This window comes from Acinetobacter sp. YH12097, assembly GCF_013419225.1.
Lineage (GTDB): Bacteria > Pseudomonadota > Gammaproteobacteria > Pseudomonadales > Moraxellaceae > Acinetobacter > Acinetobacter amyesii.
This window is the reverse complement of the sequence record NZ_VPAN01000008.1, coordinates 1-57,671: the sequence shown is the minus strand read 5'-3', so window position 1 is coordinate 57,671 and position 57,671 is coordinate 1. Positions and strand designations below refer to the sequence as shown.

The following is a 57,671-nucleotide window of genomic DNA, read 5'->3' as shown; positions in this document are numbered from 1 at the left end:
ACCCGGTTGGCGACAAGACCTGATTGAAGCCTTGCTTAAAGCCCTGCCTAAGGATAAACGCCGTCACTTGGTGCCAATACCTGATACGGCTCGTAAATTGATGGATCGTGTCGATGCCGTGCATTTGCGCGAGCATATTTTTAGTTTCTTGGCGTTCCAACTGCGTGGTGAGCAAATCACAGACAAAGACTTTTCTTGGGAACGTGTTGAGCAATATCTGCTGCCATTAATCAAAGTCATTGATGAAAAAGGCCGTGTGATTGAGCAAGGTCGTGACCTAGATGAACTCAAAGCACGCTGTCGTACTGAAACTCATAGCCCAGTCAAACAATTAAAAGGTGAGTTTAAAACCTTCCCTGATAATTTTGTGTTCGAAGCATCACAAAAAGTCACGGGTGTGGTGGTGAAACAATATCAAGCGCTTGTTCCAGTCAAAGGCTTTGCAGAGTTGGATGCCAAAGACGAATCTGGCGTGGTGATTCAGACCTTCAATGACCAATTTGAAGCAGTCAAACAACACCGCGAAGGGATCATTCGTTTGGTTCATATGCAGCTGGGGGACTTAGTTCGTCAGTTGAAAAAACAGATTTCTAAACCCTTGGCATTGGCTTATTCACCGCTAGGTGACAAAGCAAAACTGGAGCAAATGTTAGTTTATGCCACACTTCAGCTGGCAATAAATGAGCTACCTGTCAATGTGCAGGAGTACCAAAACCTGATTTTAAATGTAAAAAAATCTTTCTTAACCCATGGGCAACAAGCGTTAGCCGTTTTAACTGAAACCTATATTCAATGGCAGGATATACGTCGGAAATTGTTGGTTTTAGATGATTCTGTGTTTGGAAAGAATATTGATGACATTGAAGATCAGCTCGATTTGATGCAACTTTCAGATTTTGTTTATGGCAAAACTTCCGATGTGTGGCTCGAATTTCCAAGATATTTGAAGGCATTAGTCTTGCGTTTAGACCGCTTGCCAAATAACCTACAAAGGGACAATTCTGCCATTGATCAAGTTGACCCATGGATGGAAAAATTATTTAAGTTTAAAAATGACACTCGCCTTAAAGAATTGTATTTCATGGTTGAGGAGTTACGCATCTCTATTTTCTCTCAACCAATGAAGACCAAGATGCCAATTTCTCCATCCCGCTTGCAAAAAGTATGGGATAAGCTCGGAATCAGTTAAGATATAGGTAATTTCTAAAAGGAGTTTTACATGGGCATCCGCATTACGGGTACAGGTCTTTATCATCCAGAAGACGTAATTACTAACGAAGAGTTAGTTGAAGCTTTAAATGCTTATGTGGAACAGTACAACAGCGACAATGCTGAAAAAATTGAAGCCGGTGAGCTAGAAGCGCGCCGTGGTTCAAGTGCAGAATTTATCGAAAAAGCGTCTGGCGTGAAAGCACGTTATGTTGCTGAAAAAAGCGGTATTTTAGATCCAAAACGTTTACGCCCAGTGCTGCATGAACGTCCAAATGATGAAATTTCGCTACAAGCGGAATGGGGTGTTGCTGCGGCTAAACAAGCGATGGAAAATGCAGGCGTGACTGCAGAAGACATCGATGTAGTGATTTTGTCTTGTTCAAATATTCAACGTGCTTATCCTGCTGTAGCGATTGAAATCCAAACTGCATTGGGTATTCAGGGCTATGCATATGACATGAACGTTGCATGTTCAGCTGCAACTTTTGGTATTAAGCAAGCCTATGACGCGATCAAATCAGGTGCTCGTCGCGTGTTATTGGTGAACGTTGAGATCACGTCTGGTCATACAGATTTCCGTATGCGTGACTGCCACTTCATCTTTGGTGACGTTGCAACGGCTTCGATCATTGAAGAAACTGAAATCAAAGCTGGTTTTGAAGTGTTGGATATTGACCTGTTTACACAGTTCTCAAACAACATTCGTAACAACTTCGGTTACTTAAATATGAGTGAAGTCGATGCTGACATCGACAACAACCGTTTCCGTCAAGACGGTCGTAAAGTATTTAAAGAAGTGTGTCCATTAGTGGCGAAAATGATCACCAAGCAATTGGATGACAACAAAATTGCGGCAACAGATGTAAAACGCTTCTGGTTACACCAAGCAAATGCCAGCATGAATGAATTGATTCTGAAACTGGTTGTGGGCAAAGAACATGCTCAGCCAGACCTTGTGCCAATCATTCTTGATGAATTTGCCAATACTTCATCAGCAGGTGTCATTATTGCATTGCACCGTACAGCAAATGAAGTAAACCATGGCGAATATGGCGTACTTTGCTCATTTGGTGCAGGCTACTCAGTAGGTTCTGTACTTGTTCAAAAACATGATGCTGCCTAAGGTCAGCACATTTGCAGGTTGAACATGATGCAAAATGGATAAAGCGTTTAAGCGCTTTGTCCCGCATGTATTTCACGCCGACCTTTTTTGGCGCTGAATATATTGATGCATCAAAACCTGCAATGTATGTAGGGAATCATACAATTTATGGTGTATTCGATTCACCCGTAATTATTGATTATCTCTACAATGAACATAAAGTGGCTGTGGTCAGTATCGCTGATCATAGCCATTTTTATTTGCCCGGTTGGCGTGGCATGGTCAAAAAGTTCGGTGCAGTCCAAGGCATTCAGGACTATGTCAGAACAGTGATGCAACAAGGTTATTCCATTTTAGTTTTTCCCGGTGGTGGTCGAGAGGTTTTGAAGCGAAAAGGGGAAGCCTATCAACTGATCTGGAAGCAACGTTATGGCTTTTTAAAACTGGCGCAAGAATTTAATTATGACATTATGCCTTTTGCCGCTTTAGGTGGAGATGAAGTCTTTGAACTGGGCTTTGATGCCAGTGTGATCGTTGAACATCGTTGGTTTAAACAACTATTAAAAATACAAAAACTCGATAAATTATTACGCCATGGTGATGTGATTCCGTCTTTACCCAAACGGATTATCCCCAAGCGTATTCCGTTCTATTTTCAATTTTTACCCCGTCAAAGTTTAAGTCATATTCAGAGTGTGGAGGATTTAAAGCGTTATCGAGAGGCACTACAACAAGATATTTACACTGCGATAGAACAGCTTAAGAAAATCCGTTCAGAACAACATTCTACAGATCAATAATAGTGACTACTCTTCAACTTCATCCATTTTTATTCGTCACAGCTCAAAATCATGGTGAATTTTGTCATAACTATAGCTTTTAGATTTTTTATTGAACGCCTTTGTATTGACCTTTTGTACAGCTATTTGGCTGATTAATGGCAGTAGTCGGAGCATTAAACTTTGACTATAGTGAAGGTTGAAAAATAATCAACGATCGTTAGGGCGGAAGATGGAAAAGAAAAGCTTGACCCCGCAGCTAGAGCATATCGCTCGGCAACTTATTCGAATATCTCCAAGTTTAAAGCAGTTCTATCAAGAGCAAATGGAACTTGCTACAGCACTCAATTCACAAAATATCTTTAAAATTGAACAAGAGCAGCACCGCATTCAACTGTGTAATGGACTATGGACCTTACAGCTACAAAGTCGTGAATCGATTGGCTATCAGTTTCCTAGAAGTCCATTTAGACCCATCAAAATTGTTGAATTGCATTCGACCGTGCCATGTATTGAAGTAGTAGAAGATTTCTTATTTCATGAATTGTATTTTTTTACTGGCGACCTAAAGCCGCAACATTCACTCTTGCTCAGAGAAAAAGCACAGCAATTTAGACAATTGATCTTACAGTCGATTTTTCAACATCTAAATGGGCCAGCGCGTGTTCAGCAGTTTTTAGCACAGATGACAGCAGTTGAAGCGCAAATTTTTGATCAGCTGATGCAAGAGCAGCAGATTTATCAGACACCGCTATTACAAACGTATATCGAATGCCAAATCTGTCTACCACATTGGTTGATGCAAAAGATTGAGCAGATGTTCGCACTCAACTCACTTACAGAAGCTGAAATATTGCCGATACAGGTCTTGATGGATAGTTTGGACGAGATTTGTTTTGCTACAGCACAATTTTTAGATCCAACGATTTACCGGATCATGAGTTTGAGTTATGAAGATCGGTTCAATTTACAAGAATTAAATGAACATATAGAAGATATTATTTTGTTGCTCGACCATGCATATGAACGTCCCAATTTGTTGGGTTTTATTCGTTTGATGCATCGGGATGTTTGGGCAGAGCAGGACATATTAAGCCATAGTAATTTTGTGCAAGCCACAGCAATTTGGCAAAAAAAATGTGGAAAACTCCCTTTACTCGATAACAATCGTGCAGTGCGATGGATGTTCAAGGAGTCAGCCGAAGTATTGGATTGGTTGAGTCGTAATTTTCAACACAGTAATGTACGAGTGGCTGTAACGGCATTAAGTTTCGTCGATACGCAGCATATTCATCCCATATTGATTCTTGCAACCTTACAACATTTTCAATTTGTTGCAGCGCGCATATATATTCAAAATTGCCATGCGATTGCGCATGAACATGATTGGTTTAATCATGAAAAAAATCTGCAGTTTGTTTTACAACGAAAATATCAGCAGCATGATGACCATCGTGTAGTGATCAGCCCATCGATTTTGTATTTAGATGAATGGTTGATTTTAATGCGACAGGTGTTAGGCGTGGAGGATCAGGCCATAAAAAAAGTCTATCTACCCTTGAGCCGTATTATGCAGGCGTATCTGCAGCATTTATTACGTTGTACGCAGCATTTACCACAGGCTTTGATGGATTTTATTCGTCCAGAAACCCAAGAAAATCGCCAATTTTTAAGTGTTTTACGACAACATAAAATTCAACTGCAGGATTTTCGAAATTTATTTTATTTAAAGCATGGTAATTTAAGAGTATCTGTGTTTGATGCCTATGTGCGTGATTATGTCAGTGCGACTTATTCTACAGGTGATACAGTCCCTAAAAATATTACCTGGAATGGGGTCTTTCATCAGGCGGTGTATTGGCATGCCAAGCAACAAAAGCAAGAAGTGTTATCTCAATTAAAGCGTAAATTTGAGACAACAGTCTGGCAGCCATTTACAACAGAAGACAAAATATATTTTCAAGAGTGGGTCTTTGAAGAATTAAAAACTATCGATCGAATTATTGATGAATCTATTCAATTTAAACATTGTTTGGCATCAAGTTATAGCGCCAGTATCATTGCAAGAGTATATGTAGCTTTTCATATGTACCATCCCATTTTGCATGTATCGATGACTTTGGGCTGTCATGTGCAAAACCACATTTTGGTTTTTGATCAACTTGAGTATTCAAATAATACCCAAGCAGAAATAGAAAAAGTAAATATCGCCAAAGAATTTTTAAATAGGTTCAATAGCTTAAAGTAAGATTGGCAAAATACGGATTTAGTAAACTATGTTGTGCGCTTAACTTTTGAGTCAAAAATCGTTAGGCTATAGCCGTTCTTTTACGGTATAGGTCTTATGAAACAAGAAACTGCACTCAAGCTGCTCAAAGCAGGCGAAAATGTGTTTTTAACAGGTTCGGCTGGTGCAGGTAAAACTTATACTTTAAATCAATACATCAATTATCTGAAAGCGCGCAAAGTGCCGGTGGCAATTACGGCTTCTACAGGGATTGCTGCAACCCATATGAATGGCATGACAATTCATACATGGGCAGGGATTGGGATTAAAGATGCGATTTCCGAAGATGAGTTAAAGCGCTTAAAAGAACGTAAATATTTAAAAGAGCATTTGGAAAATGCCCAAGTTTTAATCATCGATGAAATTTCGATGTTGCATGCCAAGCAATTAAACTTGGTGAATAAAGTTTTAAAATTTTTTAAAGACAGTGAAGATGCTTTTGGGGGGATTCAAGTCATTGTTGCAGGTGACTTCTTCCAGTTACCCCCTGTGGGACGCAAAGGTGAATTAAACCGTGACAAGTTTTGCTTTATGTCTGAGGCATGGGTAGAAGCGAAGTTTCGCGTGTGTTATTTGACCGAACAACATCGTCAGGGTAATGACTATCTCAATGATATTCTAAATGCGATTCGTGCTCAGCAAATTACGGGCGATCATTTGCATGCTTTAAGGCAGACAAGTTCACAAAATATAGGTGAAACCTTTACGCGCTTGTATACCCATAATATGGATGTAGATAGTATTAACTATAAACATCTAAATGAAATTGAGCAAGAATCTCGCCAGTTTGATGCCCAATGTGATGGTAATGATAAACTGATCGAAACCTTAAAATCTTCAGTGCGTGCGCCGGAAACTTTGACCTTAAAGAAAAATGCCAAAGTGATGTTTGTAAAAAACAACTTTGACGTGGGCTATATCAATGGCAGCCTCGGTGAAGTGATAGGTTTTGAAGAAGATGATGAATATGGCATCTTGCCTAAAGTAAAACTTACGGACGGCACGACCTTGGTGGTAGAACCTGAAACATGGTCTGTCGATAATGATGATGGTAAAACCATTGCCAGTTTCCAACAAATTCCACTGCGTTTGGCCTGGGCGATCACCATTCACAAATCTCAAGGGATGACCCTTGCAGCGGCTGAAATTAACTTGACGCATACTTTTGAGAAAGGTCAGGGTTATGTGGCATTGTCGCGTTTAAAAACATTGGATGGTTTGCGTTTACTTGGTTTTAATGAACAAGCCTTAGAACTCGACAGTTTGGCCATTAAAGCCGATCGACGCTTTCAGGAACTCTCTGATGAAGCGGAAACCAATTTTGCAGAGGCTGATTTAACCGTACAACATAAAGCCTTTATTCGTCATTGTGGTGGAACGCTGAATGAAGTGGAAATCGAGCGCAATGAAAAGAAAATTTCCAAAACTGGTGCGAAACAAAGCTTTGCCACAGCGACTTTAGATCAAACTCGTGAATTGTTTGAAGAAGGTTATGAAATTCAAGATATTGCAGTGGAGCGTGGTTTAACACCTGCTACGATTATTAACCATTTGGCTCGTCTGCAAAAAGAGCAAGGTTTAGATATATCGGTGGCACATCCGGGAGAAGACGTGGTTGAACAGGTGCGTAAAATCTATAAACGCTTGGCGAAGCGACAAGACCCAGCACATTATAATGATGACGGCACGGTTAAGCTGCGCCCAATTGTGGAGTTGACCAGTCCACGCATGGGTTATGACCAAGTTCGTTTGGCTTTATTATTTGTGGAATAACACATTCTTTGGATTACATACATTTAAAGCCAGATTGATCAATCTGGCTTTTTTAATAAGGGCATCGTGTTTATTTTCATCCTTTGCATCTGCTTAAAAACGATGAATTGGTGATTAAAGTTCCAAATAAAACTTTAAATGAATAAAACTTAATAAAATAATGATAAGGTGAGTATAATTCATTAATGCTTTGCGAAAAATATTCGATTGCAAAGTTGCTCCCAAGTTTAGTTGAGAACAATCATGTTGGAATTACGCCATCTCAAAACCTTATTGGCACTCAGAGAACACGGTTCTTTGGTCGCTGCATCTAATGATCTGTGTTTAACGCCTTCTGCACTTTCACACCAGTTGAAAGAGCTAGATCATTGGTATGGGGTAGAGGTGGTGAACCGACGCACACGTCCTGTTACTTTTTCGAATGTTGGGCAACGTTTACTACGCCTTGCTGATGATATTTTGCCGCAAGTTCAAATTGCGCAATCGGACATTACACGTATTGTGCATGGTCAAACCGGCCGAATTATTTTTTCTTCTGAATGTCATAGTTGCTTTGACTGGCTGATGCCGTTATTGAATGTCTACCGTCAGCAATACCCTGATGTAGATTTGGACTTTGCTTCTGGCTTTGAAGCCAATCCGCATGAACTATTACAAACAGGCGAGTTTGATCTTCTGATTACGGCAGATCCGATCAATTTAAAAGGTGTGGAATATTTCCCAATCTTTGAATATGAGTCTCGTTTGGTATTGTCCAATACACATCCATTGGTTCGTGCGACAAATGTGACTGTTCAAGAATTAGCAGAAGAAACGCTGATTACCTATCCGGTCGATAAACATCGTTTAGATATCATGGCAAAATTATTTTTACCGGCCAATATTCAGCCTAAACACGTTCGTACTACAGATTTGACCCAGATGCTGATTCAGTTGGTTGCAAGTGGTCGTGGTATTGCGGCATTACCAGATTGGGTGGTAAATGAATATGAACAAAAAGGTTGGGTGACCTCTCGACGTTTAGATTGTGTTTCACCTGAAGGTTTAAGACGGACCTTGTACGCAGGCTATCGTACCGAAGAGGCTGAAAAAAGCTATTTTGAAGGCTTCCTAAAACAGTTAGCCAAATTCTCACAAAAACGCAATCAATATTATTCCAACTAAGGAGGAGCTATGACTCAGAGTCTTTTTGTATACGGGACATGACGTCTAGGTCAGCCCAATGCACACCTGATGGAACGCATAGGTGGCATGTGGAAGAAAGGTGTGGTTTGGGGTGAATTAGAACATAAAGGCTGGGGTGCGGCTATGGGCAGTCCGGGCATTCGTTTATCGAAGGCAGGTCAAGCCATTGAAGGCTATGTTTTTATCTCTGAAAACTTAGCAGCTCATTGGGCGGCTTTAGATGAATTTGAAGGTGCTGAATATCAACGTGTGGCTGTTGATGTGCAATTGGAAGGCGGAGAATGGATGCAGAGTGAAATTTACGCTTTGAAATAATATTGAGGGGGAGAGTCGTAAAATACGTGGGTCATCCATACATTATGACTTTCCCCAACCTGCGAAATATGTATCGATGATTCCACTTGCTCTGTTGTTTTCTTGAGTGCATTTTCTTTTAAAGCGCAGTATCTCAATGAGTTGTATCTAAAGTGCATGAATGCACAGAAATCACTTTAAGATTGCTATACAAGTGGATGAATAATTTTTAGAATTGAGCTGTATCTCACACTGAAACCTGTTTGAGCTCAATCATGCCGAATACTATAGAACCCTCACCAACTCAACTCATGTCTGTGATTCAAACGCAGACAGCTATTGCCAAACTGGGTTTAGATCTAAATGCAGTGATGACCGTGGTCGCAGAACAGGCGCAGCAGATTACACATGCAAAAGGGGCTGTTGTTGAGTTGGCTGAAGATGGTGATATGGTTTATCGTGCAGTGTCTGGCGGGGCGAGCCATTTACTGGGTCTAAGACTTCATATTGAAAATAGTTTATCGGGTCTATGTATAGCGCAAAAACAAACACTGTATTGCCAAGATTCGGAAACAGATGCGCGGGTAGATCGCGTGGCATGTCGACGTGTCGGGTTGCGTTCGATGGCTGTGGTGCCATTGATTCATTGTGATGAAGGTGTCGGTGTTTTAAAGATTTACTCTGACCAAGTCGATGCCTTTCAGGAAGCCGACTTGCATATATTGAGTTTGATGTCTGAGTTGATCGCTGCGGCGATGTACCATGCAACACGTTTCGGTGCGACAGAGTTATATAAATTGGCGACTCAAGATAGCTTAACCGGCTTAGCCAATCGGGCTTTGTTTGTCGACTTTTTACGCCAAGGGATAGAAAAAGCTCGCGCGCAGAAAAAAGTACTGGGTATCTTGATGATTGATATGGATGGTCTGAAGCCGATTAATGATCAGTTTGGACATCGCATTGGGGATGCTGCACTGAAAGAAATCGCGCAGCGTATTTTGCGTGAAACGCGTCAAGATGACTTGGTTGCACGCTTGGGCGGTGATGAATTTGCTGTGATTTTAACCAATATTGCCAACTTAGAGCGTGCGCAAACGGCGATGAATCGAATCGCAGAAAGTTGCGGACTGCCATTTGCATTCGAGCAAATGAGCTTGAAAATTGGTGCCAGTATTGGCATGGCTTTATTTCCAGAGGATGCCGAATCCATCGATCAATTGGTCGAAATGGCTGATTTGAAAATGTACGCCAATAAGCGTGAACGGAAACAAGTAAATATTAAATAACTCACTGCTTAAATAATTCACTAATTGTTATGCAGGTGAATTCCTTCACTACCGCCAAATTATTGAAAGTATCAGAAAAAACATTTTTGATGGGAATACGTGTTGTCTCAAACAATTGCAGATGACATGACTAAGTATCGTTGTTTAATTTAAATCAAAGTGCGCTTAGCATGTGACGGTGCAAGATGATTAAATAATTGAAAAATCATCTAAGGTCATTTGTTTTTTGACTCAAAATAATATTTTGAATTGTTAAGCTGTGCACTATTGCATGGCGAAAAGAGCATGACAATTCAATGAAAGGGATGTCAAAAGATTTATTCATTATTGCGGCAGGTTTTATTGCTGCAATGCATATCGGGAAACTACCGCCCGCAATACCTGTATTACAACAGCAACTCGGCATTAGCTTTATTCAGTCTGGTTTATTGCTCTCACTAGTACAGGGTGCAGGAATGTGCTTTGCATTGTTGATTGGTAGTTATATCCAAAAAATTGGATTTAAACTGTGTATCTTATTGGGCTTAAGTCTATTGACGATAGCAAGTGCATGGGGGAGCTTTGCACAAAGCTTTGATGTCTTGTTGCTACTGCGTGTCATAGAAGGATTTGGCTTCTTATTGGTGACACTCACAGGGCCTGCATTTATCCGTCAGCTTGTACCGCTACAGCACATCAGCGCAAAGATGGGACTGTGGAGTGCTTATATGGGCGGAGGTATGGGCATAGCCTTATTGGTTGCGCCATTTCTAATTGCTCAATATGGTTGGAGTGTGGTTTGGCTCAGTTTCGCTATGATTACTGCAACATTACTACTCTGTATCGCCATGTTTATTCCTCAGCCTAATGTGGCACTGAATACAACACCTATTATTGGTCTCATTAGAGATACTTTGAAACATCCTGCAGCATGGCTTTTGGCGCTCATTTTGGGGACATATGCAGGGCAGTGGTTTGCATTGGTGGGCTTCTTACCGATGATTTATGCGCAAAATCAAATTTCAGCAGAGCTGGCGGGTGCTTTAACAGCCAGTGTTGCCGTTGCGAATGCTGTGGGCACATGGGGTTGCGGACTGTTATTACAGCGTGGTTTTCAAGCTAAAACTTTAGTCCAACTGGGTTTTGCTGTTTTGATCATTTGCTCCTTAGGGTTTTATCTCTCTAAAGATGCGTTACCGTTTTTACTGCAATATTTAACGGTGTTTAGTTTTTCGCTTTTTGGAGGCTTAGTTGCTGCGACGGTTTTTGCGCAAGCACTACATTTTGCACCTTATCCTGCGGCAATTAGTACGACGGTCGGCATGATTTTACAATGCTCTGCCATATCACAATTTGTTCTGCCACCTGTGATTGCCACTGTGGTTTCACAAACTGGAGCGTGGTTTTGGGCGGGGATCTTGATGTCAGCATTATCATTCGTTGGAATCATGCTTAGTCGACGTTTATTTCAAATGCAGCATGGCTCAAATTAAAATTTTGTTAAACCGCTATGTCAGCAACAGCCTTATTGTTTAATCCCAATCAGTAGCGACAAGATGCCTGCTGCAATGAGTGGGCCGACAGGTACACCGCGCAGCATCGCAACACCTGCGACTGTCCCAATCAATAGCCCGGCAACCACATCTGGCTGATTTGACATCAGTTTGACACCACGTCCGCCTAGCCATGCGACAAAGATGCCAATGGCGATTGCGACGAGGGATTTCCAACTTAAAAAGGATTTTAAAATCGAATCACCAGGAATTTTTCCGCTAGCGATCGGCGTGAGTACCCCAATGGTTAAAATAATAATGCCAATGTTTAAGCCATATTGTTGCAGATAGGGGAAAAATTCACTTAAAGGCGTGATGCGGAAAACAATCAAGACACCTGCTGCTATGGTGATTGCTGTATTGTGGCTAAAGATGCCACAAGCCAATAACACCAATAACACGATCAGATTTAAATCCAACTGAGACATAGGATATTCGTGAGAAACTTCAATAAATAATCAATAGTGTAGCGCAGAAACATTAAAAACTGGCGTTCAAGATCATTTCCGCTATTTTTCCTGCAAGTTGGCTCGTTGTTCAGTATAAAATAGCAATATATGGTGTTTATTAGGTTGTTCTATGTTTTTGGAAAAAATGCTGCAATCACAAGGTTTTGGTTCGCGTAAATATTGCCAACAGTTGATTAAAAATGGTGCGGTCGAAATACACGGTGAGATTGTAGATAATCCAAAGCAAAAACTGGACTTGAATGATTTAACTTACAGTGTGCATGGACAGGACTATACCTATCGTGAGCATGTTTACATCGCGTTAAATAAACCCCAAGGTTATGAATGTTCGCATCAGGCAACTCATCATTTCAGTGTTTTTGAATTATTTGATGATGTGCTGTTAAATCGTGGTCTGCAATGCGTCGGGCGACTGGATCAAGACACCACTGGACTGTTGCTGCTCACGGATGATGGTCAATATCTACAAGCGCTGACACACCCTAAAAAGCATGTTGCCAAAGTATATTCAATGCATACCGCAGATCCTGTGACGCCTGAGCAAATGCAACAATTGCAACAAGGCGTGGAGCTGCGAAACGAAAAAGGCATCTTCGCTGCAACCGATGTACAGCTATTGGCTTCACAGCAATTACAAATGACTGTCCATCAAGGGGTATATCATCAAGTGAAGCGGATGTTGGCGGCTGTCGGCAATAAAGTTGAAACTTTACATCGTGCTCAAATTGGACAATTAAAGCTTGATGATCTCGCTGAGGGTGAGTGGATCTATTTAAATACAGTGCAAATTGAACAATCGAAATTTCGTGAAAATATCACTGCATAGTAATGTGTACTGGGCTTTGATACTTCATTATTCAAAGGATGAATGTGCGGTATTAAAGCCCCTAAATATGTCTGCTAATTATTGATTTAAAGATGCGTTTCTAATATGCGTTGATTGTGTATTTAACGTCGAGCAAGGCATTAACGAATAAAGTAATGATAGGTTTGAAATTCATCATCTTTAATGAAGCCCATCGATTCATAGAGCTGATGCGAGTGATAGTTATTTTTTTGAGTTTCGAGGCTGATTCGAAGCGCACCTTCATGTTGTGCAAAGAGAACAGCGGTATCGATCAATTGTTTAGCTGAACCTTGACGACGATATACAGGGCTGACATAGACATCATCTAAAATATAGTAAGTTGAACAAGCCACAGATGAAAAGCCCAAATACAGTAAGATAAACCCAGTAATCACATCATCTTTTAAGCAAATAAAAATTACGCTTTCATTATTTTCAAAACGTTGTCTTAGAAATTTATATGAGATATCAAGATTAGAAGAGGTGCCATAAAATTGGCGATATTCATCAAATAAAACAGCAAGTGGATGAAGGTCTGCTTCTGTTGCGCGTCGAACGATCATTTTTTTCTATACTCCATGCTATTTTTATCAGTCTTGCATGAAGCATATCGAAATTTCGAAATTGGTTGATTTATAAATTGTTTATAAATGCGACAGTGTTAAGTTTTGTCACCTTCACCCAAAATTGCATTGAGTTCTTCAAACAAGTCGAGATGATCATCATCTAATAATGGATCATTATTTAAAATTTCTAATTCCGCAGGGCTAATTTCAGTGGTTGAAATGGCTTGGGCTTCTTGTTGTTTTAATTTACGTAACTTAATCAATTGTTCAATATTGATATTTTGGTTTTCAATAGAGAAGGGGATCGATTTGGTTAAAACAACTTGTTTAAAGAATAGACGTACAGCCTGTGCAGGTGTAATGCCTAATTGTTTAAACACGGCAAAGGCCTGTTTCTTTTCCTGTGAATCGAGGCGGATTTGGTAGACTTCAGTTTTTCTCATATTCTTAGAAAGCTTTAAAATACTTAACTTTTCGCATTTATTCTAATCAAAACTATCATAAATTCAAGAATGTTCGGCAGTATTTTATCAATTTAATGTAATGACAATCGATTTACAGTGTCAATTCATAGGCAGAACTGAATTGAAAAGCCTGCTCTGTCACAGGATCGATAAACTCAAGATGTTTCGCAAGTAGTTGTAAAGGTTGGCTGAAATCATCCTCTGCCTTATGTTGCACTACTGGATAAAAGGGGTCGTTTTGAATTGGAATGCCCAAAGCATTTAAATGCACACGGAGTTGGTGCTGCTTGCCGGTATGTGGCTTTAATTCATACTTAGCGCGGTTTCCATGCTGCTGGATCAGCTGAATGAAGGTTTCGCTGTTAGGTTCACCATCTACTATTTGCATTGTATAAAAAGGTTGACCTTTTTCCATGCGATAGCGAGTTGTGATTGGGAAATTTAATTCATCTCGATAAGCTGCAATGGCATGATAGGTTTTTTGAACGTTTCGAGTGGCAAACATCTGTTGATATAGCCCACGGCTTTCGACACATTTGGAGAAGAGAACTAGGCCGGCAGTTTCACGATCTAAACGATGAATCGGTGTTAGGTGTTCAAGCTGCGTTTGTTTTTTGAGTCGAACCAACAAGGTTTCTTGTACATACTGACCGGTCGGACTCATGGTGAGAAAATGCGGTTTATCGACCACGATGAAATGATCATTTTCAAATAAAATCTGATGCTCGAAGGGAACATGGATTTCATGCGCTAAGAATCGATAATAATAAACATGACGATTTGCTTCAAAAGGACTGTCTATCGTTAAAGCGTCACCATCTGCAGCATAGACTAAACCATCCTTAAATCGTTGTTGCCACTCCACTGCTTGGATATGAGGAAATTGCTCACACAAATATGCATAGACGGTAGAGGCTTGTGTGTGTTGACCGTCAAGGAAGACTTTGCTGGCACTAACACCATTGATCATTGGGGGAGTAAATTCAAAACTGTGCATGAAGAAAGATCTAAAAACTGAGCAAATAAAGCAGAGAACACATCATGAAAAATGCTCAATCTATAGTGTGAACATATCCATTTTAGCCAGTGCGATGCTATCATATTTAATTCTTATGTACATGTTGTGAGTAATATGCAGTATTCATTCAGTCTGGAACTTAATAGTGAAGTCGATACCCAAAACTTAGCTACCGTACTGGCGACGCATTTTACGACGGGTGTAGCGTATTTAATTGGTGACTTGGGTGCAGGAAAGACCACGTTAACACGTTATTTTTTACAACACTTGGGTCATCAAGGTGCGGTAAAAAGTCCAACCTATACATTGGTTGAACCTTACAATATTCAAGGACAAGATATTTTTCATTTTGATTTATACCGTCTGAATGACCCTTATGAGCTTGAGCTTATGGGTATCCGTGATTATTTAGAAACGCAGAACGCCCTATTTTTATTTGAATGGCCGTCTAAAGGGGGCGACGAAATCCCTGCGGCTGATTTAATTATTAATATTGAAAAGTCTGCGGATGAAACCACCCGTAAAGCGACTTTAAGCTCTTCTTCAGAAACTTTGCAAAACGCTTTGGAGCAAAAATTTAACCATGCTGAATGAAATCAGTGCCCGCCGCATTCGAACGCTTGATCCTGCCTTAGCCAACCAAATTGCCGCAGGGGAAGTGATTGAACGTCCCGCTTCTGTGGTCAAAGAATTACTGGAAAATGCCATTGATGCAGGGGCGACTGAGCTGATTGTTCGTATTGAACAAGGCGGCAGTACACTGATTGAAATTATAGACAATGGTCGGGGCATCCATCCTGAAGATTTACCTTTGGCGGTCATGCGCCATGCCACCAGTAAAATCCAAACTGCTGAAGATTTACATGCCATTGTAAGTCTAGGTTTTCGTGGGGAAGCCTTGGCTTCGATCGCTGCGGTGTCTCGTTTGACTTTGACCAGTAGCCAAAATGATGACGGTGTAGGCTATCAGGTCGAAGTAAATGGTACCGCATTTGATTCGCAAGAAATTCAACCTGTGGCAGCGACGCAAGGCACCACCATCCGTGTGCAAGATTTATTTTTTAATGTGCCTGCACGGCGTAAGTTCCTCAAAAAACCGGGGACTGAGTTTGGACATATCGAAGAAATTGTCCGTCGTTTGGCACTGACCCATTTTGATATTCGTTTTGTCCTTGAACATAACAATAGTATTAAGCTGAACTTGCCAATTGCAGACAGTGGCGCGCTCCGTTTTCAGCGGGTGCAACAATTATTAGGCCGTCAATTCACTGAAAATGCGTACTGGATGGATGCTGATAGCGTCAATATGCGTCTTAGCGGTTGGTTGGGTCATCCTTCAGATGCACGTGCACAAGCCGATATGCAATATGTCTATGTGAATGGACGTATCGTAAAAGACAAGACAGTTTCACATGCACTTCGCATGGCCTATGACGGTATTTTGCATGGACATCAACATGCGGCTTATTTGTTATTTATGGAAGTTGATCCTGAAAATATCGATGTGAATGTGCATCCGACCAAGCATGAAATTCGGTTTCTAAATCAACGTGAAGTACATGAGTTTGTTCGTCATTTTGCCAAATCGACATTAGCGCAATTTCAAACCGCGACCGCCGAATTGTCATCTGCAATGAAACTTGATGGGCAGGCACACGAAAATATTATTCCGCAGCCGCGTCATCAGGAACAATTTTCATTACATCAACCTCAGCCAGTTGCAGAGCAAGGCACAAATTTTGTCAGTCCAGAGATCGCAGGCGGGCTTACTGATTTTAGTTCGCCAACTGCTGTGCAATATGCGTCAAATCATGCGTCAACAGGGCAAGAAGGGGATACACAGCAAAATTCAAATGTATCGATCAATAGCGCCGGATATCAGTCAAATATAGCGGGTTCCAGACAGCTCAATAATGCATTGCAAAGTTATTTAGCGCCTTTACGTCAAACTGAGTCTACAAATGATCCTGATACTTCTTTGGCTGAACATATTCAGCAGAAAGTCGATGAGCATCCTTTGGGGATTGCCATTGCGCAATTGCATGGTATTTATATTTTGGCCCAAAACACCGAAGGTTTAATCATTGTTGATATGCATGCTGCGCATGAGCGCATTGTTTTACAACAAATGAAAACGGCTTGGGATAAACCTGAGTTTTGGACATCACAGCAATTGCTGATTCCTAAAGTCGTCAGTATCAGTCGGATGCAAGCGATGCGCGTCGATGAGCTCAAAGAACAATTGGCACGCCTAGGTTTAGAAATAGACCAATATGGCGATGAGCAAGTCATTGTTCGTGGTGTTCCTGCCATTTTGCATAAAGCAGACTTTGATGCGTTGATTCCAGATTTATTAAATGATTTAGACCCAAGTGATCAGGTTGCAGGGTTGCTACAAAAGCGGGATCAAATATTGGCAGGCATGGCCTGTCACGGCGCTGTACGCGCACACCGTATTTTAAGTCTATCTGAAATGAATGCATTACTGCGTCAGATGGAACAAACTGAATTTGCCAGCCAATGTAACCATGGACGTCCGACGTGGCGTGCGTTTCCATTGGCACAGCTAGATAAACTTTTTGCTCGGGGAGAGTAGTTTTACATGTCAAATCAATTGCCGGTCATCAACTTAATGGGACCAACTGCAAGCGGTAAAACCGCCTTGGCATGTGAGTTATACGAGCAAGGTGGATTCGAATTAATTTCTGTCGATTCTGCTTTGGTTTTTCAGGATATGGATATTGGTACGGCCAAGCCGAGTAAAGCTGAGTTGGAGAAATATCCACATCATTTGATTGATATTATCAGTCCGCTAGAAGTGTATTCGGCAGCGAACTTTGTGGAAGATGCCTGTGTGCTGATTGATGATATGCATGCCCGAGGTAAAACACCGATTTTAGTCGGTGGTACGATGTTGTATTACAAAGCTTTATTGGAAGGGTTGTCTTCAAATTTACCAAGTGCAGACTATGCTGTACGTGCTGAAATTGAAGCCAAAGCTGAGTCGCAAGGTTGGGATGCTGTATATGCAGAATTGTGCAATGTCGACCCATTGGCAGGTGAAAAATTTAAACCGAGTGATAAGCAACGGATCATTCGTGCGCTCGAAGTTTTTAAATTAACAGGTAAACCCATTACGCAGTTACAAGCTGAGCAACCTAAAAACGTACCATACCGTTACAATTTTCATAATTACGCATTATTGCCAGACCGATTAGAATTACATGAGCGTATAGCTCAACGTCTAAAAATAATGTGGGAAATTGGATTTTTAAATGAAGTGAAAGCTCTCATTGAAAAATACGATTTAGATGAAAATTTACCCTCTATGCGCTCAGTTGGATATCGTCAAGCTTTAGATTTTTTGAAAAATAGTGATCAAAGTAGCGAAAAACAGCGTGAAATGGAGGATAAGGCACTTTTTGCAACACGACAACTTGCAAAACGTCAATATACTTGGTTAAGATCTTTGCAAGAAACGCATAAATTTACTACATATTTAACTGCGCAGCAGGCTCAAGAAGACTTGCGAAAGTGCTACGGATAAAGCAAAATTTACAGACTACCTTTTTGATAATTTTTAATTGAAAAGTAAAGGTAGCTTTTGCGCTGATTTTTATTATTTTTTGGAGTTATAACATGTCTAAAGGTCAAACTTTACAAGATCCGTTCTTAAATTCTCTCCGTAAAGAACGTATTCCTGTGTCGATCTTCCTTGTCAACGGTATTAAATTACAAGGTCATATTGAATCTTTCGACCAATACGTTGTTTTATTAAAAAATACTGTAAGCCAAATGGTTTACAAACATGCTATTTCAACTGTTGTTCCAGCACGTAACCCACGTCCTGCTGGTGCTCCTGCTGGTGCTCAAGGCGCTGCCGGCTTCGGTGGTCAACAAGGCGGCTTCGGCGGTCAACAAGGTGGCTTCGGTGGCCAAGGTGGCTTCGGTGGTCAAGGTGGTTTCGGTGGTCAAGGTGGCTTCGGTGGTCAAGGTGGCTTCGGTGGTCAAGGTGGTTTTGGCTCTCAAGGTGGCTTTGGTGGTCAAGGTGGCTTCGGTGGTCAAAGTGGTTTCGGCGGTCAAAATGCTGGTTTTGATGGCGAAACTAAATTTGAAGATGCTCAAGACGACGAAAACAACAATCGTTAATTGAATTAAAAAAACCTCCCAAATGGGAGGTTTTTTTTGCCTATAAAAGAGTAGATTGTTTTCACAAAGGGTATGTAATAATTACTAAAGTGCTGAATGATGATAAGAATCGACATAAAAAAACCAGCCGAAGCTGGTTTTTTGTTTATTCACTTATTTCTTTTTACGATCTAGAGTAGGATCTTTAATTTCAACATAGGCATTGTTGCGAATTTCACGTAACCAGCTGTCCAGTTCAGTGTCAAATTGACGCTCACCTAAAATCTGACGGGCCATACGTTCTTGTACTTCATGTGTCATATCTTGTTGACGTGTATCGGTCACTTGAAGGATGTGCCAACCAAACTGTGACTGAAAAGGCTTGCTGATTTCACCTTTCGCTGTTGATTTCATCATTGCTTCAAATTCTGGAACCATCACACCTGGGCTAACCCAACCTAAACTACCACCATTGGCAGCAGAACCAGTGTCATTCGAGAACGTTGAAGCCAAGACCGCAAAATCTTCACCCTTTTGCAGGCGATTATACAAGTTGTCGATCATTTGCTTGGCATTTTCAGGACTCACGACCTCAGATGGTTGAATCAGGATATGGCGAGTTTGGTATTGAGGAACAATGGCTTTTTGTTCTCCACTTTTACGGTCGACCAATTTTAAAACATGAACGCCATCACGTACTGAAATTAGTTCAGTGGTTTGACCAACTTGCAAAGGTGCTACACGTGCAGCAAGTTCATCTGGAATATCAGATAAGTTGCGGAAGCCCATATCGGCACCGTCAACTTTAATGTCTTTGGTGCTGTATTTGCTAGTAATTGCTTTTACATCGTTGCTTGCTGCAAGTTCTTTACGAATGTCTTCCGCGATTTTAACGGCATTATCACTGCTAGCAACGCGTACATGTAAGACATGAACTTGATTACCTAGTGCTGCTTGACCTTGTGGTGAGCTTAAGAAGTTTTTCACATCTTGGTCACTGATTTGAATGCGAGAAGTGACCAACTGTTGGCGTAGACGTTGTAAAGCGATGTCTTCAGCGATGCGTGCACGTAAACCTGCATAGGTATTTGGCGCAACAGCATCTAATTTTTGCTGAAATGCTTCTAAGCTTGGAGAGCCGGCGTCTTTTGCAACTTTAAGTACGGCTTCATTGAGCGATTTTTCATCCGCTTTGACATTATATCGTTTAACCTGTTCAAGCTGTGCTTGGCGCGAAATCAGCTGTTCTAAAGCTTGTTGCTGCAAATATTCAGTCGGTGGGACGGTTTGTTTTTTTGCTTGAAATTGATGAGTGATCTCGGCAATGCTTTGATCAAGATCACTACGTAGAATCACGCTATTGTCAACGACAGCTACAATTTCATCTTTAGGTTGCGCAGCAGCAAATACAGATACAGAAGTCGATATGCAAAGTGCCAAGGCTGACGCTTTAAAAATTTGTTTTAACTGTTTTGTCTTCATTAACGTTCTGTCCAAGATTGATTAATATTGTTAAAACCCAACACTCGGTTTTCAAGCAAAGAGGTTAATTTATTGTTGAAGCCACCTAAACCTTTTAGAGTGAACTCCGCCATAATGGCACGTTTTGGTTTAACATCTGAAGATGTTACATCATCTAAATCGTTATAGTACGAACGACCATAAACTGAAACACCCCAGCAGCATGACTCGTAGTTCACACCAAGTAAATATTCACGCGCAATACTGTTGTCGAGGTCATATTGTGCATGACCAATAATACGCCAGTTATTGTGTATAGGTTGAATAAACGATGCTACTGCTTGGTCATAGCTGTCTTGGCGATTAGGAATGTCTTTACGATAGAAATAACCGACATTGTATAAATTGCCTTTATTTCCTGTGTAATACATTTGAATATCGCGCTGAGCATTATCACCATTCGCCATCCATGCTGAATTGGCATTGACACTGATGCTGTCAGATAATTGGCTAGAAATGCTCACGACAGGGCCGGTATGGCGTTCGGTATCAAATTTATCAGAGACGTTGTTCAGTGTGACACGACGGTCTTCAAAATAGAAACTTTGACCAACGCTGGCTTTTAAACGCTCAAGACCAACATCATCAAATAAACTATAGCTTAAACCTAGAGATGCGAAGTTGTTGTCTTCTAAACGGTCATTACCGTAGAAACGACGCGGGCTAAACAACTGGTCATAGTTAATTGATGCTGTGGTTGAGTCAAAGTTTGGGTTAGTGTCTTGGTTTTTGTATGGAGAATACGCGTAGAAGAAACGTGGCGTTAAAGTTTGTAGATAACGACCTTCGCGCTCCATCACAAGACCCGCATCTAAAGTAAATTGCGGTACAATGACCGATTTACTTTCACTACTAGAGTGATTGTTATTTGTATTGGCACGATCAACAGTATCTTGATCGTAAATCGTGTTTACGTTACGAATCGTTGCTTCTGGAATTACAAAAGACCATGGGTTACGATAGTTATAACGCACACTAAAGTCGTTATAAATACGTGCACCACTTGGCTCATACATTGTCGCATCACCATTGTTTTGCGGAATATTATCGCCACGCAGATTCTTTTTAAAATATGCTGTATCGTTGTTAAATTCGTACTGTAAGCCGAGCGGATTACCAGTCTTGTAGTTCAGTAGGAATTGCGGCAAACGCGCATACGGACGGTCTTCATCACTGACGGTTTTATCTAGAGTTTGGAAGTCTTCAACTTTAAGCTGTGCTTTTAGGCCGGGGATACCATTTTTATAATTGAGTTCCCATGCACGGCGTAAGTTCAGGTCAGTTTTTGAGTTTGGATTATTATTGAGATCTGAGAAATAGTCTTTATCAGATGCATAGTTATATTCTAAATTTGTCGTGAATTGATCGTTAATTTTCCAGTTATGGAGGAAATGTAAGTCTTTACGATCTTGATCGTCATACTTTTGGTCGGATGGTAAATAACCACCCCACACCATCCCTGAACCAAAGTTTTTGGTCAAATAACGGAATTCACCTTCCATCATTGCGCCACGGTCTGCAATATAACGTGGTGTTACCGTAGCATCATAGTTTGGCGCAAGGTTTAAATATACAGGTACTGCAAGCTCAATACCACCGTCATTGGTAAAACCAAAGCTCGGGGTCAAAATACCAGTGGTACGACGGTCATCAATCGGGAAGTTGAAATAGGGCACAGCCATCACAGGTACGTTTTTTACATATAATGTTGTACCTTTGGTTTCACCGCGGCCAGTTTCTTGATTCAGCTTAATTTTGTCTGCTTGAATTTTCCACGTTGGTTTTTCATCGGGTGGACAAGTGGTATAAACCGCATTTTCTAATTCTAGGGTTTCTGTTGAAGTGCGCGAAATTTTTTCAGCACGACCATGCGCATGCTGCTGTTCAGCAATAAAGAAACTGTTATTTAAATCACCTTGTTGGGTTTTTAAATTGTAATCAATTGAATCGCTTTGAGAAATTAGCCCAGACTGCGCCATTTGCACGCGGCCAGAAGCATTGGCGTAGGTTTGGGTTTTATCAATTTTGATTTGATCGGCACGAATTTGACGACCTTCTTGGTCAATCAGAACATTACCTTCAAGAATGGAGTCGCCATTCGGGTCAAAATGACCATAGTCAGCGGTAATGGTAGAGGTTGCATCTTCAGGTGCGACCGCTTTTGTCGTTGGCGCAACAGGGGTAATCCACGTGCCAGTACAAAATGCAGAACTTAATTGATTGGTGTTGCGAATCTGTGCTTCAGGTGCAGACTTATCGACATAATATTGTTCGAAGAACTGCTGCCCAGGATAAGCTTCTGAAATGCTTTGTTTGAGTTGTTCTGTATCGTCATCCGTGGACGGGTTTGAAACAGGTGCTGCATAGCTTGGTAACGAGCTACCACATAGAAGGGTTAAGATCGCAGTCGCTAAAGGATTAAATTTAAACTGATGCTTCATTTGTCTCATTAACCAGGTATGCTTAATCGCAATTAATTATTGTCGCATCATAGAGAAAAAGTTGATAAGTAGCTACACTTAGCACTTTAAAAACTCAGCCTGTATTAGAATTTATCGCAAATGAATACACAACGTGAACAATTGATACAAACATGGATTTCATCTGTACTCGGTTCAGATCAATTTGAAATTAACTTCTTAGCAGGCGATGCAAGCTTCCGTCGTTATGCACGAATCAAATTGAATAATAAAACATTTATGCTCATGGATGCACCACCAGAAAAAGAAGATTGTGGTCCTTTTGTGTCGATTGATGAATTTTTTGATGCACATGGCGTGCGTGTACCACATATCATGGCCAAAGACCTCGATCAAGGCTTCTTATTGTTAGAAGATTTTGGTGATGTTTTATTGTCCACGTTGTTGAATGATCAAACAGTAGACGCACATTATGCTCAAAGTTTTAAACAGTTGATTCAATTACAGTCAATTGATGGTACTGCTCATTTTCCTGCATACGCCTATGAAAAGCTGATTTCTGAAATGGAGCTGTTAACGGATTGGTTGTTGCCATCTTTACAGGTACAACCAACTGTAGAAGAATCGGCACTCATTAAACGTACCTTTGCTATCTTAGCCAATGCTGCATTGGCTCAGCCTCAAGTGATTGTGCATCGTGATTTTCATAGCCGTAATTTGATGGTACTAGATGGTGAGCAAGATCAGGGCGTGATTGATTTCCAAGATGCTGTGATTGGTGCAGATACTTATGATTTGATTTCTATTACACGTGATGCTTATGTGCAGTGGAATGCAGATCGCGTTTATGCATGGTTTAAAACGTTCTATGATTTGCTACCTTCATCGGCAAAAGAAGGTCGTAGCTTTGAGCAATTCAAACAAGACGCAGACCTCATGGCGATTCAACGTCATATCAAAATTTTAGGTATTTTTGTGCGCTTATTTGAGCGTGATGGTAAGTCGGGTTATCTCAAAGATTTGCCGCGCGTGATGTGGTATTTACTCGAAGAAAGTAAACCGTATGCAGAATTACAACCTTTTATGCAATTTATTCAGGCTAAAGTATTGCCGAAATTTGAAGCCAAATACGGCACTTATGAGGTTGTTGCATAATGAAAGCCATGATTTTAGCGGCGGGTCTCGGAAATCGGATGCGCCCTTTAACATTGTATAAGCCAAAGCCGTTGCTTGAAGTGGGTGGAAAACCACTGATTGTTTGGCATATAGAAAAGCTAAAAAAAATTGGCGTAACTGAAATCATCATCAATTCTGCATGGCTTGCAGATATATTGATTGGTACTTTGGGCGATGGCTCGCAGTTTGGTGTGGATATTCGCTGGACACGTGAAGCAGAAGGCTTGGAAACAGCCGGTGGTATTATTAATGCCTTACCTTTGCTTGGAACAGAACCGTTTATTTTAGTCAATGGTGACGTTTGGACGACCTACGATTTTTCAGCCTTGCTCAATGTTGAGCTAAAAGATGACTTGGCACACTTGGTCTATGTGACTAACCCAACGCAACATCCAAAGGGTGATTTTATCTTGGATGCAGGGCGTAGTTATACCTTTGAGCAAGAACATACAGGCGAGGCACTCACCTATAGCGGGATCGCAGTTATACAGCCAAACATGTTTGATGGATTGGAAGCGGGTAAGCGTCCGCTCGCACCATTATTGAAACAAGCCATGTTGGATGGAAAAATTTCTGCAGAGAAAATGCAAACTGCGTGGGTTGATGTTGGCACACCTGAGCGTTTAAGTGATCTAGATCTACAGATTCGCCAAGGTATGTACGATTAAGTGCATATTCGCTAAGCGTTAGCTACTGTTCCACGGCTTAGAAATCGGTATACTTCAGTTAATTTTTATTGAGATGTCTTCTTTATGCATCCTTTTTTTCAAGACTTAAAGCAAGGTAGTCAAAAGCTTGGCTTAGATTTGAGTGAAGAAGCATTAAATCTATTGCTGAAATACCAAGATGCCCTAGTGCTGTGGAACAAAGCGTATAACTTGACCGCTATTCGTGATCCTAAAGAAATGTTGGTTAAGCATTTATTGGATAGCTTAAGTATCCTAAATGATTTGCCTGCAGGTCGTTTATTGGATATCGGTACGGGTGGTGGCATGCCGGGCATGATCATTGCACTGTGTCAGCCTGAACGTGAATGTGTGCTTTTAGATGCCAACGGTAAAAAAATTCGATTCTTAAAACAATTTATTGCTGACTTAAAACTAAAAAATGTCATTGCGGTACAAACACGTGTCGAAAATGAAGACAGCATTAATGAACTGGGTCAGTTTGATGTGATTACCAGTCGTGCTTTTGCATCGTTAACCGATTTTGTGGATGCGTCTAAACCGTATATGCATGAGCAAAGTATTATTGCGTCGATGAAAGGCTTAATTCCTGAAGAAGAAGTTGAAACACTGAAAAGTGATTTCAAGATTGATATCGTTGCATTAAAAGTTCCACGACTTGATGAGCAGCGTCATTTAATTTTTCTTAAACGTATTTAAAATTTTCAAAGGACTGGGGTTACCATGGCTCAAATTATTGCGATTGCAAACCAAAAGGGTGGCGTAGGTAAAACCACAACGGCTGTGAACTTGGCTGCATCTTTAGCCATATTAAAAAAACGAGTTTTACTTGTGGACATGGATTCACAAGGCAATGCCACGATGGGTTCGGGCATTCAAAAAAATGATTTGTTGTATTCAGTCACGGATGTCTTACTTGGTGAAGTGCCGATTGAAACTGCTATTTATAAAGCGGAAGTGGGCTATAAGGTTTTAGGTGCAAACCGTGACTTAGCTGGCGTTGAGCTGGCGATTGCGGATCAAGACGGTCGTGAGTTTATTTTACGTGAAGCATTGGCAAGCGTCGAAAAAGACTTCGACTATATTATTGTCGATTGTGCACCAAGTTTAAGTTTGATCACTGTCAATGCACTTGCAGCGGTACGTGCTGTGCTTATTCCAATGCAGTGTGAATATTATGCCTTGGAAGGTTTGGCTGACCTAACCCAAACCATTGACCGTATTCAGCAAGCTTTAAACCCAGATCTAGAGATCGTGGGTGTGCTTCGTACCATGTACGATGCGCGTAATGCCTTAACACGTGATGTGTCTGCTGAGCTTGAACAATACTTCGGTCAGAAACTTTATGACACGGTCATTCCGCGTAATATTCGTTTGGCTGAAGCGCCTGCGCACGGTTTGCCAGTGATTTATTTTGAAAAAAGCTCGAAGGGTGCAGTTGCTTATTTGAACTTGGCAGCTGAGATGTTAAAAAAAACCAAAGTAAAAAAAGGAACTAAAGCATGACCGTAAAAAAACGCGGACTGGCTAAAGGTCGTGGTCTGGATGCCTTACTCGGCTCAATCCAAAAAGAAAAACTACAGCTCGAAGCAAAAGCTTTAGATCATGGACAGTTAAAACAAATTGATGTGCATTTATTGAAACGTGGTGAGTATCAACCGCGTCGTTTCATTAAAGAACAAGATTTACAAGAACTTGCTGCATCGATTGAAAAGCATGGTGTCATGCAGCCAATCGTGATTCGTCCTGTTGAAGATGAAAAGCATCCCTACGAAATTATTGCAGGTGAGCGTCGTTGGCGTGCGGCTCAGCTTGCAGGTTTAACCGAAGTTCCAGCCATTGTTCGTGACTTGAGTGACCAAGTGGCAATTGCCTTGGCATTGATTGAAAACATTCAACGTCAAGATTTGAACCCAATCGATCAAGCCATGGCTTTACAACGCTTCCATGACGAATTTGGTTTAAGTCATCAAGAGATTGCCGATACGGTCGGTAAAGCACGTACCACGATTAGTAACTTGCTACGCCTCTTGTCTTTAGCGGATCAAGTCAAAGACTTTATGCAGCAAGGTTTGCTCGATATGGGGCATGCACGTGCGATCTTGACGTTAAAAGCCAAAGATCAGCTTAAAGTTGCTGAAATGGTGATTGAAAAAAGTATGTCTGTACGTCAAACCGAACAATTTGTTCGTGATTTGAATGCACCAAAACAACAAAAAGCTAAACCAATTGTTTCATCAGACATTCAACAACTGACACAACGTCTCTCTGATCGTTTCAGTGCAGACGTGAAAATTGATCATAATAAACAAGGGAAAGGCAAGCTGGTGATTAGCTACCATACTCTTGAAGAGCTAGATGGCATTTTAAATATTTGTCTAGCTGAATAATTTTTAAATTCGATTTATTGGGGAAAATCAAATGTGGGAATTAGTCAAAGCGGGCGGGTGGTTAATGATCCCGCTCGTCATTTGTTCGATCTTTACGGTAGCCATTACCATTGAGCGCTTTATTCGTTTAAAGAAATCAATGGTGTTGCCAAAAGATTTGATGATGAATGTAAACACATCGGTGAAAGATGTAGTGCAGCAGTTAAAGCAAAGTCCAACTTTACAGCAAAGTACATTGGGTCGTGTCTTGGGCGCAGGTTATGCCAGTAAAGATCAAAACGAGCGATATGCACGTGCGCAAATGGAAGTGACTGCGTCACAAGAAATTGGTTATTTAGAAAAGAATATTAACTTTTTGGGCACTTTAAGCGCTGTTGCACCGTTACTGGGTTTGTTGGGTACGGTGATCGGTATTATTGAAGCATTCTTAATGATTGATATAGGCACCAATAGTGATCCAGTGTTGATGATGCCAGGTATTTCTAAGGCTTTGATTACCACTGCTGCCGGTATGTTAATTGCTGTGCCTGCATTATTTGCGCATCGCTATTTCCAACGTTTGGTTCAGGAATATGTGGCTGAGTTAGAACAGCAGTCGACATTATTTCATGCCGCTTTGTTTTATAAAAAAACACCTGAAGTAGAAAGTCAGGACATTCAGAAAGCCAGCTGAGTGGAGACTGCGCATGAAATTTAAACGTCGTCAGGTTGAAGATATTCATATCAACCTTACACCGATGATTGACTGTTTGATGTTCATTTTGGTGTTCTTGTTGCTCTCGACCACCTTTAACCAGGTGAGTCGAATGAACCTGACATTGCCAGATGCACAGGGTGTACCGCCTAAAAACTATGATCAAAAGATTGAAGTTGTAGTGGATTCATCAGGTCACTATTCTGTCAATGGTCAGTCATTGGCCAGTAAAGAAGTCTCTGATTTGAATACTGCAATTAAACAGACAGCCAATGATCGTCGTGATTTAATGTTTGTGATTGCAGCAGATGCAAAAGCAACACATCAAGATGTGATTCGGGTGATGGATGTTGCAGGTCAACTTGGATTTGTGAATGTCAACATCAGTACTAAAGTTCCAACTCGAGGTTATTAGTGAAGCACGATTTTAAGGTCTATTTACGCCTATTAAGTTATTTAAAACCTTTTTGGGGAATCGGCCTGCTGGTTTTGCTTGGTTTCGGTATTAATGCTGCGACAGAAGTTTCTGTCGCAAAATTATTGGAGCGCATTATTGAAGCCATTCAAAACAAAGATCAAAGCTTTACAACCTTATTTCCACTCTTGGTGGTTTTATTGATGTTCTTCCGTGGACTCGGTTTGTTCATGGGGGGATATTTTACCGCAGTGATTTCTCGAAACTTAATTTTTAATATTCGTCAGCAAGTGTTCGCAAAACTCATGCGTTTGCCTTCGCAATATTATTTAGATAATTCGAGCGGTCATATCACTGCAAAAATTATGTATAACGTTGAACAGTTGACGGCGGCATCGTCTGAGTCACTGAAAACGATTGTACAACAGGGTCTGATTACCATCGCATTATTGGGTTATTTGCTCTATACCAATTGGCGTTTAACCCTGTGTATTTTGATTTTTGGCCCAATTATTGGTCTGATCATCCGTAAAGCGTCGAAACGCATGCGTAAATTATCCATGCAAGTACAAAGTACCATGGGTGACGTTAACCATGTGGTGCAAGAGACAGTACAAGGCAACTTGGTAGTGAAGGGCTTTGCAGGGCAAGATTATGAACAAAAACGTTTTTATGAAAGCTCAATGGAGAACTTACGCCGCGGCTTAAAAATGGTTGTGGTGCAGCAGCTCAATAGCCCAATTGTTCAGCTGATTATGTCGATCGCGCTCAGTATCGTGATGTATATCGCGCTACGCCCAGAGATTTTACAAGATACAACCGCGGGTGAGTTTGTAGCGTATATCACTGCCGCAGGTATGCTGAGTAAGCCAATTAAAACCTTGACGGATGTCAACGAAAAACTACAACGAGGCATGGCAGCAGCTTATTCAGTTTTTGAATTGCTTGATATGCCTGAAGAAGTAAATAACGGCACGCTTAAGCCTGCTTTGAAAGGCGATGTCGAATTTAAAAATGTTAATTTGGTCTATGCCGATGGTCACCATGCGATTCATGACTTCAATTTAAAAGTGAATGCAGGGCAAACCGTTGCATTGGTTGGGCGTTCAGGTGCAGGTAAAACTTCACTGGTCAATCTGTTGGTGCGTTATCAAGAGGTGTCCTCAGGACAATTGTTGCTTGATCAGCATGATATTCACGACATAGAACTCAATAGCTTGCGTACTCAGATTTCGATGGTGAATCAGCAAGTGGTTTTGTTTAACCGTACTGTGCGTGAAAATATTGCTTATGGCCAACTCGAGCATGCAACAGATGAACAAGTCATTGCTGCTGCTAAAGCTGCATTTGCACATGATTTTATTATGGATTTACCGCAAGGTTATGACACTCCATTGGGTGCGCAAGGTTTAAACCTGTCTGGTGGTCAACGTCAACGTATTGCGATTGCGCGTGCGATTTTGAAAAATGCACCGATTTTAATTTTAGATGAAGCGACCAGTGCGCTAGATAACGAGTCTGAATTTTTCATTCAGCAAGCATTTGACGCTGCGATGCAAGATCGTACCACGATCGTGATTGCGCATCGTTTATCGACCATTGAAAATGCAGACTGTATTGTGGTGATGGATAAAGGGCGTATTATTGAACAAGGTTCACATGCGGAACTGATGGCACAACGTGGTGCATATTACCAACTTCATCAGCGTAATTTTGAGGAAAATTAAGTCATGTCTTTTGCACAATTGATTCAGGATGCTTGGAATGAACAGGCAAAGTGGCTCGTTGTGTTTAGACCTTTGTCATGGCTTTATCGTGGCGGCTTTTTACTCAATAAAAAACTCTATCAATCAGGTATTAAGCAAAGTTATAAAGCGCCTATTCCAGTCATGGTCATTGGAAACATCACAGTGGGTGGAAGTGGTAAAACCCCATTGCTCATTCACTTGGTCAGTTATTTAAATAGCTTAAAGCTGCGTGTTGGTGTGATCAGTCGTGGCTATGGTGGTCAAGGACCATTTCCGGCCTATGTGGATTTAGATTCGACGGCTGAAATCGTGGGTGATGAACCGAGCTTAATCGTTCAATCTACTGGCGTGCCGATGGCAGTCGGTCCAAATCGCCAGCAAAGTATTGAGTTGCTGCTATCTAAGCATGAATTGGATTTGATCATCTGCGATGATGGGTTGCAGCATTGGGCGCTTCAACGTCAGTTGGAGTGGATCGTACTGGATAATAACCGTGGTTTAGGCAATGAAAAATTATTACCCGAAGGTTATTTGCGTGAACCGAAAAAGCGCCTTGCCACTGGAACGGTCATTGAGCATTCAGCAGATCCAAGTTCTCCACTGAATATGCACTTAGAAGCGGCGCAGCCTTATTTGCTCAATAAAGATCTTGTGACGATATTTGATGCAAGTAAAGATTTTTATGCTGTGGTGGGTATCGGCTTTCCGCAACGCTTTTATAAAACCTTAGAAAATATGGGGATTCATCAATTTCAATGTCATGAATTCCCAGATCATTATGAATATGAACTGAGTGATTTGCAGTTTGAAGATGCCAATCCCATCATTACCACTGAAAAAGATGCAGTTAAAATTTTAGCGATCCTCAAAAATAATCCAGATTTTAAAAGAGAAATATGGGTTGTTCCTGTAGATGCAGTGTTGTCACCTGCGTGTTATGAAACTTTGCATGCGCAGTTGAAAAAACTGGGTCTGAAACTTCCCGAAGGCATTTAATTTATGAAACATATTGTTATTCCTGCACGTTTTTCAAGTTCACGTTTACCGGGTAAGCCTTTACTTGAAATTCATGGTCGTCCGATGATTTTACGTGTGGTCGATCAAGCCAAAAAAGTTGCAGGATTCGATGATCTTTGTGTCGCTACAGATGATGAGCGTATTGCAGCAGTATGTCGTGCGGAAGGGGTTGATGTGGTACTGACCTCTGCAGAGCATCCATCAGGGACAGATCGTTTAAGTGAAGTTGCACGCATCAAAGGTTGGGCGAGTGATGACATTATTGTCAATGTGCAAGGTGATGAACCTTTGCTTCCCGCTCAATTGGTAAAACAAGTTGCACAATTACTTGTAGATCAGCCGACATGTTCGATGTCGACGCTCTGTGAGCCGATTCATAGTCTAGATGAGTTTCAACGTGACAGTATCGTCAAAGTGGTGATGTCAAAGCACAATCAAGCGCTGTATTTCAGCCGCGCGACTATTCCGTATGACCGTGATGGTGCAAAGCAAGCTGAACAAACCTTGCATGATCAAGCTTTTCGTCATTTAGGTCTTTATGCATACCGCGTAAAACTCCTTCAAGAATATGTCACTTGGGATATGGGTGTACTCGAAAAATTAGAAAGCCTTGAACAATTACGCGTTTTGGAAAATGGTCACCGTATTGCCATTGCTGTGGCAGAAGCGAACCTACCACCGGGCGTAGACACTCAAGCTGACCTTGATCGTTTGAACCAAATGGATGTTTCAAACTTCGAATAAGGTTTAACGATTTATGCAAAACGACATTGTGGCGCAAGTGTACCCTTGGCAGCAAAATACATGGAATACATTAACCAGCCGTTTTCCACAACTGGGACATGGCGTGCTTTTGTATGGCAAAAAAGGCTGTGGTAAAGAGGCATTTGCAAAACAATTTCTTGCATGGGTGCTGTGTCAAAAACGTGATGAGCGGACTGAGCCATGTGGTGAGTGTGGGAGTTGCCAGTGGTTAAAGTCAGATACACATCCAAATTTTGTCCACATCAGCACAGATGAAGACAATAAAAAGCAAAACGCCAAAATTAAAATCGAAAAAGTTCGTGATTTATTGCCCTTTGTGCAGCAAACCGTAGACGGTTGGCGAGTTGTGCTGATTGAGCCCGCTGAAGCATTAAACATTGCGTCATCGAATGCGTTGCTGAAAACGCTAGAAGAGCCGGGTGAGCGGATTGTGATTATGTTGTTGGCAGAGCATTATTTGAAATTGCCGGCAACCATTCGCAGTCGTATGCAGCACTATGCATTGGATCGTATTGAACCCGAACAATCACAGCAATATTTACAGCAGCATTTGCCCGATAGTGGTGAAACCCAGCGCAAAGTTCTCATGAACTTAGCTAGTCAAATGCCATTACAAGCAATTTCATTGGCAAGTAGTGAATGGCTAAATATGCGCCAAGAGTTTCTACAAGATTGGCAAAAACTTGTGACACAAAAAAACATGCCGATGGCAATTGCGACCAAGTGGAATAAAGCTCTGAGTTTTAGTGATTTTAGTCAAATGTTTGAATACTTGTTGTCCGATATAATTTGTGTCAAGCTAAATCAATCCATAAAAAATATAGATTTGGATTTTGGAGTGTTGGCAGAGCAATATTCGCTCGAAACACTCTTTGGGATTTATACAGAATTACATCAGTCTAAGCGGTTCATCGAGCAGAACGTACAGGGGAATCTGGTCGTAGATGAGCTTTGCATCAAACTGATGAATGTTTAATTAAGGGGAAACATCATGCAACCACGTATGGGCGGGATTGTTCACGCTAATATTCCAGATGTGGAAACACTTTTTGCGAGCTACATGCCTTATGTCGTTGGTGGCGGTTTATTTGTACCATCAAAGCAAGCTGTGAAAATGGGTGATGAGGTTTTCTTATTGGCGACTTTGCCTGAACAAAGTATAAAAATTCCTTTGACAGGAAAAGTGATTTGGATTTCGCAAAAGCAAAATGGCATTAAACCACAAGGCTTTGGAATTCAATTAAGCGGCGAAAAAGGCGTTTATTTCAAAACAGAAGCAGAACGTTTACTTGCAGGGCTTAAATCTGAGGGGCGTAGAAGTTACACTATGTAGTTACAACAGTGAAGACTTGTAGGTACATATTGTGTTTGTAGATACCCATTGCCATTTAACCATGCTCGACTTAAGCCCTTATGAGGGTAATTTAGATCTTGCATTGGATCAGGCTCGTCAAGCCGGGGTCTCAAAATTTATGAGTATCTCGGTTGATCTAGATGACCATATCGAACTTTCAAAAATTGCTGCACGTCATGCCGATGTAGGTTATTCCGTTGGGGTACACCCATGTGAAGATCCTGCAACGATGGCTCGGGCAACAGAAGAATATCTCATTGAATTAGCACAAGCTGAAAAGGTTTGGGCGATTGGTGAAACAGGGCTGGACTATTTTCATAGTACAGACTTTATTGCAGAGCAAAAAGAATGCTTTGCCCGTCATATTCACGCATCGCAAGCCGTAAAAAAACCGGTGGTTGTACATACCCGTTCTGCAAAGCATGATACGGTGGATATTATCCGTGCAGAGAAATCTACTCACGGTATTTTGCATTGTTTTACTGAAGATTGGGAAACGGCAAAAGCTGTCTTAGATTGTGGATATTACGTGTCATTTTCAGGCATTGTTTCTTTTAAAAATGCACAAGATTTGCGTGATGTGGCCAAGCAAGTACCATTGGATCGAGTGCTGATTGAAACTGATAGTCCATACCTTGCACCGATGCCCTATAGAGGAAAGTCTAATGAACCAAAATACGTTCCCTATGTAGCCAAAGCCTTAAGTGATGTATATGATAAGTCAATTGAAGAGATGGCTTTCATTACAATGCAAAACTTTGAAAATCTCCTCAATCTTAAGTAAATAATTTGAATTGATATAAGAGTAAGAGAGTATAGGGTGAAGATGGATCGTCAAGCTCAGTTTAGAGCAAGAGAAGCATTAATTTTCCAAGTGGCAGAGCAACTGCTATTGGAAAATGGCGAAGCAGGGATGACACTAGATGCGCTAGCGGCAGAACTCGACTTGGCAAAAGGGACGTTATATAAACATTTCCAAAGTAAAGATGAACTATATATGTTGCTCATTATTCGTAATGAACGCATGTTATTGGAAATGATTAAAGACACCGACAAAGCTTTTCCTGAACACCTTGCTTTCTTTATGTTGCATCACTTACATCACCCAGAACGTACAGTGTTGTTTCACCAAATTGAAGAGCGTTTATCGACAACGGGTGTGGGTATTCAGCACTTGTTTAGTGAACTATATCAAGTGCGCAAACAACGCCTACGATTGATCATTCGTATGACTGAGCGTTACTTGGAGTCGATTCAAAGTAGCATGCCAGTACGTGATTATCTTGCTTCGATTTGGTCACTTACACATGGTGCTGCAGCAATTTTGAACTCTAGTTTTTATCAGCGTTATTTGGGTTCAAGAGACACCTTGCGGGTTGCTTATATTGATCAAGCCTTGGCCTTACCAAAACAAGTGCATGCGGTTGCTCAATTCGCTTAAAGGCTGCTTATGAAAATAGCATCACCATCATCGGTTCGTGGCTTCACCCTCGTAGAATTGATGGTGGTGATTGTGATTATGGGCATCATGGCCTCATTGGTGCTTTTGAATATCGGTGGAACAGATCAACGCAAAGCCATGCAAGCACGCGAAGTGTTTGTGATGGATCTGAAACGAATTTTACGCGATGCAAATGATCAAGCTTTGATATTGGCCTTACAGCAAAACGCTGGAACGGATGTCAACACGCAAAGCTATGCGGTACAAGAATATTTACCAGAACAAAAACGTGTAGAAAATAGTATTTTAAATCAGAATAATAAATGGCAAAACTATAAAGATTTTGAAACCCGAGTATTACCTGAAAATGTCTCTTTTACGATTCAGCCTTTAGATCAGCAGTATGCAAATGCCAATAATGATGATTTGTTAAATACCAATGCACCCAAGTTGATTTGGTTGGGCAATGGTGAGGTAAAGCCTGTGCGTATACAGTTTTATTTTGAAGAACGTCCCATTGGTAATGAAATCGAAATCGATCATTTAGGGAAAGTTAATGCGGGCTAAAGGGTTTACGCTACTTGAAGTCATGGTGGCATTGGCGATTTTTGCGACTGCGGCAATGGCTTTGTCTAATGTTGCGATGCAATATACACAGTCGACAGCACACGCAATTTTAAGAAATAAAGCACAATTTGTCGCGTTGAATGAAATCGCTAAGATGGAAATCAATCGTGAATGGATGACGGGTACTGCATCTAAACAAGTCACTGAACAAGGCGAACAATGGCAAATTGACAAAAAAGCCCAAGCCACCATTAGTCCAAATGTACAACGGATTGATATCCAAGTGAGTTTGATGAATGCTGAAACAGGCGATGTTGAAGCAGGGATTAGCAGTTTGGTGTTCTTTAACTATAAGGCTCCGTTGGATGAAAATAATAACTAGAAAAAAACGTACATCTCAAGATATGCCTGTGCTTGTACAGCAAGGAATGAAGAATCAAGCAGGATTTACCTTAGTTGAGCTTTTGGTTGCGATTGCTATTTTCGCAGTGCTGTCTGCTTTGGGTTGGAAGGTTTTTGATTATGTCTCGAAAGTGAAGGAACGAAACGCAACCCATGAGGCAAGGCTTAGTCAGTTGCAAGATGCCCATCAGCAAATTCTCAGAGACACAGTACAAGCTGTGCCCTTAACTGCCAATATTAATGGAGATATTCAACCAGCGTTAGTATTGCAAAATGGCCGATTTAATTTCAGTAAGACAGGTGTCACTGATCCATTAAATCAGGGCATTGCACCTGACGAGCGAGTGGAATATCAATACAAAGCTGATGAAAAAAAATTGTATCGGCTAAAATTTAAAAATCTCAACCAAACGGGGCATGATCAGCCAGATTCGAGTGTTTTACTGGATAATATTGAACAATATAAAATCACGGTACTCAATCCAAATGAGTTGGACAGTTGGCCAGATTCAGCTGCAGATCTGAATAATGAAAAAACCATACAACTGTTACCACGCGGCATTAGGATGCAACTCACAGTCGATGGGACAGACTATGAATGGCTATTCAGTTTGTTAAATACTGATTTTTTATTGGATAAAAATAAGAATGGTTAACGGTCAGGTTGTGGGGTCATTTGAAGTTCGGAGTTGCTTATGAAACAGCAACGCGGCATTGCTTTATTAACCATCCTGATGATGGTGGCTTTGGCAACCATTGTTGCAGCAGGCATCGCAAAACAACAAGCCAATACTTCTGAAAATACCGCCTACGTGATGCGCCAAAATCAATCGATGTTATATGCGAAAAGTGCCGAAGCATTTTTTGCCGAACTTCTGGTAAATGATGCTGAAAATGCAGGGCAGGTGGATCATTTACAAGAAAATTGGGCTCAGCCCATGCCTGCTTTTCCAGTGGAAGGTGGAACTGTTGCAGGTGTGCTCCAAGATGAATCTGGCAAATTTAACCTCAATAGTCTGGTTTCAGAGGAGGGTGTGGTAAATGACAAAGCAAAGTTATGGTTTGAAAAAATATTGCAGCGTGTTGGTTTACCCGCAGAATTAAGTCAAGCTGTGATCGATTGGCAAGATGAAGATGATGAGACCTCTGGCCCGATGGGAGCTGAACTGGCGTACTATCGTGGTTTAAATAATGCGGCACTACCGCCAAATGCAAAATTTCATAGTGTGGAAGAGTTGAAATCAGTCCGTGGTTTTGAAGGTGCTCAATATAAACTGATTGCACCCTATGTGAGTAGCTTGCCCTCGCATGAAACAACGGTAAACATTAATACCGCTCCTGCATTTTTGTTGGCAACCATGGATGATCGTTTAGATGTCAATGCAGTCGAACAAGCTTTGCAACAAAAAGCTGCCAAATTTGAACATTTTGAAAATATCAATGATTTATGGGCAATGGAGCCATTTGCACAGGTGAGCACAGAAAATCGAGAAGTTTTAAACTCACAATTGGGTGTGCAGTCGAACTATTTTAAAGCGCAAATTGAAATTATTTTAAATGAAAGAAAGCGTCAATTTACCAGTGAGTTAGTGCGAAAAGATAAAGATGTATATGTGGCTTTTCGCAGTATGGCACCATTTTAGGTCTTAAATATCGCTAAATTTTCATGATGCCTTTTCCCAATTGTGCTGAACAGCAAAATTAATGCCTCTTGTTAGACTTTTGCATTATAATCTCTGAGAACCCATAGATTATTTGATTGCATTACGACATATGTTAATTCGTAAGTTATTTAAGTTTGAAAACGCGCATATCGTGCGTAATTGCACGTCAGACCGTTGCAAACGTTCCATTCATGGACACAGTTATAAAGTCGAACTATTACTTAAAGCGTCGAAACTTGACCATGGACAAATGGTTTACGATTTCGGTTTGCTCAAAGGGGTAATTAAAGACTTATTTGACAGTTTTGATCACGCGATTTGTTTTTGGCAACACGATGATGCTGAGTACATTCGTGCCTGCAAACAGTTCAGTGCACGTTGGGTCGAACTACCCGTATCGCCCTCAGCGGAACAATTTTCACGAATCTTCTTTTACTTAGCACAACAAGTTCTAAAATCAACAGAAACTCAAAATGGTGAGGGTGATGTTGAGGTGTATTCTGTGATTGTGCATGAGACAGACACAGGCTATGCGCAAAGCTTCTTAGAAGATATCAACAACGCACAAATGGGGTTGTTGCAGTTAGATCAAATCGTCTTCTCCGAACAGGTTCAGTCGGAATGGAACGATACTCAGATGTATGAAAAATTAAAACAGGGTCAAAAATTTTTAAACCCTGCAGTTGATTTACAAATTAGAATTTAAGTAAATATTTGGTTTTATTAGGATTGGTTAACAGTGATGTCTTTAACAGAAGAGCAACAAGCAAAACTCGCTAAAGTGCAGCTTGATGCTAGCTGGAAATATGGCCTAAGTGAGTTTTTGCTTAGCCCTCGCATGGATGAGTTAAAAGACTTTCTGCTACAACAAATCAAACAGGATAAAGTGATTTATCCACCGAATCCGCTAATTTTTAATGCCTTAAACACGACGCCTATGGCAAATGTAAAGGTGGTGATTTTAGGCCAAGACCCGTATCATGGGCCAAATCAGGCACATGGCTTGAGTTTTTCGGTACAAAAGGGGGTTGCATTACCACCTTCTTTACGTAATATTTTCCATGAGTTAAATACCGACCTTGGGGTACCTGTGTCAAAACATGGGGACTTAACACGCTGGGCAGAACAAGGTGTTTTGCTTTTAAATGCGGTACTGACTGTTGAGGCTGGGCAACCAACTTCACATCAAAAACGTGGCTGGGAAGATTTTACAGACCATGTGATTGATGTTTTAAATGAACAACGTGAGCATATTGTCTTTATTTTATGGGGGGCATATGCACAGCGTAAGGGACAACGCATTGACCAAAATAAGCACTTGGTGCTAAAAGCCGCGCATCCATCACCTTTGGCTGCAAACCGCGGTGGTTTTTTTGGTTGTAAGGTGTTCTCAAAAAGTAATAATTATCTTAAACAAAATGGCATTGAGCCAATAGACTGGCAGCTGGACGCATGACTTATTCTCCCGTTTCAAAAAATTATCACCCAGATCTGATTGTGGAAGAAGCGAAAAAGGGCTGGCGCATTGTTCGCCTGAATCGCCCAAAATCGCTTCATGCATTAGATGAATCTATCTGTACAGCGTTGCTTGAAGTCTTTCAGGACTTTCAACACGATGATGCAGTAAAAGCGATTTGGTTAGATTCCACTACGCCAAAAGCATTTTGTGCAGGTGGCGACGTACGCAAATTGCGACAATTGGTGGTCAATGATGAAGTTGAAACGGCGAATAAATTCTTTGAACAAGAATATGCTCTAGATTTGCTGCTGCATAACTATGCAAAGCCGATTTTGGTTTGGGGCGAAGGTTATGTCATGGGTGGTGGTTTAGGTCTGTTTATGGCTGCACCTTTCCGCTTGGTAACACCTTATTCACGTTTAGCAATGCCTGAGATTAATATTGGTTTGTATCCAGATGTAGGTGCGACGCGTTTCCTTGCTGACCGTGGCGCCATTGGTTTGTTTACTGGGTTAACCGGCTCGATTATGACCGCAGCAGGTGCTTATGGTATCGGCTGGGCAACGCATATTTGTGATGCTCAGCGTGATAATGTACTTGAAACTGTCATTAATATTGATTGGGATCATTATCCAGCGGGCGATTTTCGTGCCATTGATGACACTTTAAATAGTATGCATCGTCCTGTGGGGCCGGGGCCATTACAAAACTCGTTAGATGTGATTCAAAGTGTGTGCCGTGGGCATAATTTTGAACATGACTATGAATCAATTATTGGTTTAAGTGATGCGCGCAGTGATTGGTTACGCCAAGCCAGTGAAAATCTACAAAAAGGTTCACCTGCAACCGCCGCATTAACATGGTTGTTGTGGCAGTGGGGCAAGCAAGTGCATTCTTGGAATGAAGTGTTTGAGCTAGAAACCCAAATTTCGGATTGGAAAATTCGTCACGCGGACTTTGTTGAAGGTGTGCGCGCCCGTCTAGTCGATAAAGACCTGTCTCCAGAATGGAAAAAAGGTACAGATCTTTCCCTCAAAGGAATTCTGGCTGATGAGCCTCCTGTAACCAATATTGACAGTTGGAATGCGCTGTTAAGACAGTACGGTGTAATTTAATTAATTGATGTCTGAACAAAACCAATATAGTGATGAACGTTGGATGCAGCTTGCTTTCGAGCAGGCTGCACAAGCCGCAGAATTGCAAGAAATTCCTGTAGGCGCAGTCATTGTGAGTCAAAATCAAGTCATAGGTGCAGGGTTTAATGCGCCGATTTCTCTGAAAGATCCCACCGCACATGCGGAAGTACAAGCTTTGCGTCAAGCTTGTTTAAATATCGATAATTACCGTTTACCCGACGACGCAACCTTATATGTAACTTTGGAACCATGCACAATGTGTGTGGGCGCTTTGGTACATTCGAGAATTAAGCGTGTGGTATTTGCAACGACTGAGCCTAAAGCAGGTTCTTTAGTCAGTTCGCGTCAATTATTAAATTCAGGCTACTATAATCATATCTTTGAGTTTGAGCATGGTTGCCTACAAGAGAAATGCTCCCAACAATTAAGTGATTTTTTTAAAATGCGTCGTGAACAAAAACGACTGATGAAGTTACAGGAAAAAGCCACTTTGACTGAACTTAATTTAAAAAATCAAGTAAACTCTACTGACAATTAATATTGTCAAATAAAATAGGGTACACCATGAAATCCATTCAAGTAAAAAAAGAATTTAATGCACCGGTCGAGCAAGTTTTTGAATTGCTTTCAAAACATTCGACCTATAACGTGGCTTTTGCACCGATTCAAGTGGTGCGCGTTAAAGATTCAGCGGATCCTGAACGTCCTGATGGCGTAGGTTCTGTACGTCGTATGGGCTTTGGGCCAGTGAAGCCGTTACAAGAGCAAATAACCTTGCTTGAGCCAAACCAACGCATTGAATATAAAATTATTAAAAACCCATTGGTGAAACATCATTTGGGTGTGATTCAATTCGAAGCGATTGATGCTGCGCGTACTTTAGTCACTTATACGATTGAATTACAGGCGCGTGCGCCATTCGTTAGTCAGTTAATCCTTGCGCAACTGAAGTCAGCGATTAAAATTGGTTTTTCAAAACTTGCAAAAACCGTATAAACAAAAGTGGAAGAGCAATGACAGTTCAAATCATTACAATTGATGGCCCAAGTGGCTCAGGTAAAGGAACATTGGCAGCTAAAATTGCGGCACATTATCAGTTCCACTTACTCGACTCAGGCGCGTTATATCGTCTGTTGGGATTGTCATTGCATAAGCAAGACTTAATTGATGCATTAGACTCAAAGCTCGATGAATGCGTAAAAATTGCAACAAATTTAGACATACAATTTGTGACAAATGAAGCTGGTGTTTCGGTGCTTTTAGACGGTGAAGATGTTTCAAAAGTTATCCGTACTGAGAGAGTTGGAGAGTTTGCTTCAAAAGTTGCTGCAATTCCTGCACTTAGAACTGCGCTTTTGGAACGTCAGCATGCCTTTGCCCAAGCACCTGGTTTGGTTGCAGATGGCCGTGATATGGCAACAACGATTTTTCCAAATGCCCAAGCCAAGATTTATTTAACGGCTTCTGCTCAGTCCCGTGCGGAGCGCCGTGTAAATCAGTTGCAGGCTATGGGCGTGGATGTTAAAATAAACGACATTTTAGCTAATATCGAAGCGCGTGATAAGCGAGATATGGAACGCACAGTCGCTCCACTCAAGCCTGCGCCAGATGCTTATTTCATTGATAGTTCAACTTTGAGTATTGATGAAGTATTTACGCTGATGACGAATTACATCGATCAGCAATTAGCAAACTAAAGAATTTTCAGCAGAAGCATAGCTTGATCAGTCTTATACGGACTATGTAGACGCTTAATTAAACCGGCCTTGTCTGATCCAAGACCGCTGACTTTACTAGGTATATCATGACCGAATCTTTTGCAGCCCTCTTTGAAGAAAGCGAATTAAACCTCAACGTTGAAAAGGGTGCTGTCATCCAAGGCGTTGTAGTAAACATCGATTCTGACTGGGTAACAGTTGACACTGGCCTTAAATCAGAAGGTATTGTTGACCGCGCTGAATTCTTAAATGAACAACGTGAACTTGAAGTTCAAGTTGGCGACACTGTTGACGTAGTTGTTGAAGCTCTTGACAACGGTATGGGTCAAACAGTTTTATCACGTGAAAAAGCTAAACGTGCTGAAACTTGGACTAAACTTGAAAAAATCTTTGAAGACGGCGAAATCGTTACTGGTGTTATCTCTGGTAAGGTTAAAGGCGGTTTCACTGTTGACATCGGTCCAGTTCGTGCGTTCCTTCCAGGTTCTTTAGTTGATACTCGTCCTATTCGTGATACTACTCACTTAGAAGGTAAAGAGTTAGAATTTAAAGTAATCAAACTTGATGCTAAACGTAACAACGTTGTTGTATCTCGTCGTGCTGTTATGGAAGCTGAATCTTCAGCTGACCGTGAAGCTCTTCTTGCTCAGCTTGAAGAAGGTCAAACAGTTACTGGTACTATCAAAAATCTTACTGACTACGGCGCGTTCGTTGACCTTGGCGGTATTGATGGTCTTCTTCACATCACTGACATGGCTTGGAAACGTATCAAGCACCCTTCAGAAGTTGTTGAAGTTGGTCAAGAAGTTACTGTTAAAGTACTTAAATTCGACCGCGAACGTAACCGCGTATCTTTAGGCCTTAAACAATTAGGCGAAGATCCATGGTTAGCGATCATGAACCGTTACCCTAAAGGTTCTATCGTTAAAGCTCGTGTAACTAACTTAACTGACTACGGTTGCTTCGCTGAAATCGCTGAAGGCGTTGAAGGCTTAGTACACGTTTCAGAAATGGACCACACTAACAAAAACATCCACCCATCTAAAGTTGTTCAGATCGGTGACGAAGTTGACGTTATGGTTCTTGAAGTTGATGAAGAGCGTCGTCGTATTTCTCTTGGTATCAAACAAACTCGTGCTAACCCATGGGAAGAGTTTGCTAAAGAACACGACAAAGGTGAAAAAGTTTCAGGTACGATCAAGTCAATCACTGACTTCGGTATCTTCATCGGTTTACCAGGCGGTATCGATGGTCTAGTTCACTTGTCTGACATTTCTTGGAACGAACAAGGCGAAGAAGCTATCCGTCGTTACAAGAAAGGTGACACAGTTGAAGCGGTTATCCTTTCAGTAGACGCTGAAGGCAACCGTATCAGCCTTGGCATCAAACAAATGAACAGCGATCCGTTCAACGATTTCTTAGCTGCTAACGAACGCGGTGCGCTTGTTAAAGGTACTGTAACTGCAGTTGACGCTAAAGGCGCTACTGTTAAGTTAGCTGACGAAGTTGAAGCGACTCTTAAAGCATCTGAAATCAACCGCGACCGCGTTGAAGATGCAACTAAGTTCCTTGAAGTTGGTCAAGAAGTTGAAGCTAAAATCATCAACGTAGACCGCAAATCACGTTCTATCAACTTGTCTATCAAAGCGAAAGACGAAGCTGAAGAAAAAGAAGCAGTAGCTAACTTGAACAAGACAGCTACAGCATCTTCAGACAATGGTCCTAAGACTATTGGTGATTTGATCAAAGCTCAAATGAACCACTAAGTAAGTGTTTGAATTGTATTATTAATGTAAATTAATTAATATTTTTTACACAATTACTGTAACGGTAGCGTAGTAAGTGATTATTACGCTACCGTTTTGTATTTAAACAGGTTATTATCGGGAAACTGATCCTAGGTAGCTTGATAATTAAAGAGGTCGCAGATGACTACTGAAGCACTTAATAAGTCTGACTTAATAGAGCGTATTTCTCTTAAAAACCCACACTTAGCTGAACCCTTAGTGGAAGAGGCCGTTAAGATAATGATCGATCAAATGATCGAAGCGTTATCTACAGACAACCGAATTGAAATCCGTGGTTTTGGTAGTTTTGCATTACATCACCGTGAACCACGTGTGGGTCGTAACCCAAAAACAGGTAAATCAGTAGAAGTTGCAGCAAAAGCTGTACCGCACTTTAAACCTGGTAAAGCTTTACGTGATGCGGTAAACGAATCTGCAAACTAATTCAAAACATTGTTAGGGGTGTTTATGCGTTACGTATTGGTCGTAATTCTACTGGTCCTATTTGGATACTCATTGGCTTTGGTTCTGCAAAACGGAACTGAACTTTCAGTCGATTTGTTGTTTACACAAGTGCCTGCAATGCGTTTAGGGCTTTTATTGCTATTAACCTTGTCATTAGGTTTGGTGTTAGGTCTTTTATTGGCAGTGCAAGTATTTCGAGTATTTCAAAATAACTGGGAAATTAAACGTCTACGTAAAGATATTGACCGCCTACGTAAAGAGCAAATTCAAACTGCTCAACTGGCTGCTGCTGAAGCGGCTGCACATACGCGTCATGAAAAGACAGTTTTAGATATTGATGCAAATGAGCGTCCTTCTAACCCGTTATGATTGGGTTTTAGAAGTAAATGAACTACTTTTATGAGTAGATTTAAATTTTATATTTAACACTCCGGTGGATCATCGGGGTGTTTTTTTATGGGCTGAAAAAATAAAACGCTTATCTCAAATAAAATAATGAGATAGCTCAATTCAAATTAATCATTTCAAATAACATGAGTTTTATGACTTTCTGATCAAGTTGAATCCATCTATAATGTACTAATTTTGTCAAAATGAAGGGTAAGTCTCTTGAGTATCATCGTTGCACTAGATGCTAAAAGCCAATATGACGCACTTACAATTGCAGAGCAGTTAGATCCTGCATTATGTCGAGTTAAGGTTGGTAAAGAGTTATTTACCCATGAGGGCCCAAGTGTCGTTAAGGTATTGCATGATAAAGGTTTTGAAGTATTTCTAGATCTAAAATTCCATGATATTCCAAACACTACAGCGCAAGCAGTTTGTGCAGCTGCGGATATGGGTGTGTGGATGGTCAATGTCCATGCATCAGGTGGCCGTAAAATGATGGAAACCTGTGTAGAGCGCTTAAAGGCGGGCAATTACAATACTCAGCTGATTGCTGTTACGGTTTTGACCTCGATGGGGCGTGAAGATCTTGCTGATTTAGGTTTGGATGTTGAACCATTTGAACACGTGAAACGTCTTGCGACTTTAACGAAAGAAAGTGGCTTAGATGGTGTGGTGTGTTCAGCTCAAGAAGCGAAAATGCTGCGTGAAACTTTGGGTGCAGAGTTTGCTTTAGTGACACCGGGTATCCGTCCTGCAGGTTCTGCTGCTGATGATCAAAAACGAATTGTGACACCTAAACAAGCTATGCTTGATGGTTCTACACATTTGGTGATTGGCCGTCCAATTACTAAATCGGACAATATGCGTCAAACTTTAAAAGATATTTTGGCGACACTTTAATATTTACCCTCTCTCTCTAACTCTCTCCCAAAGGGAGAGAGAAAGTCCTCTCCCTTTGGGAGAGGATTTAGGTGAGGGGGTTAGATAGCCGCCAATATACTCACCAATATAGGTGCAAGTACAGAAAGGATAAAGCCGCTGACCATAGCATGTGGAATAAAATCATTCCCACAGGCTTGTTTGACCATAGGTAGGGTGACATCCATGGCTGTTGCACCCGCAGATGAAATTGCAGAGCGTGGATAGCGCCAGCCAATAATATACATAAACACAATCGCAAAGATTTCTCTGAATAAATCATTCATCAACGCAATACTACCTAGATGCGCATTTTTTAATTCAGTTACGACGATGCCTGTCATCGAATAGAAACCATAGCCTTGTGACAGCATAATCAAATCTTTCAAGCTGATTTGTGGCAATAGATAGGCAGCAGCAAAAGCGCCCAAAAGTGAACCGACGATACAACCGAGTGGAACAAGTAGAATTTTCCAATTTAACCAAGAACGATCGAGCGGTGAGTAGGCGAGATCAAGCCCAATCAGAAACATGAAGACTAAAAGTAGATCCCAAGTACTCATATGTGGCTGAAGACTAAAATGTGCTGCCATTTCAGCAAAAGCATAACCTAAACCCAATGCAATAAAAGCATAGCTAATATTGATGAGTGAGCTTGTTACTAACTGCATGGACACTTTGCCATGACTGGGTTTATAGCCTAAAAGCTTAAATAAAATATAGCAGCAAATAAAAGCACCCACTGAGGTCAATAGTGCAATAAGTACTGATGAAGAGAGGATTTGCAGAGGTGCTGAAATGGTGTGTAATGTTTCAGAAAATTCGATCGCAATCGCAAATAACAAAATATAAGTAAAGTAAGGCAGGAGTTTAAAGGCGATTTTTTCAAGCCAAGTGGGTAGGCGACGTGCAAGTATAAAACCAAGCCCTAAACAGGCCAAGAGCTGGAAAATCAACCAGAAAGATTGCATACAAAAATAGGCAGATAATGAATACCTGCCTATTATGAACTGTTATTACTTAAGCTGCATGACTAGATTTTGTTTTACTGAGGAGTCGAAAATCGGCTGGATTTATTTTTCGAGTAGCCAGCCAATATTTCCATGTATAAGTTGGCCACAGTGCAAAATTTTTACCGCCATTTTGTTGATACCAGCTTACGCAGCCTGATTGCCATACCGTGCCATCAAGCATGTCTTGTACATGAGTGTTAAATTGATCTTGCACCTGATCTTTGACAGCGATGGCTTGAACATTAGATTTTGAAACCAATTGCATCATTTGTAAGATGTAATCGACTTGTGCCTCAATCATAAATACCACTGAATTATGCGCAAGTACGGTATTGGGGCCTAATAATTGGAATAGATTTGGAAAGCCTTTGGTGCAAATGCCATAAAAACTTTCTGCGCCAGCTTGCCAAACTTGTTTGAGTTCTTGAGCATTTTCACCAATACATTTAAATGATTTTAAATAAATTCTTGGATCGGTAATAAAGCCTGTGCCATAGATCAGACAATCGATTTCACGGGATTTTCCATCTTTGGTAATAATGGCATTTTCAGTGATTTCTTGTATTGCATCACTGACCAATTCCACATTAGGTCGATTAAACGTTGGAAAGTATTTATTAGAAATTAAAATGCGTTTACAACCCATGATGTAGTTTGGCGTTAGTTTCTTGGCAAGTTCAGCATCTTTGACTTGGTATTTAATATACAGTTCTGCCAGTTTTTGCGCATATTTCATGGTGGTTGGTTTAACAATTGGTACGACACGTGATTCGTTGGTCCAATACAGGCGAGCGCGGTGAATTTTTCGAAACCAATCATATTTTTTAAATAATGATTTTTCTAAACCATGATAACTACGTTCATCTCGTGGAATGACCCAAGCCGCGGTACGCTGAAAAACATACAGTTGCTGTGTTTGTGGTGCGATTTCTGGAATGTATTGGATGGCACTGCCGCCTGTACCAATCGATGCGACTTTTTTACCTTCTAATGGATATTGATGATCCCATTGCGAAGAATGAAACACTTTACCCTTAAATTTTTCAATGCCCGGAATGTGTGGAATTTGCGGGACATGTAGCGGGCCAGATGCAAAAATCACGTATTGAGCGGTAATTTTAACACCATCTTTGAGTTCTAAATGCCAGTCGCAGGTTGATTCATTGTATCGACTTGAAAGCACTTCACTATTAAAGCGACAGAATTGTTTTAAATTATATTCACGGGTGACGTGTTGGATATAATCAAATATTTCAGGTGCTTCGGCATAACGTTTTGACCAATCTGTTTTGGGTGCAAAAGAAAGCGAATACATATGTGATTGCACATCACACGCAGCGCCAGGGTAGCGGTTCTCACGCCAAGTTCCACCAAAATCATTGGCTTTTTCGAGAATCAGGAAATCTTGATTGCCTTGTTGGAAAAGCCGTATTGCCATAGCAATACCACCAAAACCACCGCCGATGATAGCGATTTGCGTATGAATTTCCGAATTGGCTTTAGAGGTTTGCATTGTTTTTGTTTGCGCTTCCTGCATCATTTTTTTAATTCCAAGCGAGATTACAGGCTAAGCATACTTGAGTTCATGATCAGAACAATATGATTGAGGTGACAGAAAAATTGATCGAAACGGCAATGTTCATAATTGCAAATTTGTAGTAAAAAAGAAGAAATTTAATGTCATTTTACGATTTATGAAACGATCCATTCTAAGCCTGATGTATTTAGTACAAGGAATGCGTAAAGCAGGCGTAGATGTCGATCAACGTTTGCAAACCATTGGGCTGCGTGTCGACGCACTCGATCCCACCTCAGTGATCCATCCGAGTTTGGAGTGGGATGTACTGAAAGTCATTGGTAAAGATGTAGAACCTGAACAAGGGTTATTTATTGGTCAACATTATACGTTGGCGGGTTATGGCCCATTGCTGATGTTATTGGTTACTAGTGATACTTTACGCCAAGCTTTAAATCAGGGGATTCGCTTTCAACAGTTGACACATCTAACTGGGCGTTTGAGTTTGCAAATCAGTCAGCATAAAGTGGCCTTATGTTATCAACCCCAAGATGTGTATGCACCACTGGGTGCATTATTGGCACAGTCAGAGATTTCAGGAACGTATAAATTCATCCGTGATCTGTACAAAATGATGGGGCTATCTACACCGCAAGTTCAAATTGATTTGCCGTTCGCTGACCCCAAAGATCCTGAAAAATTAAAAATGTTTACTGATTATTATGGCTCTCAAGTTCGATTTGGTGCGCCATTTGCGGCATTTTGGTTCGATGAAGATGTTTTAGATATTCGGATCCCTTCCGCAGATATTATTACTTTTCGATTATATGAGTCGAAATGTATTGCGGAGTTAGAACGTTTAAGCGCCGATGAAGATGCGCCATCATTGGTTCAACGTGTGCAAGATTATTTGGAATTACAAAGTGGTGCGATGCCAAGTATGGCAGCAACTGCTCAAGCGTTGAACTTGCCTGAAAGAACTTTGCGTCATCAACTGCAACAGTTAAATACCAGTTATAAGCAAATTCGTGAAGATATTATTAAAGATAAAGCACTCCGTATGATTGAATATAATGAGTATTCAATTGAAATGATTGCAGAATTGCTCGGTTATTCTGAGCCGGCGGCGTTTAATCACGCATTTAAACGCTGGTTTGGTCATAGTCCGCGCCAATATAACAAATAGCCTAAGTTGATTAATGCCAAAGTGTTATATCTTCAAATTCAATCTCCGCTATAATTTATGTAGCCCAAAAAAGTATTCAATGATATGTCCGAATTTCAGTCTACACAAAACACCTCTTTCACACCGATTTCACCGGCTGAGCGTTATGCTCAAGCTTTAGCATCTGGTCAATTTTTACCAGATCAAGAGCAGGCGCAAGCAGTGCATGAGCTGGATCGTGTTTGGCAGGAATTAATACAGCGTTTTAAAGCGTCGAAAAAAGCATTCCGTCGCTTCCGCCGTCAAACTGCACCGAAGGGTGTGTACATGTGGGGTGGTGTAGGTCGTGGTAAAACATGGTTAATGGATCAGTTCTATGAATCTGTACCATTTCGCCGTAAAACCCGTATGCATTTCCATCACTTCATGCAATATGTGCATCGCGAGTTAAATAAGCTATCAGGACAACGTAATCCATTAGAGCTTGTTGCAGATCAAATTTACAAAGAAGCTGTGGTGATTTGTTTCGATGAGTTCTTTGTATCGAACGTTACTGATGCAATGATTTTAAGTGACTTGTTCCAGAAATTATTTACACGTGGAATCACACTTGTAGCAACTTCAAACATTGCACCAGATGGTTTATATAAAAATGGTATTCATCGTGACCGTTTTATTCCGACTATTGAAATGGTGAAAAAGAACTGCGTTATTTTAAATGTCGATGCAGGTGTGGATTACCGTTTACGTGTATTGAAGCAAGCACAGTTGTTTAAATCACCCTTAACCCACGAACATAAGTTGTGGATGGCACAGCGCTTTACAGCATTGACGCAAACACAGGTGCAGTCACAAGAAGCAATTTTAATTAATAATCGAATTGTGGAAACGATTGGCCATACTGAGGATGTGCTTTGGTGTGAATATTCTGAGCTATGCTTGAAGCCACGTAGTCCTGCAGACTTTATTGAAATTGCCAATATTTATAATACGGTTTTGGTGAGTAATGTTCCGCATTTAACAGATTACCTTTCTGAAGGTACACGTCGTTTTATTTATTTGGTCGATGAATTCTATGATCGTGGCGTAAAATTACTCCTCACATCTGAAGATAGTATTATTGATATTTATCAAGGTGAGAAGTTGGCATTTGAAATTGAGCGTACCCGCTCACGTTTGCTTGAAATGCAGTCTGATGATTATCTTCAAACATCGCATCGTCAAATCAATGCACCAGAATCTACCGTAGAAAATTAAGAGTTTTTGTTGTAATGAAAAAAGAACGTCTTGATGGCGTTCTTTTTTTTGATTTTTAGTTTTAGATTACTTGTATAGATAAGAAAAAATGTAGAACGAACAATCGACTTTAAAAGCGATTTCGCAAGATAAAAGCATCATTTAATAAGAAGTCGGGCTGTTTAATAATTCATCGATAAAAGCGTTAAATTTAAACTGATTGGTTGAAGTTGCAGCATCGACATTCAGCGTATTTCATGGCTTAATCGAGTGAGTTTGTTAGATGCTTGGGTCTATTTGTTCAGTTTTAGAACAAAATTCTGCACTTAAGTCTAATTTCGACATTTCAAAAACTTTATACACTGTAAAAAGGTATTCAGGCTGATGATGACGTCGTATTTCTGATCTTTATTATGTTGAATGATGAGGGTATTTCATTACATAGAAAATGATCATTATTTAGGAATGTGATAGTACTATTCAGCAAAGTATAAATGGGTATACTAGAATCTCTTGTTATAAAAAATAGCAATATCAGGAAAGACAATGACTGCACGTATTCAAAAAGGCAAGTTAGCGATTGCTAAAGAACTTTACGATTTCATCGAAAATGAAGCACTACCGGGTTCAGGTTTAGACAGTGAAACTTACTGGAAAAACTTTGAACAAGTCGTTGTCGATCTTAGCCCAAAGAACAAAGCACTATTGGCTAAGCGTGACGACATTCAAGCTAAAATTGATGAATGGCACCGCAACAACAAATTTGAACTCGAAGCTTACAAAGCTTTCCTTACTGAAATTGGCTACTTATTACCAGAAGTAGAAGATTTTCAAATCAGCACAGAAAATGTAGACGAAGAAATCGCATTATTGGCTGGTGCACAATTGGTAGTACCTGTGCGTAATGCACGTTACTGCTTAAACGCTGCGAATGCACGTTGGGGTTCACTCTACGATGCGCTTTACGGTTTTGACGTGATCTCTGAAGAAGGCGGCGCGGAAAAAGGTAAGGGCTATAACCCAGCTCGTGGCGCAAAAGTTATCGAATTTGCTAAAAACTTCTTAAATGAAACTTTCCCGCTAGCTAATGGTTCGCATGCAGATGCAACTAAATATGCGGTAGAAGGTAAAAAGTTAGTTGTAAGCCTAAAAGATGGCTCAACTGCAACTTTAGCGAAAGAAGCTCAGTTTGTTGGTTTTAATGGTGACGAAGCTGCACCAACTGAAATCGTACTTTTAAACAATGGTTTACATGTAATCATTGAAGTTGATGCGACGAGCCCAATTGGTTCAACAGATGCTGCTGGCGTTAAAGACTTAGTTCTTGAAGCTGCGGTAACGACAATTCAAGATTTGGAAGACTCAATTGCTGCAGTTGATGCTGAAGAGAAAGTTGAAGGCTACCGTAACTGGTTAGGCTTAATGAAAGGTACACTTTCTGAGTCTATTGAGAAAAATGGTAAAACTGTTACTCGTACATTGAACAAAGACCGTACGCACAAAAACTTGATCGGTGGTGAAACTACGCTTCACGGTCGTTCATTGATGCTTCTTCGTAACGTGGGTCATTTGATGACAAACCCTGCGATCCTTGTAGATGGTGCTGAAATCTACGAAGGCATTATGGATGCATTGATCACACCGTTATTGACGTTTGCAGATATTAAAGGCGAAAACGAAAACAAGAACTCTCGTAAAGGTTCTATGTACATCGTTAAACCAAAAATGCACGGTCCAGAAGAAGTTGCATTTGCAGTTGAATTATTTGAGCGTGCTGAACAAGCGCTTGGTCTACCTGCGAAGACTTTGAAAATAGGTATCATGGACGAAGAACGTCGTACTTCTGTGAACTTGAAAAACTGTATCGCACAAGCGAAAGATCGCACGATCTTTATTAATACAGGTTTCATGGACCGTACAGGTGACGAAATCCATACTTTCATGGAAGCAGGTCCATTCGTTCGTAAAGGCGAAGTGAAATCTCAAATCTGGTTCCCAGCTTACGAAAACCGTAACGTGATGATCGGTCTACAAGCAGGCTTACGTGGTAAAGCGCAAATCGGTAAAGGCATGTGGCCAAAACCAGATATGTTGCTTGATATGTACAAAACGAAGATTGAGCATCCAGAAGCTGGCGCAAGTTGTGCATGGGTTCCGTCTCCATCTGGTGCTGTAATTCACGCGATTCACTACCATCAGTGCAATGTTTCTGAGCGTCAAAAAGAGTTGTTGAATACTCAGCCGCTATCTTTAGATGACTTGTTAACGCCGCCTTTAGCGACAGATACAAACTGGTCTGAAGAAGAGAAAACTAAAGAACTCGAAAATAACCTTCAAGGTATCTTAGGTTATGTCGTTCGTTGGGTTGATTTGGGTGTAGGTTGTTCAAAAGTACTAGACATCAACAACGTTGGTTTGATGGAAGACCGTGCAACTTTACGTATTTCTTCTCAACACGTTGCAAACTGGTTACGTCACGGTATCGTAACTGCTGAGCAAGTTGAAGAAGTGTTTAAACGTATGGCGAAAATTGTGGATGAGCAAAATGCCAATGATTCACTATATACTCCTATGGCGCCAAACTTTGATGGCTATGCATACAAAGCTGCTTATGACTTAGTATTTAAAGGTGGCGAGCAGCCTTCTGGTTATACAGAGCCACTTCTTCACGCTTACCGTTTAAAATTAAAAGGTTATACAGGTGACTAATCTGTAAATCAAAAAAAAGCCTCTTCGGAGGCTTTTTTTATTGCTTGAGAAAGTTAGAATGTCGACATAAAAAATGAAAAGGAAACGCCATGTATTTATGGAATGTAAATCGGTTGGTGGATGATATACGACTGAATAAAGTCTCAGAAACCCATTATAAAAACTACTATATTGCCAGCTCAATATTGATTTTCTTTAGCTACTTAGCGCTGACCTTAACCCTAGAATCTAAACTAACTGAAGCTTGGGCTTCATTTATTCTGCAAATAGGGCTTTTGGTTAGCTGGGTGAATGCCATCTTTAAAGTCAATGGTGGGGAGCATGGCCGAGATTTTTTAAAACGCTTTATCGCATTGTATTTGCCCGTGACTATTCAGACTTTAGTTCTTTTTATCGTGATTGTTTTTGTCATCGAAGCGCTGTTACGCATGTTGACTGTGAATATGGATGAGGCACTGCTTGAGCAAATCACCACAATTAAAGACTTGAGTATTGAAGTTATCATAAGCTGTTATATATATTGGCGAATCTATAAAGCGATGCAGCAGATTAATAAGCCTGTTTAACTTATAGGGTTGTAAAAGAAATTAATAATAAAGTTTCATCCTGTTTTTATCATAGCTTTTCACAGCTGAAGCCTTTACATTGGAACGAATGATAAAAATAGGACTGAAATCATGTCAGCATATACTGCTTTAGACCTTCAATATATAGGCGGGCAATGGCGAGCTGGGACTTCAACACGTCATGTCCAAAATCTAAATCCATATAATCAAACGCTCATTTTTGACTTACAAGCAGCTAGTAGTGTTGATGTAGATAGTGCTTATAGTGCTGCAGAACACGCTTTTAAAGATGAACGAATCAAAGCGATTCAAGTTCGTAAGCAAGTCATTACTCTGTTGAGCGAAATTATTCAGCAGCGCCGCGAAGAAATTATTCAATGGTTGATTGATGAATCTGGTAGTACACGTTTAAAAGCCAATATCGAGGTTGATGCTGCACTTGGCATTATCAAAGAATCTCTGAGTTTTCCTGAAAAAATGCAAACCACGCAACTGGAGAGTAAAGACCCGAGCCGAAAGAGTTTTGTACTGCGCAAACCATTGGGTGTCATAGCGGTGATTAGCCCATGGAACTTTCCATTTCATTTATCGATGCGTTCTGTGGTGACGGCGATTGCTTGTGGAAACTCTGTTGTTCTTAAACCAGCCAGTGATACGCCAGTCACAGGTGGTACATTACTCGGCAAATTATTTGAAGAAGCAGGTTTGCCGCATGGCGTATTGAATGTTGTTGCAGGCAGCGGCAGTGAAATTGGGGATTATTTTGTAGAACATTCTGTACCTAAAATGATTTCTTTTACTGGCTCTACAGAAGTCGGTAAGCAAGTTGGCGTGAAAGCTTTGGCAAGTTCACGAATTAAGCGGCTTGCACTAGAGTTGGGTGGTAATGCGCCATTGGTAATTTTGGATGATGCAGATTTAGATTTAGCTGTTGAATTGACTGTAATGGGGCGGTTTTTGCATCAAGGTCAAATCTGTATGAGTACGAACCGCGTCATTGTGGATGAATCTATACATGATGCTTATGTGGATAAGCTTATTCAGCGAGTAAAAACAATTGTCGTCGGTGATCCAAATGCTACTGAAACCCTCATAGGGCCTATCATCAACAAGGCGCAGGTTGATAAATTAAAAACTATTATTCAAAATGCTATTCAGCAAGATGCAATTTTAGCCTACGCAGGTGGTATTGAAGGTCAATTGGTTGCACCGCATATTTTCACCCATGTGGATGCACATGCTGATATTGCATTAGAAGAAAGCTTTGGGCCAATCTTGCCGATTTTAAAAGCGCGAGATGAAGCGCACGCACTTGAATTGGCGAATTCAACCCGATTTGGTTTATCGAGTGCGGTATGTACCTCAAATTTAGCACGCGGCGGAGAGTTTGCGGCCAAACTCGATATAGGCATGACGCATATCAATGGCATCAGTGTGGCGGATCATTCTAATGCACCCTTTGGTGGTGAACGTAATTCAGGCCTTGGTCGTTTTAACGGTGAGTGGATATTTGAGGAATTTACCCGCACCCATTGGCAAACGTTCCCTGCTTAAAATACTCAAAGTGAAGTCTATTTAATCTTGTGCAATAGACTTCACCGCAGCTAATGTTACGCAGGACATTTTTAGTTTATTTCCATGAAATATCAGGCAGAATATAGTCCCAAAAACGGCTCCAACGTGTTTTGTAATACAGAAAAGCGCCAATATCCTGACTTGAACAGTTATCTTGATAGTACATTTTGTGATTCATCAACAGCATAGGTTTACGCTGCAAGGCTGTCATATACAGCTTGACCTGAACCTTGTAATTGTAGATTGAATGATTAGTGGAAATAGATTCGGTTTTCATTTTTTGGATATGGTGAATATACACATCAAACTTCAAGCCATTTTTGTAATCCGTTGCCTCATGAATTGTTCGATCTTCGATTGGAATAAGCGAATTGTTATCACTAAACGCTAAGTTTGCGTTATGTTTTTGGTTTCCTTGTTGATAATTAAACTGAAGAGCTGAATTTGCAGTGGTGAAATAGGGGAGCACATCCTGAGGGTTGATTTTAAACGTGCCAGTACAAGAAATCCTGACACGCCCTTCATCTGCATTCACCGTAAACCAGCCAAATTGATCTTCTAATTCTGTCGTGTGGGCTTCATCTGCGTCAGGAAGAATCACGCCAAACTGATCTCTTTGTCTTTGCAGATTTTGCATCAAGCGATAACTATTTTGAGCACGTTTTGCAAAACGGATATCAGGAAACATTTCTGGAGATGTAATTTTAAAGTCAGTGACATCAATCACTTCACCATCAGGCAAGATGACGAATGAAAATTGTTGTTCTTGAGTATTGGGATGATTTTTGACCGTAACCCAATGATGTGTACTGATCATTTGCTGATTGCGAAAATGCTTATATTGAATACGGTACTTGCCAGCAGGGATGTCACTTTCATTGATCAGGCCTTGTTTAAATGGATATTCATTGAGATAGAGCGCGTCGAGACTAAAAGGTAGAAATGAAACGGTATGTACAGAGACTTTTGCGGCATGTGCGGTTGAATATAGGCACATACTTAGAATTAAAATAATAAAGCGAATTAGTTTTATATTTTTCATTTATTATAAAGATTGAATTTTTGCGGATTATGGCAAATATGTGTGCCAATTTCAAACCGATTAGCTTAGCGCAATTAAAGTCTCAAAACTTGCCTGAAATCAGTTTTGAATATCCTGAGGAAGTCTATCCTAATTATGATTTGCCGCTGCTCTTTAAGTCTGAACAAGGGCTAGAGTGGCGAAAAGTGGGTTTTGGCATGGTGCCTAAATGGGCTGAAGACAAATCTATTGCACTAAAAACCTATAATGCTCGTAATGAAACTTTGTACCAAAAGCCTACGTTTATTAATGCAATCTCAAAATGTAAATTTGGTGTAATTCCCGTGTCTGAGTTTTATGAGTCAATGTATATCGACAATAAGCCACAGCGTTGGAGCGTTAAACGCAAAGATGGAGAAGCGTTTTACATCGCTGCCTTATATGACATTTGTAGACAAGGTGATGAGATTGTACGTTCAAGTACCATGATTACGATGGACGCTATTCAGCATGAGATGATGAAACACTTTCATGAGCCGGGCAATGTAAAACGCTCAGTGATTGTGATTCCGCATGCGCGATTAGAGGAATGGTTAAGTTGGAAATCACCGAACATCCAAAGTTTTGTACAAGGTTTTCCTGTTGATGAGTTTGAATGTGCACACGCACCCAAAATAAAAATCGAAAAAATCAGTCCCCAACTGAACTTTTTCGATTGATATTTCGGTGATGCAGAATGCTTAGCGCGCTAAGTTTTTGAAAATATGCTTTAAGCTTTCCATGGTTTTTTCAATTTGTAGCGGTGTTAAGCCTTCAAAAGATTGCTCTAGAACGACATTCGTTAGATCGTTAATCTTCTGCGTCATAGCAGTGCCTTTATCGGTTAACACGACGCGGGTAATACGCGCATCATCTTCACAAGAATAGGTATCTACTAAGCCTTCATCTTTTAAACGATAAACGATCTTGGTTGTCGTCGACATTTTAGACACGACCATTTCAGATAAATCCGAAACACTCGCATGAGGTTTAGACTTGAGTGCGAGCAGGATGCGACGACGTGAATTATCAACGCCATACTTTTTTAAGGCATGGTCGACGTTTAAAACATATTGTGAATGCACCTGAGTAACCCAGTAGAAAGGAAAATTTTCTAAACTAAAGTCATCGGTGGATGGTAAAAATTTTGAATACTTTTTTGTCATGAAGGAGTCCCCTGAATATTTGTTTTAATTTTATTTAATGTTTTAACATTCTATTGAAAAATAGAGGGTAATAGCAAGAGTTCACAATAAAAAAATAGAAAGTATAAGATATCTCATTTTTAGATTATCTTAATAGATTATATTGATATTCTGTCCAAATGATTAAAAGAGAATAAAAGCAAAGTTGGGTATACAGATAGTGTAGTGAAAATAAATAAGTTTTTAATTTAAATTGAATATTAATATATTTTACCAAAAGGTTGAAATAAATAATTCATTAGATTTGTCATACAATCTCATACAACGTATTTAATTACATTTAATTAAAAGTCAGGTGAATTCAAGCTTTTTTTAAAGTGGAAGCGGATATCTCAAAAAGTAGATTTTAACATCTAGAAGTGTATTTTATATCGGCCATTCAAACTGTAACGCATTCAGCGTTTTTTAACATTTTGTCATATTAGATCTCTTTCATAAATCAAAAAACGATCTTCTTTTTGGTTAATATTTGCACTCCGGATTTCTTAGCATTCGTGCATAATCTGCGGATGAAATACATCGATTCAAACAAGCTTTCTGATCCTCAGTT

General features: G+C 40.6%; 58 protein-coding genes (1 of these 58 running past the window's edge). 48 read left to right on the top strand and 10 right to left on the bottom strand.

Annotated elements, in window-relative coordinates; all coding sequences use genetic code 11:
* From FTU37_RS05635 to FTU37_RS05595, 9 genes are all read left to right on the top strand, one after another.
* Positions 1-1,189, top strand: the final stretch of a protein-coding gene (locus tag FTU37_RS05635) for a DUF3418 domain-containing protein (RefSeq protein WP_218954641.1). The gene continues 2,729 nt to the left of window position 1, outside the view; the window shows 1,189 of its 3,918 coding nt (coding positions 2,730-3,918); its start codon lies off the left edge, out of view; it ends in the stop codon at positions 1,187-1,189.
* Positions 1,190-1,219: 30 nt separating this feature from the next.
* Positions 1,220-2,335, top strand: coding sequence for a beta-ketoacyl-ACP synthase III (locus tag FTU37_RS05630; RefSeq protein WP_168378870.1), 1,116 nt, complete (start codon positions 1,220-1,222; stop codon positions 2,333-2,335).
* Positions 2,336-2,346: 11 nt separating this feature from the next.
* Positions 2,347-3,114 carry a 1-acyl-sn-glycerol-3-phosphate acyltransferase gene (locus FTU37_RS05625; protein ID WP_180123954.1) on the top strand — a complete coding sequence of 256 codons (768 nt, stop codon included), beginning with the start codon at positions 2,347-2,349 and terminating at the stop codon, positions 3,112-3,114.
* A gap of 211 nt (positions 3,115-3,325) precedes the next feature.
* Positions 3,326-5,341 (top strand): hypothetical protein, encoded by a 2,016-nt coding sequence (locus FTU37_RS05620; protein WP_180123953.1) that lies wholly within the window; start codon positions 3,326-3,328, stop codon positions 5,339-5,341.
* A gap of 96 nt (positions 5,342-5,437) precedes the next feature.
* Positions 5,438-7,153: an AAA family ATPase gene (locus FTU37_RS05615; protein ID WP_168378873.1), complete on the top strand. Its 1,716-nt coding sequence runs from the start codon at positions 5,438-5,440 to the stop codon at positions 7,151-7,153.
* Between the two features lie 243 nt (positions 7,154-7,396).
* Positions 7,397-8,317, top strand: a complete 921-nt coding sequence (locus FTU37_RS05610) for a LysR family transcriptional regulator (RefSeq protein ID WP_078189020.1) — start codon at positions 7,397-7,399, stop codon at positions 8,315-8,317.
* A gap of 69 nt (positions 8,318-8,386) precedes the next feature.
* On the top strand, positions 8,387-8,653 hold the full coding sequence (locus tag FTU37_RS05605) for a gamma-glutamylcyclotransferase family protein (RefSeq protein WP_252725836.1): 267 nt from the start codon (positions 8,387-8,389) through the stop codon (positions 8,651-8,653).
* Positions 8,654-8,907: 254 nt separating this feature from the next.
* A complete protein-coding gene (locus FTU37_RS05600) occupies positions 8,908-9,918 on the top strand; it encodes a sensor domain-containing diguanylate cyclase (protein WP_168378874.1) in 1,011 nt (336 codons plus the stop codon).
* Between the two features lie 305 nt (positions 9,919-10,223).
* Entirely contained in the window at positions 10,224-11,390 is a 1,167-nt protein-coding gene (locus tag FTU37_RS05595; protein WP_257225228.1) for a CynX/NimT family MFS transporter, read from the top strand.
* Between the two features lie 32 nt (positions 11,391-11,422).
* On the opposite strand, the gene FTU37_RS05590 is transcribed toward FTU37_RS05595, so the two are convergent.
* Positions 11,423-11,878 (bottom strand): DUF441 domain-containing protein, encoded by a 456-nt coding sequence (locus FTU37_RS05590; RefSeq protein WP_111885075.1) that lies wholly within the window; start codon positions 11,876-11,878, stop codon positions 11,423-11,425.
* A 151-nt stretch (positions 11,879-12,029) separates the two neighbouring features.
* On the opposite strand from FTU37_RS05590, the gene FTU37_RS05585 reads away from it, so the two are divergent.
* Entirely contained in the window at positions 12,030-12,746 is a 717-nt protein-coding gene (locus FTU37_RS05585) for a pseudouridine synthase (RefSeq protein WP_168378876.1), read from the top strand.
* Positions 12,747-12,886: 140 nt separating this feature from the next.
* Here the strand turns inward: FTU37_RS05585 and FTU37_RS05580 are convergent, their stop codons facing one another.
* From FTU37_RS05580 to FTU37_RS05570, 3 genes are all read right to left on the bottom strand, one after another.
* Positions 12,887-13,330 carry a GNAT family N-acetyltransferase gene (locus FTU37_RS05580; RefSeq protein WP_168378877.1) on the bottom strand — a complete coding sequence of 148 codons (444 nt, stop codon included), beginning with the start codon at positions 13,328-13,330 and terminating at the stop codon, positions 12,887-12,889.
* Between the two features lie 98 nt (positions 13,331-13,428).
* Positions 13,429-13,776, bottom strand: coding sequence for a type II toxin-antitoxin system RelB/DinJ family antitoxin (locus tag FTU37_RS05575; RefSeq protein WP_078189014.1), 348 nt, complete (start codon positions 13,774-13,776; stop codon positions 13,429-13,431).
* A gap of 112 nt (positions 13,777-13,888) precedes the next feature.
* Positions 13,889-14,794, bottom strand: a complete 906-nt coding sequence (locus tag FTU37_RS05570) for a pseudouridine synthase (protein ID WP_168378878.1) — start codon at positions 14,792-14,794, stop codon at positions 13,889-13,891.
* Between the two features lie 135 nt (positions 14,795-14,929).
* Between FTU37_RS05570 and tsaE the strand changes: the two genes are divergently transcribed.
* The 4 genes from tsaE to hfq all read left to right on the top strand — a co-directional run bounded on the left by tsaE (position 14,930) and on the right by hfq (position 18,964).
* The gene (gene tsaE / locus FTU37_RS05565; protein WP_168378879.1) at positions 14,930-15,409 is read left to right on the top strand and encodes a tRNA (adenosine(37)-N6)-threonylcarbamoyltransferase complex ATPase subunit type 1 TsaE; all 480 of its coding nucleotides are present in this window, start codon (positions 14,930-14,932) and stop codon (positions 15,407-15,409) included.
* Positions 15,399-17,411 carry a DNA mismatch repair endonuclease MutL gene (mutL, locus tag FTU37_RS05560; protein ID WP_168378880.1) on the top strand — a complete coding sequence of 671 codons (2,013 nt, stop codon included), beginning with the start codon at positions 15,399-15,401 and terminating at the stop codon, positions 17,409-17,411. Before tsaE ends, mutL begins: the two co-directional genes overlap by 11 nt.
* 6 nt (positions 17,412-17,417) lie before the next feature.
* The gene (gene miaA / locus FTU37_RS05555) at positions 17,418-18,362 is read left to right on the top strand and encodes a tRNA (adenosine(37)-N6)-dimethylallyltransferase MiaA (RefSeq protein ID WP_168378881.1); all 945 of its coding nucleotides are present in this window, start codon (positions 17,418-17,420) and stop codon (positions 18,360-18,362) included.
* 92 nt (positions 18,363-18,454) lie between these two features.
* Positions 18,455-18,964 (top strand): RNA chaperone Hfq, encoded by a 510-nt coding sequence (gene hfq, locus FTU37_RS05550; protein ID WP_168378882.1) that lies wholly within the window; start codon positions 18,455-18,457, stop codon positions 18,962-18,964.
* 153 nt (positions 18,965-19,117) lie between these two features.
* Here the strand turns inward: hfq and FTU37_RS05545 are convergent, their stop codons facing one another.
* Positions 19,118-20,425, bottom strand: coding sequence for a peptidylprolyl isomerase (locus FTU37_RS05545; RefSeq protein ID WP_168378883.1), 1,308 nt, complete (start codon positions 20,423-20,425; stop codon positions 19,118-19,120).
* Positions 20,425-22,905: an LPS-assembly protein LptD gene (locus tag FTU37_RS05540; protein WP_180123951.1), complete on the bottom strand. Its 2,481-nt coding sequence runs from the start codon at positions 22,903-22,905 to the stop codon at positions 20,425-20,427. The genes FTU37_RS05545 and FTU37_RS05540 overlap by 1 nt, the downstream gene beginning before the upstream one ends.
* A 120-nt stretch (positions 22,906-23,025) precedes the next feature.
* On the opposite strand from FTU37_RS05540, the gene FTU37_RS05535 reads away from it, so the two are divergent.
* From FTU37_RS05535 to pyrF, 28 genes are all read left to right on the top strand, one after another.
* Positions 23,026-24,039 (top strand): aminoglycoside phosphotransferase family protein, encoded by a 1,014-nt coding sequence (locus FTU37_RS05535; protein WP_180123950.1) that lies wholly within the window; start codon positions 23,026-23,028, stop codon positions 24,037-24,039.
* Entirely contained in the window at positions 24,039-24,728 is a 690-nt protein-coding gene (gene murU / locus FTU37_RS05530; protein ID WP_180123949.1) for an N-acetylmuramate alpha-1-phosphate uridylyltransferase MurU, read from the top strand. Before FTU37_RS05535 ends, murU begins: the two co-directional genes overlap by 1 nt.
* Positions 24,729-24,812: 84 nt before the next feature.
* A complete protein-coding gene (rsmG, locus tag FTU37_RS05525; protein ID WP_168378887.1) occupies positions 24,813-25,445 on the top strand; it encodes a 16S rRNA (guanine(527)-N(7))-methyltransferase RsmG in 633 nt (210 codons plus the stop codon).
* Between the two features lie 24 nt (positions 25,446-25,469).
* Entirely contained in the window at positions 25,470-26,252 is a 783-nt protein-coding gene (locus tag FTU37_RS05520; protein ID WP_078188958.1) for a ParA family protein, read from the top strand.
* Complete coding sequence (locus FTU37_RS05515; RefSeq protein ID WP_111885065.1) at positions 26,249-27,136, top strand: ParB/RepB/Spo0J family partition protein; 888 nt, start codon at positions 26,249-26,251, stop codon at positions 27,134-27,136. The genes FTU37_RS05520 and FTU37_RS05515 overlap by 4 nt, the downstream gene beginning before the upstream one ends.
* Positions 27,137-27,167: 31 nt before the next feature.
* Positions 27,168-27,809: a MotA/TolQ/ExbB proton channel family protein gene (locus FTU37_RS05510; protein WP_180123948.1), complete on the top strand. Its 642-nt coding sequence runs from the start codon at positions 27,168-27,170 to the stop codon at positions 27,807-27,809.
* A 13-nt stretch (positions 27,810-27,822) separates the two neighbouring features.
* Positions 27,823-28,245, top strand: coding sequence for a biopolymer transporter ExbD (locus FTU37_RS05505; RefSeq protein ID WP_180123947.1), 423 nt, complete (start codon positions 27,823-27,825; stop codon positions 28,243-28,245).
* Positions 28,245-29,972: a lipid A export permease/ATP-binding protein MsbA gene (gene msbA / locus FTU37_RS05500; RefSeq protein ID WP_180123946.1), complete on the top strand. Its 1,728-nt coding sequence runs from the start codon at positions 28,245-28,247 to the stop codon at positions 29,970-29,972. Before FTU37_RS05505 ends, msbA begins: the two co-directional genes overlap by 1 nt.
* A 3-nt stretch (positions 29,973-29,975) precedes the next feature.
* On the top strand, positions 29,976-30,989 hold the full coding sequence (lpxK, locus tag FTU37_RS05495) for a tetraacyldisaccharide 4'-kinase (RefSeq protein ID WP_180123945.1): 1,014 nt from the start codon (positions 29,976-29,978) through the stop codon (positions 30,987-30,989).
* Positions 30,990-30,992: 3 nt separating this feature from the next.
* A complete protein-coding gene (gene kdsB, locus FTU37_RS05490) occupies positions 30,993-31,754 on the top strand; it encodes a 3-deoxy-manno-octulosonate cytidylyltransferase (protein WP_078188952.1) in 762 nt (253 codons plus the stop codon).
* A 13-nt stretch (positions 31,755-31,767) separates the two neighbouring features.
* Positions 31,768-32,751: a DNA polymerase III subunit delta' gene (locus FTU37_RS05485; RefSeq protein WP_180123944.1), complete on the top strand. Its 984-nt coding sequence runs from the start codon at positions 31,768-31,770 to the stop codon at positions 32,749-32,751.
* A gap of 15 nt (positions 32,752-32,766) precedes the next feature.
* Complete coding sequence (locus FTU37_RS05480; RefSeq protein ID WP_111885061.1) at positions 32,767-33,108, top strand: PilZ domain-containing protein; 342 nt, start codon at positions 32,767-32,769, stop codon at positions 33,106-33,108.
* A gap of 31 nt (positions 33,109-33,139) precedes the next feature.
* Complete coding sequence (locus tag FTU37_RS05475) at positions 33,140-33,913, top strand: TatD family hydrolase (protein ID WP_180054571.1); 774 nt, start codon at positions 33,140-33,142, stop codon at positions 33,911-33,913.
* 42 nt (positions 33,914-33,955) lie between these two features.
* Complete coding sequence (locus tag FTU37_RS05470; RefSeq protein ID WP_168378896.1) at positions 33,956-34,570, top strand: TetR/AcrR family transcriptional regulator; 615 nt, start codon at positions 33,956-33,958, stop codon at positions 34,568-34,570.
* Between the two features lie 9 nt (positions 34,571-34,579).
* Entirely contained in the window at positions 34,580-35,137 is a 558-nt protein-coding gene (locus tag FTU37_RS05465) for a type II secretion system protein (protein ID WP_168378897.1), read from the top strand.
* Entirely contained in the window at positions 35,127-35,519 is a 393-nt protein-coding gene (gene gspI, locus FTU37_RS05460) for a type II secretion system minor pseudopilin GspI (protein WP_078188947.1), read from the top strand. Before FTU37_RS05465 ends, gspI begins: the two co-directional genes overlap by 11 nt.
* Positions 35,520-35,565: 46 nt before the next feature.
* Positions 35,566-36,195 (top strand): type II secretion system minor pseudopilin GspJ, encoded by a 630-nt coding sequence (gene gspJ / locus FTU37_RS05455; protein ID WP_180123974.1) that lies wholly within the window; start codon positions 35,566-35,568, stop codon positions 36,193-36,195.
* Positions 36,196-36,234: 39 nt separating this feature from the next.
* Positions 36,235-37,182, top strand: coding sequence for a type II secretion system minor pseudopilin GspK (gspK, locus tag FTU37_RS05450; protein WP_078193662.1), 948 nt, complete (start codon positions 36,235-36,237; stop codon positions 37,180-37,182).
* A gap of 130 nt (positions 37,183-37,312) precedes the next feature.
* Entirely contained in the window at positions 37,313-37,909 is a 597-nt protein-coding gene (locus FTU37_RS05445; protein ID WP_180022532.1) for a 6-carboxytetrahydropterin synthase, read from the top strand.
* Between the two features lie 36 nt (positions 37,910-37,945).
* A complete protein-coding gene (ung, locus tag FTU37_RS05440) occupies positions 37,946-38,659 on the top strand; it encodes a uracil-DNA glycosylase (RefSeq protein ID WP_180007388.1) in 714 nt (237 codons plus the stop codon).
* On the top strand, positions 38,656-39,777 hold the full coding sequence (locus FTU37_RS05435; RefSeq protein WP_078188941.1) for an enoyl-CoA hydratase/isomerase family protein: 1,122 nt from the start codon (positions 38,656-38,658) through the stop codon (positions 39,775-39,777). Before ung ends, FTU37_RS05435 begins: the two co-directional genes overlap by 4 nt.
* A 7-nt stretch (positions 39,778-39,784) precedes the next feature.
* A complete protein-coding gene (gene tadA / locus FTU37_RS05430) occupies positions 39,785-40,336 on the top strand; it encodes a tRNA adenosine(34) deaminase TadA (protein WP_168378901.1) in 552 nt (183 codons plus the stop codon).
* Positions 40,337-40,362: 26 nt separating this feature from the next.
* A complete protein-coding gene (locus FTU37_RS05425; protein ID WP_111885054.1) occupies positions 40,363-40,794 on the top strand; it encodes an SRPBCC family protein in 432 nt (143 codons plus the stop codon).
* 17 nt (positions 40,795-40,811) lie between these two features.
* Positions 40,812-41,495, top strand: coding sequence for a (d)CMP kinase (gene cmk / locus FTU37_RS05420; protein ID WP_168378902.1), 684 nt, complete (start codon positions 40,812-40,814; stop codon positions 41,493-41,495).
* 107 nt (positions 41,496-41,602) lie between these two features.
* A complete protein-coding gene (rpsA, locus tag FTU37_RS05415; RefSeq protein ID WP_168378903.1) occupies positions 41,603-43,282 on the top strand; it encodes a 30S ribosomal protein S1 in 1,680 nt (559 codons plus the stop codon).
* A gap of 162 nt (positions 43,283-43,444) precedes the next feature.
* Positions 43,445-43,747 carry an integration host factor subunit beta gene (locus FTU37_RS05410; protein ID WP_067767464.1) on the top strand — a complete coding sequence of 101 codons (303 nt, stop codon included), beginning with the start codon at positions 43,445-43,447 and terminating at the stop codon, positions 43,745-43,747.
* Positions 43,748-43,771: 24 nt separating this feature from the next.
* Positions 43,772-44,137 carry a lipopolysaccharide assembly protein LapA domain-containing protein gene (locus FTU37_RS05405; protein WP_078188931.1) on the top strand — a complete coding sequence of 122 codons (366 nt, stop codon included), beginning with the start codon at positions 43,772-43,774 and terminating at the stop codon, positions 44,135-44,137.
* Between the two features lie 240 nt (positions 44,138-44,377).
* Positions 44,378-45,058: an orotidine-5'-phosphate decarboxylase gene (gene pyrF / locus FTU37_RS05400; RefSeq protein WP_180123943.1), complete on the top strand. Its 681-nt coding sequence runs from the start codon at positions 44,378-44,380 to the stop codon at positions 45,056-45,058.
* Positions 45,059-45,138: 80 nt separating this feature from the next.
* Here pyrF and FTU37_RS05395 read toward each other — a convergent pair whose 3' ends face one another.
* Together FTU37_RS05395 and FTU37_RS05390 are read right to left on the bottom strand one after the other, a co-directional pair.
* Positions 45,139-46,047 carry a lysine exporter LysO family protein gene (locus FTU37_RS05395; RefSeq protein ID WP_168378905.1) on the bottom strand — a complete coding sequence of 303 codons (909 nt, stop codon included), beginning with the start codon at positions 46,045-46,047 and terminating at the stop codon, positions 45,139-45,141.
* 49 nt (positions 46,048-46,096) lie between these two features.
* Positions 46,097-47,602 (bottom strand): NAD(P)/FAD-dependent oxidoreductase, encoded by a 1,506-nt coding sequence (locus FTU37_RS05390; protein WP_180026952.1) that lies wholly within the window; start codon positions 47,600-47,602, stop codon positions 46,097-46,099.
* A 181-nt stretch (positions 47,603-47,783) separates the two neighbouring features.
* On the opposite strand from FTU37_RS05390, the gene FTU37_RS05385 reads away from it, so the two are divergent.
* The 5 genes from FTU37_RS05385 (at position 47,784) to FTU37_RS05365 (ending at position 54,835) form a co-directional block, all read left to right on the top strand.
* Complete coding sequence (locus FTU37_RS05385) at positions 47,784-48,791, top strand: AraC family transcriptional regulator (RefSeq protein ID WP_168378906.1); 1,008 nt, start codon at positions 47,784-47,786, stop codon at positions 48,789-48,791.
* An 84-nt stretch (positions 48,792-48,875) separates the two neighbouring features.
* Complete coding sequence (gene zapE, locus FTU37_RS05380) at positions 48,876-50,027, top strand: cell division protein ZapE (protein WP_067767451.1); 1,152 nt, start codon at positions 48,876-48,878, stop codon at positions 50,025-50,027.
* Positions 50,028-50,552: 525 nt separating this feature from the next.
* Positions 50,553-52,715, top strand: coding sequence for a malate synthase G (locus FTU37_RS05375; RefSeq protein ID WP_180123942.1), 2,163 nt, complete (start codon positions 50,553-50,555; stop codon positions 52,713-52,715).
* Positions 52,716-52,804: 89 nt separating this feature from the next.
* On the top strand, positions 52,805-53,281 hold the full coding sequence (locus FTU37_RS05370; RefSeq protein ID WP_180123941.1) for a hypothetical protein: 477 nt from the start codon (positions 52,805-52,807) through the stop codon (positions 53,279-53,281).
* A gap of 111 nt (positions 53,282-53,392) precedes the next feature.
* A complete protein-coding gene (locus tag FTU37_RS05365; RefSeq protein WP_168378909.1) occupies positions 53,393-54,835 on the top strand; it encodes an aldehyde dehydrogenase family protein in 1,443 nt (480 codons plus the stop codon).
* Between the two features lie 76 nt (positions 54,836-54,911).
* Here the strand turns inward: FTU37_RS05365 and FTU37_RS05360 are convergent, their stop codons facing one another.
* Entirely contained in the window at positions 54,912-55,898 is a 987-nt protein-coding gene (locus tag FTU37_RS05360; protein ID WP_168378910.1) for a hypothetical protein, read from the bottom strand.
* Between the two features lie 38 nt (positions 55,899-55,936).
* Between FTU37_RS05360 and FTU37_RS05355 the strand changes: the two genes are divergently transcribed.
* Positions 55,937-56,596, top strand: coding sequence for an SOS response-associated peptidase family protein (locus tag FTU37_RS05355; RefSeq protein ID WP_168378951.1), 660 nt, complete (start codon positions 55,937-55,939; stop codon positions 56,594-56,596).
* 21 nt (positions 56,597-56,617) lie between these two features.
* Here the strand turns inward: FTU37_RS05355 and FTU37_RS05350 are convergent, their stop codons facing one another.
* Positions 56,618-57,082, bottom strand: coding sequence for a MarR family winged helix-turn-helix transcriptional regulator (locus FTU37_RS05350; protein WP_078193646.1), 465 nt, complete (start codon positions 57,080-57,082; stop codon positions 56,618-56,620).
* Between the last annotated feature and the right edge of the window lie 589 nt (positions 57,083-57,671).

Bases quoted from the DNA above. Each gene is read 5' to 3' on its own strand.
- FTU37_RS05360 (WP_168378910.1), bottom strand. From the start codon at position 55,898: ATGAAAAATATAAAACTAATTCGCTTTATTATTTTAATTCTAAGTATG.
- FTU37_RS05425 (WP_111885054.1), top strand. From the start codon at position 40,363: ATGAAATCCATTCAAGTAAAAAAAGAATTTAATGCACCGGTCGAGCAA.
- FTU37_RS05385 (WP_168378906.1), top strand. From the start codon at position 47,784: ATGAAACGATCCATTCTAAGCCTGATGTATTTAGTACAAGGAATGCGT.
- kdsB (WP_078188952.1), top strand. From the start codon at position 30,993: ATGAAACATATTGTTATTCCTGCACGTTTTTCAAGTTCACGTTTACCG.
- FTU37_RS05390 (WP_180026952.1), bottom strand. From the start codon at position 47,602: ATGCAAACCTCTAAAGCCAATTCGGAAATTCATACGCAAATCGCTATC.
- FTU37_RS05375 (WP_180123942.1), top strand. From the start codon at position 50,553: ATGACTGCACGTATTCAAAAAGGCAAGTTAGCGATTGCTAAAGAACTT.
- rpsA (WP_168378903.1), top strand. From the start codon at position 41,603: ATGACCGAATCTTTTGCAGCCCTCTTTGAAGAAAGCGAATTAAACCTC.
- FTU37_RS05485 (WP_180123944.1), top strand. From the start codon at position 31,768: ATGCAAAACGACATTGTGGCGCAAGTGTACCCTTGGCAGCAAAATACA.
- FTU37_RS05590 (WP_111885075.1), bottom strand. From the start codon at position 11,878: ATGTCTCAGTTGGATTTAAATCTGATCGTGTTATTGGTGTTATTGGCT.
- FTU37_RS05575 (WP_078189014.1), bottom strand. From the start codon at position 13,776: ATGAGAAAAACTGAAGTCTACCAAATCCGCCTCGATTCACAGGAAAAG.
- FTU37_RS05405 (WP_078188931.1), top strand. From the start codon at position 43,772: ATGCGTTACGTATTGGTCGTAATTCTACTGGTCCTATTTGGATACTCA.
- FTU37_RS05370 (WP_180123941.1), top strand. From the start codon at position 52,805: ATGTATTTATGGAATGTAAATCGGTTGGTGGATGATATACGACTGAAT.
- FTU37_RS05610 (WP_078189020.1), top strand. From the start codon at position 7,397: ATGTTGGAATTACGCCATCTCAAAACCTTATTGGCACTCAGAGAACAC.
- murU (WP_180123949.1), top strand. From the start codon at position 24,039: ATGAAAGCCATGATTTTAGCGGCGGGTCTCGGAAATCGGATGCGCCCT.
- FTU37_RS05395 (WP_168378905.1), bottom strand. From the start codon at position 46,047: ATGCAATCTTTCTGGTTGATTTTCCAGCTCTTGGCCTGTTTAGGGCTT.
- FTU37_RS05465 (WP_168378897.1), top strand. From the start codon at position 34,580: ATGAAAATAGCATCACCATCATCGGTTCGTGGCTTCACCCTCGTAGAA.
- FTU37_RS05515 (WP_111885065.1), top strand. From the start codon at position 26,249: ATGACCGTAAAAAAACGCGGACTGGCTAAAGGTCGTGGTCTGGATGCC.
- gspI (WP_078188947.1), top strand. From the start codon at position 35,127: ATGCGGGCTAAAGGGTTTACGCTACTTGAAGTCATGGTGGCATTGGCG.
- FTU37_RS05605 (WP_252725836.1), top strand. From the start codon at position 8,387: ATGGAACGCATAGGTGGCATGTGGAAGAAAGGTGTGGTTTGGGGTGAA.
- FTU37_RS05410 (WP_067767464.1), top strand. From the start codon at position 43,445: ATGACTACTGAAGCACTTAATAAGTCTGACTTAATAGAGCGTATTTCT.
- FTU37_RS05600 (WP_168378874.1), top strand. From the start codon at position 8,908: ATGCCGAATACTATAGAACCCTCACCAACTCAACTCATGTCTGTGATT.
- FTU37_RS05470 (WP_168378896.1), top strand. From the start codon at position 33,956: ATGGATCGTCAAGCTCAGTTTAGAGCAAGAGAAGCATTAATTTTCCAA.
- FTU37_RS05350 (WP_078193646.1), bottom strand. From the start codon at position 57,082: ATGACAAAAAAGTATTCAAAATTTTTACCATCCACCGATGACTTTAGT.
- FTU37_RS05570 (WP_168378878.1), bottom strand. From the start codon at position 14,794: ATGCACAGTTTTGAATTTACTCCCCCAATGATCAATGGTGTTAGTGCC.
- FTU37_RS05535 (WP_180123950.1), top strand. From the start codon at position 23,026: ATGAATACACAACGTGAACAATTGATACAAACATGGATTTCATCTGTA.
- FTU37_RS05445 (WP_180022532.1), top strand. From the start codon at position 37,313: ATGTTAATTCGTAAGTTATTTAAGTTTGAAAACGCGCATATCGTGCGT.
- rsmG (WP_168378887.1), top strand. From the start codon at position 24,813: ATGCATCCTTTTTTTCAAGACTTAAAGCAAGGTAGTCAAAAGCTTGGC.
- mutL (WP_168378880.1), top strand. From the start codon at position 15,399: ATGCTGAATGAAATCAGTGCCCGCCGCATTCGAACGCTTGATCCTGCC.
- FTU37_RS05480 (WP_111885061.1), top strand. From the start codon at position 32,767: ATGCAACCACGTATGGGCGGGATTGTTCACGCTAATATTCCAGATGTG.
- miaA (WP_168378881.1), top strand. From the start codon at position 17,418: ATGTCAAATCAATTGCCGGTCATCAACTTAATGGGACCAACTGCAAGC.
- FTU37_RS05540 (WP_180123951.1), bottom strand. From the start codon at position 22,905: ATGAAGCATCAGTTTAAATTTAATCCTTTAGCGACTGCGATCTTAACC.
- FTU37_RS05585 (WP_168378876.1), top strand. From the start codon at position 12,030: ATGTTTTTGGAAAAAATGCTGCAATCACAAGGTTTTGGTTCGCGTAAA.
- tadA (WP_168378901.1), top strand. From the start codon at position 39,785: ATGTCTGAACAAAACCAATATAGTGATGAACGTTGGATGCAGCTTGCT.
- ung (WP_180007388.1), top strand. From the start codon at position 37,946: ATGTCTTTAACAGAAGAGCAACAAGCAAAACTCGCTAAAGTGCAGCTT.
- cmk (WP_168378902.1), top strand. From the start codon at position 40,812: ATGACAGTTCAAATCATTACAATTGATGGCCCAAGTGGCTCAGGTAAA.
- FTU37_RS05620 (WP_180123953.1), top strand. From the start codon at position 3,326: ATGGAAAAGAAAAGCTTGACCCCGCAGCTAGAGCATATCGCTCGGCAA.
- FTU37_RS05355 (WP_168378951.1), top strand. From the start codon at position 55,937: ATGTGTGCCAATTTCAAACCGATTAGCTTAGCGCAATTAAAGTCTCAA.
- FTU37_RS05630 (WP_168378870.1), top strand. From the start codon at position 1,220: ATGGGCATCCGCATTACGGGTACAGGTCTTTATCATCCAGAAGACGTA.
- FTU37_RS05545 (WP_168378883.1), bottom strand. From the start codon at position 20,425: ATGAAGACAAAACAGTTAAAACAAATTTTTAAAGCGTCAGCCTTGGCA.
- hfq (WP_168378882.1), top strand. From the start codon at position 18,455: ATGTCTAAAGGTCAAACTTTACAAGATCCGTTCTTAAATTCTCTCCGT.
- gspJ (WP_180123974.1), top strand. From the start codon at position 35,566: ATGAAGAATCAAGCAGGATTTACCTTAGTTGAGCTTTTGGTTGCGATT.
- FTU37_RS05595 (WP_257225228.1), top strand. From the start codon at position 10,224: ATGTCAAAAGATTTATTCATTATTGCGGCAGGTTTTATTGCTGCAATG.
- tsaE (WP_168378879.1), top strand. From the start codon at position 14,930: ATGCAGTATTCATTCAGTCTGGAACTTAATAGTGAAGTCGATACCCAA.
- FTU37_RS05435 (WP_078188941.1), top strand. From the start codon at position 38,656: ATGACTTATTCTCCCGTTTCAAAAAATTATCACCCAGATCTGATTGTG.
- FTU37_RS05580 (WP_168378877.1), bottom strand. From the start codon at position 13,330: ATGATCGTTCGACGCGCAACAGAAGCAGACCTTCATCCACTTGCTGTT.
- lpxK (WP_180123945.1), top strand. From the start codon at position 29,976: ATGTCTTTTGCACAATTGATTCAGGATGCTTGGAATGAACAGGCAAAG.
- zapE (WP_067767451.1), top strand. From the start codon at position 48,876: ATGTCCGAATTTCAGTCTACACAAAACACCTCTTTCACACCGATTTCA.
- FTU37_RS05365 (WP_168378909.1), top strand. From the start codon at position 53,393: ATGTCAGCATATACTGCTTTAGACCTTCAATATATAGGCGGGCAATGG.
- FTU37_RS05615 (WP_168378873.1), top strand. From the start codon at position 5,438: ATGAAACAAGAAACTGCACTCAAGCTGCTCAAAGCAGGCGAAAATGTG.
- FTU37_RS05505 (WP_180123947.1), top strand. From the start codon at position 27,823: ATGAAATTTAAACGTCGTCAGGTTGAAGATATTCATATCAACCTTACA.
- gspK (WP_078193662.1), top strand. From the start codon at position 36,235: ATGAAACAGCAACGCGGCATTGCTTTATTAACCATCCTGATGATGGTG.
- FTU37_RS05520 (WP_078188958.1), top strand. From the start codon at position 25,470: ATGGCTCAAATTATTGCGATTGCAAACCAAAAGGGTGGCGTAGGTAAA.
- FTU37_RS05510 (WP_180123948.1), top strand. From the start codon at position 27,168: ATGTGGGAATTAGTCAAAGCGGGCGGGTGGTTAATGATCCCGCTCGTC.